Below are 54,413 nucleotides of genomic sequence, written 5' to 3'. Positions count from 1 at the left end.
GAATCCTGACTGTTATTTCTCATCGCAACAAAATTTATTAAAGTTAAATTTTGTTACCGAATTATCTAACCTTTACAGAAATGACAAACTGCACGGTTATGTATTGTGTCTATACTTTGCGTGGGCTTCGACTCCGCTCAGCCTGACAAACTTTGTCTTAATACTTAATTCTTTTTACTTAATACATTTCACATTTCACAAAATACGGACACCATCAGGATTAATCTTCGAAACATGAATTTCATACGGTAAATTCATTTTTTCGTAAACGTCGCTCATGGCTTTTGCGATTTGGTCGGCGGTTTCTTTTCCTCGGCTTAAAGCGAAAATTGACGGGCCAGAACCTGAAATTCCAGAACCTAAAGCGCCGTTTTCGTAAGCGGTTTGTTTGATTTGATCAAAACCTGGAATTAAAACACTTCGTAAAGGCTCCACGATTTCGTCGTGAAGCGAACGACCGATTAATTCGTAATCTTTGGTGTAAAGACCTGCTACTAATCCGCCTACATTTCCCCATTGCATAATGGCGCTTTTTAGGGAAACGTTTTGTTTCAAAACCGAACGCGCGTCAGAAGTTTTTAACTCAATTTGCGGATGAACCACCGTTGCGTACAATTCTTCTGGACTGTCAATTCTGATAATATCAAGCGGAGCATAACTTCTTACCAAAGTAAATCCGCCTAAAAGGGCAGGAGCAACGTTGTCGGCGTGTGCGTTTCCGCTGGCTAATTTCTCGCCCTGCATCGCAAACTGAACTAAATCTTTACGAGAATACGGTCTTCCTAATAATTCATTAATTCCGAAAACCGCTCCGGCAGAACTTGCAGCACTGCTTCCGATTCCACTTCCGGCTTTGATGTGTTTATAAATTTCGATTTCGAATCCAAAATCCAGTTCATCTAAAGTTTCAAGCATTGCCAAAGCCGCAACTCCAGAAACGTTTTTCTCGGTTTCCAAAGGCAAATCGGCACCCACAATTTTAGTGATTCGAACTCCTTTTTGATCGACTTTTCGAACAATCATTTCATCGCCCGCATTGTCTAAGCAAAGTCCGAGTACGTCAAATCCGCATGAGAGGTTTGCAATAGTTGCTGGGCAAAAAAGTTTAATTTCCATTTTTTTTAAGTTTCTAAGATGCTAAGATTCTGATTTTCTAAGATTTCTTTGCAGCTTTTTATTTTTTGAGTTTCTGAGATTCTAAGTTTCTGAGATCTAAGTTTAGTTATAAAAAAAACTTAGAATCTTAGCGACTCAGTATCTTAGAATCTTTTACACGTTTCCAATTCTAATAACATCCGCAAAAATTCCCGAAGCTGTTACTGCTGCTCCGGCACCGGCTCCTTTGATCAATAAAGGCTGATCTACGTAACGATCTGTGTAGAACAACACGATATTATCTTTTCCTTCTAGATTGTAGAAAGGATGATCTTTTGGAATGAATTGCAGACCTACGCTCGCTTTTCCGTTTTCGAATTGCGCAACGTATTTCAATCTAGAATCTTTGGCTAAAGCTTCTTTATAAATACCTTCAAAATGAGCAGCGTGTTTGATTAACGATGCGAAGAAATCTTCGTTGTTTGTTGTTGCTAAACATTCTGCAGGCAGGAACGATTCGTTTGCAATGGCATCGATATCCATTTCGTAACCGCTTTCGCGAATTAGGATTAGGATTTTACGTGCTACGTCGATTCCGCTTAAGTCAATTTTTGGATCTGGTTCTGTGAAACCTTGAACTCCAGCTTCTTTTACCACATCGTGGAAAGAATTTTTCTCATCAAAATTGTTGAAAATAAAGTTCAAACTTCCCGACAAAACCGCTTGGATTTTATGCACTTTATCTCCAGATGCAATAAGGTTTTTTACGGTATCGATAATTGGCAATCCCGCACCAACATTTGTTTCAAACAAGAAAGGAGCGTTATATTGGCGAGATAAGCTTTTTAATTTTTTATAGTTGTCGTAAGCAGAAGAACAAGCAATTTTGTTGCAAGTTACAACGGCAATACTTTCTTTTAAGAACTTCTCGTAAGCTTCAGAAACCGTTGCATTTGCTGTAATATCTACAAAAATACTGTTACGTAAATTAAGTTCTTTTGCTTTTTTGATGAATTCTTCAATGCTCGCTGGTTCACCTTCGCTTAAAGCGGCATCCCAATTTTTTAATGAAATTCCGTCTTCATCAAATACCATTTTTCTAGAATTAGACAAAGCAATTACGCGAACGTTAATCTTTAAATTATCTTTTAAGAACTTTCTCTGATTGTGGATCTGTTCGATGAATTTTTCTCCCACATTTCCAACTCCCATTACGAATAAGTTTAGCTGTTTTGTGTTTTCTTCAAAGAAGTTTTCGTGTAAAGTATTCAGCGCTTTTTTAACGTCTCTTTCGTTAATTACAGTCGAAATATTTCTTTCAGAAGCACCTTGCGCAATGGCACGAATGTTTACGTTGTTTTTTCCTAAAGTAGAGAACATTCTTCCGCTCAAACCTTGGTGATTTTTCATGTTTTCACCCACCAAAGCAATAATGCAAAGGTCTTTTTCTACATAACAAGGATCGATTTTGTTTTGCGAGATTTCGATTTCAAAAGCTCTATTAATTGCAGCTTCGGCATTATCAGCATCCGAATTCAAGATTCCGATACAAATTGAATGCTCAGAAGAAGCCTGAGTAATAAAAATTACGTTGATTTTTTCCTGAGACAATACTTCAAACAAACGTCTAGAAGAACCCGCAACTCCAATCATTCCTGGACCTTCAAGTGTTAAAAGCGAAATATGATCGATATGGCTGATTCCTTTAACTACAGTGTCTTTAGATTGAACATGACTAGAAATTAAAGTTCCTTCGGCTTCTGGCTCAAAAGTATTTTTGATTAAAATTGGAATATTTTTTCTTAAAACAGGCTGAATGGTTGGCGGATACAACACTTTTGCACCAAAATGCGATAATTCCATCGCTTCTTGATACGAAATGTTTGCAATTGGCTGTGCTTGTTTTACAATTTTTGGATTTGCAGTAAACATTCCGTTTACATCAGTCCAGATTTCCAGTTGTTCAGCATCGATTGCACCAGCGATAATGGCTGCAGTATAATCAGATCCGCCACGTCCTAAAGTCGAAGTAATTCCGTCTAAAGTTTGCGCAATAAATCCTGGAAGTATATTTATTTTTGATTTATTCGAAGCGAAATATTCCTGAATTAATTGATTCGAAACTTCAAAGTTTACCACAGCTTTTCCGAAGTTACTATCCGTTTTAATCAATTCACGGCTGTCTTTGTAAACCGCATCTTTTTCAGTTTGCTGAAATGCCTGAGCAATGATAAAGGAAGAAAGCAATTCACCAAAACTCAAAATGGTATCGGCAGTTCTTGGAGACAATTCACCCAATAAGAAACATCCGTCTAATAAAGTTTCTAAATGGTTGATGATTCTTTTTACATGACTTAACAAACTGCTTTGCTCGCTTACCGGAATCAGTTCTTTTAATGTATCAAGGTGTTTTTTCTCTATTTCGGCAACCACTTCTCTAAAGCTTTCGTCGTTTGCCGCTGCTTTTGCCGCCGCCAATTGCAGTAAATCTGTCACTTTGCTTAGAGCAGAAACTACAACAACGAGTTGGTCTTGCTTTGCTTTTTGGTTAACAATTTCGAGAACGAGTTTTATATTTTGAGCATTGGCAACCGAAGTTCCGCCAAATTTTAATACTTTCATTTTGTTTGATATTTTTTAATAAGGTGCAAAGATTTTGAGTAACAAAGGTTCAAAGGTTATCAACTGTGAACTGAAACTAAAAACTGCGACTATTTTTTTGTAAATGTTTTTTATGTATCCAATAACTCTCTTCTTTCAAGAAAAAAGTATAGGTAACCTAGGATGATATGTAAAAATGTATACCCCTAAGGGGTAGTAGTTGTTGTAGTAGAAATAATCGTAGCAGCAATTGCAACTCCTGTTTGAGCTGTAATAATTGTAGATTGATATTTTATGCTGTTACTTTTCATTTTTGATTTTTCAAAAGTACAGCTTTTTATAAGAGTTAAAAACTTAAAAGGCTTTTTTACGAATATTTTAATAATTCAAATCTCTATAAATCAATATTGAGTATTTGTTAAAATTGCAGATGTTAAATTGATGTTTTGGTATATTTTAGAACATGTTTTTTGGAGATTTAACCTAGGCAAAAGATTGAAATTTAAGTAAAAAGAGCGGTAAAAGTGGGAGAAAGCAGATTGTTTGGTTTAAAAATAATAGTTAAAGGTTTTCAATTAGGTTTGGTGAAATTTTAATTATTGTGATAAAATGTTGCTTTTTAATATTGATTTGTTGAATTTTGGCGTTTAAAATTTAAAATCATCATGAGAGAGATCCATTATATAAGTTCAGAAACCATTACTTTAGAAACATTACAAGAAATTTTAAGTCAGAATAAAAAACTTGAATTATCTGAAGAAGCTAAAGTAAATGTTCAGAAATGCCGTGATTATTTAGACAAGAAAATGGCATCGCATACGGCGCCAATTTACGGAATCAATACAGGTTTTGGATCTTTATATAGTGTGAAAATCTCAAATGAAAACTTATCTAAACTTCAAGAAAACTTAGTAAAATCGCACGCCTGTGGAACAGGAGAGGAAGTTCCTGCTGAAATTGTGAAAATGATGCTGTTACTTAAAATTCAATCTTTAAGTTATGGGCATTCTGGAATTCAGCTAGTAACTTTAGAGCGTTTGGTTGAGTTTTACAATAATGATATTCTGCCTATTATTTATACGCAAGGTTCGCTTGGAGCTTCTGGAGATTTAGCGCCGCTGGCGCATTTGTCTTTGCCTTTAATTGGAGAAGGAATTGTATTGTTTGAAGGAAAAAAAGTGGCTTCTGCCGAGGTTTTAAAGCATTTTAACTGGGAACCGATTGTACTTCAATCTAAGGAAGGTTTGGCTTTATTGAACGGAACTCAATTTATGAGTGCTTATGGAGCTCATATTTTAATTAAAGCTTACAAATATTCATATTTGGCAGATTTAATTGGAACTATTTCTCTAGAAGGTTTTGATGGAAGAATTGAGCCATTTAACGAATTGATACATTATATACGTCCGCACAAAGGACAAATCGTAACCGCACAAAGAATTACACAATTTTTGGACGGAAGTGAAATCATTACTCAAGAGAAAAAACACGTTCAAGATCCGTATTCTTTCCGTTGTATGCCACAGGTTCACGGAGCTTCAAAAGATGCGATTGATTATGTTCGAAAAGTATTCAAAACAGAAATCAACTCAGTTACCGATAATCCAAATATATTTATAGAAGCCGATCAGATTATTTCTGGCGGAAATTTCCACGGACAGCCTTTAGCATTGGCTTTAGACTTTATGGCAATTGCATTAGCCGAATTAGGAAGTATTTCTGAAAGAAGAACTTATCAGTTAATTTCAGGATTGCGTAATCTTCCAGCATTTTTGGTAGATAATCCAGGATTAAATTCAGGTTTCATGATTCCGCAATATACGGCTGCAAGTATTGCCAGTCAGAACAAACAATTGGCAACTCCAGCGAGTATTGACAGTATTGTTTCAAGCAACGGTCAGGAAGATCACGTGAGTATGGGAGCAAATGGAGCAACAAAAGCCTTACGTGTTTTAGATAATTTAGAGCGCATTTTGGCAATTGAATTATTAAATGCTTCTCAGGCCATTGCGTACAGAGAGCCTCTAAAATCAAGTGATTTTATCGAAATGTTCTTAAATAGTTACAGAGAAGTGGTGCCTTTGGTGAAAGAAGACAGGATCTTACATAATGACATAGAAAACACAGTGTTATTCCTTGAGAGTTTTCAAATTGAAAACGATTTGTTAACAATGGCTTAACACTGAAACGTGTTATTGAAGGTAATTTTGCACTATCAAAAATAAAACAATGTCAATAAACAGTATTTTCCAATTTTTAGTGCCGAAAGACAAAAAATTCTTTCCACTTTTTGAAGAGGCTTCTAGCAATTTAATTGAATTAGCTTCTAACTTACACGAAGCTGTAAATTTACCATTAAAAGAAAGAGAAATTCTTTTTCAAAAGATTGACGAATTAGAACAAAAAGGAGAAGACATCACACGTCAGACAAACCTTGAGTTAAGCAGAAACTTTATTACTCCATTTGATAGAGAAGACATTCACACGTTAATTACTTCAATTGATAACGTTGCCGATTACCTTCATGGTGCATCTAGCCGTATGAGATTGTATCAAGTTGATAAGATTACAAAATCTATCAGAAAGATGACAGAAATCAACCTTGAAGCTTGTCAAAACATTGACAGTGCGGTAAAAGAGTTGAGAAACTTACAAAATTTTAAAGTTATTAAAGACGCTTGTGCTAGAATCAATAAACTAGAAAACAAGTCTGATAACGTATATAACAAAGCAGTTTTTGAAATTTTTGAAAACGAAACAGACGCTAAAAATATCATTAAATATAAAGAGGTGTTATCTGTTTTAGAATCAGCAACAGACAAATGTAAGAGTGTTGCGAACATACTAGAATCTATTTCTGTAAAACATTCTTAATTCAATTTTTCAATCTGAAGTTATAATTTTATGACGCTACTTATATTAATTATAGTATTAGCCTTAATTTTTGATTACATCAATGGTTTTCATGATGCGGCAAATGCTATAGCGACTGTTGTTGCAACAAAGGTTTTGACACCTTTTCAGGCGGTTGTCTGGGCAGCATTTTTTAACTTTCTGGCTTATTGGGTTTTTGGATTTGGTGTTGCAGATACTGTTGCTAAAACAGCGCACACAATGGAAATTAACCTTGTTGTTATCCTAGCCGGAGTAATTGCAGCAATCTGTTGGAATTTATTGACTTGGTGGTTAGGAATCCCTTCAAGTTCTTCGCATACCTTAATTGGAGGTTTTGCTGGAGCAGCTGTAGCGCACGCTATTGCAGTTCATGGTTTCTCTGGTTATGTTGGAGAAGACGGAGCAACTCATTACTGGTATGAAATTGTAAGCTGGTATAAGGCTGGTAAAGATGGTGGAATGCCCTCGGGAGTCCTCATTATTATTGCTTTTATTGTCTTAGCACCGCTTTTAGGAGTTATTGCATCTTACTTAATTTCGATTTGGCTGTTAAATGCTTCACGTAAAAGCATCGGGCCAAAAATCTTTACTGTGGTTTTAATGCTTGCAACTATTTGGTTTGTTTACGTTCAAATGGTTTCTTATGAAGAGATTTTAGAGCATGGAAAACCTCGTTTCGAATCTCATTTCTGGAGCGTTGTATTCGATTCTCATAATATTAAATGGTTCTTAGTAGCCTTCATTATCTTAACAGTAAGCGCATTCTGTTTAATATTCAGCAGTTTGAATCTTCATCAAGCAGATGCTGCTTTAAAGAAAATGCAGTTATTATCTTCTGCGGCATTTAGTTTAGGTCACGGAGGAAACGATTCTCAAAAAGTAATGGGTATTATTGCTGCTGCTGTAGCGGTTTATATCAATACTAATCCTGGAGTTCATATGGATGCTTGGTTAGATGTTGTGCTTCCAAATGACGATGCAGGTATTAAAGGTGTAATGCCGAGCTGGATTCCTCTTGCGTGTTATTCTGCCATTGCAGCAGGAACTTTGAGTGGTGGATGGAAAATTGTGAAAACAATGGGTTCTAAAATTACTAAAGTAAGTTCGTTTGAAGGTGTTGCTGCTGAAACTGCAGGTGCTTTGACACTTTACTTTACAGAACACTTAAAAATCCCAGTAAGTACAACGCATACCATTACAGGATCTATTATTGGTGTTGGATTAACAAAACGTGTTTCTGCCGTTAGATGGGGAGTTACAGTAAGTTTAATCTGGGCTTGGATCTTAACTATTCCAATTTCAGCTCTATTAGCTGGTTTGGTTTACTTTATTCTAAGTGTATTTATTTAGTAAATGATTATTGTAAAATGTGAGATGTAAATTGCATTTTATCTAAATATTTAAAAGGCCGATTTCAAATTTGAAATCGGCTTTTTTATTGGATTAGAATTAATTAAAAAAAATGTCTTCAAATAACATTTTTTTAATTTTTACTAGCCATTGTTAGTATTCTATAGATTGATATTTGCGCAATTATTCAAGGTATGTTTCATTAGAAAAAGTTATTGAAACAGCTCTGAACAACAGCAAATTTCAAAAGGAATGTTCAGTATAAAAAATATTATAAGTTCAAGATTCTATATCTTAATTTTTGTTTTTTCATTGTATTCTTGCCAAGAACAGGATATAAGAAGAATTCGTTTGCAAGTAGATCAAAAGAAGGTAACGAGTAGTCCAAATGAAGAGTCAGATTTAATTTCATGTTTCATTAAAGAATCAATTGGAAGGTCTTTAAAAGGGATAGATACAGGCAAGCTAAAATATTATTCAGTAGAAAGAAATGATACAATCTTGGTAATAGTAAAAGTTACTGATATGGTAGGGATTGAAAAAGCTTCAAGGAGAAAATTGTTATTTGCAATTAACCATTGTATTTTAACATCCGAAAGGTATAATATGAAAAAGATTTATATTGATGTTGAAGGAAACTTTACCACTCTTTTAGTGAAAACACCTTCAAAATATGATCTTGATGGGAAATTTGCAAATGAAGATTTACTTCTATCTTTTTATGGAAAGTCAAAAAGTTCATTTAAAAAGAAAAGATAATTTTTTTTTGCGATTAAAATTTTTGAAGGTTTTTATGATTATGCTTACGTTTGTAATGTATCTGTTTAAGCTGTTTTTGATCTTTAGAAATGATGCTTATGGTACCGTCAATCTCAAGCATAGCGAGTTTAATATCAGTTAAATGTTCTAAACCATGTTCGCGCGCGGCTTCTTTTAGTTCTTCGTGCGAAACATCTAATCGGCTCAAAGTTTTAAAATCTAACACACCGTCGTGTATTAATATTTCAGGTTTGTCGAGTAGTAAGTCGCCAAGAGTTTTAAATTTCTTTGTCAGTTTTTTGATGGCAAAGTTTATCGAAAACAAAACTAAAGCTGCAACCAAACCACCCAAAAGACTAGTATCTGGACCAACCATAGCATTTTGTACCGAATTGCTAATCAATAAAATCAGGATTATATCAGCAGTGTTTAGTTGAGAAAGTTCTTTTTTGCCAAAGATTCTTAAAGCGATTGTCATGAAAAAATAAACGGCAACACTTCGGATAACAATATCTAAATATGGAAAATGCATGTTTTTTATTTTAAAGTTAAATAAAAAAGCTTTGCCAAAGTTTTTAAACTTCGACAAAGCTGCTAAATTATTTATAGGGAATTAAGTTTAAATGAACTTAATTATAGTTTGAAATTCTTTTCAATAGCTCTAATCATTTCTCCTGCCACATCTTTGTTAGTTGCGCCTTCAATTCCTTCCAAACCAGGAGAAGAGTTTACTTCAAGTAATAATGGACCCTTAGACGAACGAATAATATCGACACCGGCTACTTTTAAATCCATTGCTTTTGCGGCTTTTATGGCTATTTTTTTCTCTTCGGCAGTTACTTTGATTACAGATGCAGTTCCGCCAAGGTGAATATTAGCTCTAAACTCGCCTGGCATTGCTTCACGTTGGATTGCAGCAACCACTTTTCCGTCAATTACAAAGCAGCGAATATCTTTTCCGTTAGCTTCTTTAATAAATTCTTGAACCAAGATGTTGGCATTTAAACTTTTAAAAGCATTGATTACACTTTCTGCCGCTTTTTTAGTTTCAGCTAAGACAACGCCTTTTCCTTGCGTTCCTTCTAATAATTTCACAATTAGTGGCGAACCGCCAACCATTTTGATTAAGTTGTCTGTATCAAGCGGAGAATTGGCAAATCCAGTAGTTGGAATATCGATTCCGCTATTTAATAATAATTGTAAAGAATATAGTTTATCTCGAGATTGCGTTATGGCTGTAGCCGAATTTAATACAAAGACTTTTAAAGCTTCAAATTGACGTGTCAAAGCACAGCCATAAAAAGTGATGCTAGGGCGAATTCTCGGAATAATAGCATCGAATTCGTTTAAGATTTTCCCGCCTCGGTAATGAATTTCAGGTTTTTTTGCATCCAATTTCATGTAGCATTCCTTGATATTTAAGAAATGCATTTCGTGCCCGCGCATTTCGCCAGCTTCCATAATTCTTTTATTGCTGTACAATTCTGGATTACTGGCTAAAAGACCAATTCGTAGGCCTGTAGTTGCTTTTTCTGAATTTTGATATAATTCTTTTAAAGATTCTGCTGTTGGCTGCCCTAAAAGATATTTTTGCTCAGGATCAACCAAAACCCTTCCGCTCATAGCTTCGCGTCCTAAAAGCATTCTAAAACCCATAGAATCGCGATTGGTCAAAGTCATTTCGATTGGCCATTTGGCGTCGCCAATTTTTAAGTTGGTTTGGATCACATAGCGATGCTCTCTAAATCCGCTCGAACTTTTTACAATTCGTTTATCAACCAAAGGCGCTTCACAATGAATAATGGTTTTGATATTATTCTGAATCGGGTTAATGTCGAATTTAACCCAATTGGCATCATTTTTTATAAAAGGAGCTATGTTTAAAGCGTGCATTGCCGAAGTTTTGGCACCAGAATCGACACGAGCCTTAATTGTCGGGATTCCAAGTTCTGGAAATGAGCACCATTCTTCGCTACCTAAAATGACTTTGTTTTGAAGCATATTTTGTTTTTTATTATAGAATTTAAATTCAAAAATAGCTATTTGCTTTTACTAAAGATAGTGATTTTTGATAAAAAAAATACCCGTTATGTTATGAAAACGTAACGGGCATATTATGAATGTTATAAATTTTGACTAATTTATTGATTCGTTGGCTCTTCGGCTTTATGAATCTCAACTGATAACTCTTGAGAATCTTCTTTTAAGTCCATCATAATTTCATCACCCGAATGTATTTTTGAAGTGATGATTTCTTCAGCCAGCAAATCTTCAACGTATTTCTGAATCGCTCTTTTCAGCGGTCTTGCTCCAAATTGTTTATCAAAACCTTTTTCAGCGATAAACGCTTTTGCTTTATCAGTTAAGCTTAATTTGTAGCCTAACTCTGCAATGCGAGAATATAGTTTTTTCAATTCGATTTCGATAATCAAATCAATATCTGCTTTCTCTAATGCATTAAATACAATTACGTCATCTATTCTGTTTAAGAATTCAGGAGCAAAAGTTTTCTTTAAAGCGTTTTCGATAATGCTTTTTGAGTTTTCATCAGCTTGAGCTGTTCTTGCAGCAGTACCAAATCCAACACCTTGTCCGAAATCTTTCAACTGACGAGCACCAACGTTAGAAGTCATGATAATAATAGTGTTTTTAAAGTCAATTTTACGACCTAAACTATCAGTTAAATATCCGTCATCTAAAACTTGAAGCATCATATTGAATACATCTGGGTGTGCTTTTTCGATCTCGTCTAAAAGAACCACACAGTATGGTTTTCTACGAACCTTCTCAGTCAATTGACCACCTTCTTCGTATCCAACGTATCCTGGAGGCGCTCCAACTAAACGAGAAATCGCGAATTTCTCCATGTATTCACTCATATCAATACGAACTAAAGCATCTTCAGAATCAAATAATTCTTTTGCTAATACTTTAGCCAACTGTGTCTTACCAACACCAGTCTGACCTAAGAAAATGAATGAACCAATTGGTTTGTTTGGATCTTTAAGTCCAGCTCTGTTACGCTGAATAGAACGAGCGATTTTTAAAACAGCTTCATTTTGACCAATTACTTTATTCTGAATCAATTCAGGCAATTGAGCCAATTTGTTGCTTTCTGTTTGAGCAATTCTGTTAACAGGAATTCCAGTCATCATAGAAACAACATCGGCTACGTTATCTTCTGTAACTTCAATTCTGTTGTTTTTAGAATCTTCTTCCCATTGTTCTTGTGCTGTAGCAAGATCTTTTTCGATACGTTTTTCATCATCGCGAAGTTTGGCTGCTTCTTCATATTTTTGTTTTTTAACAACCATATTTTTCATTTCGCGAACTTCTTCTAACTGACGTTCTAAATCCAAAATTTGTTTTGGAACATCGATGTTAGTGATGTGTACACGTGAACCTGCTTCGTCCATTGCATCGATTGCTTTGTCTGGTAAGAAACGCTCAGACATATATCTGTTTGTTAGCTTAACACAAGCTTCAATAGCTTCTGGAGTGTAAGTTACGTTGTGGTGATCTTCGTATTTATCTTTTACGTTGTTCAAAATTGCGATTGTTTCTTCAACAGAAGTTGGTTCCACAATTACTTTTTGAAAACGTCTTTCTAAAGCACCGTCTTTTTCAATATACTGTCTGTACTCATCAAGAGTAGTAGCACCAATACATTGAATTTCTCCTCTAGCTAAAGCAGGTTTGAACATGTTTGAAGCATCAAGAGAACCTGTTGCTCCACCAGCGCCTACAATAGTGTGGATCTCGTCAATAAAAAGAATAATATCGTCGTTTTTCTCCAGCTCGTTCATTACGGCTTTCATTCTTTCCTCAAATTGTCCTCTGTATTTCGTTCCAGCAACTAAACTTGCTAGATCAAGAGTTACAACACGTTTGTGGAAAAGAATACGCGATACTTTCTTTTGGATAATACGTAGCGCCAGTCCTTCTGCAATAGCAGATTTACCAACTCCAGGTTCTCCAATAAGAAGCGGATTGTTCTTTTTTCTACGGCTTAAAATTTGCGATACACGCTCAATTTCTTTTTCACGTCCTACAACAGGGTCTAATTTTCCTTCTTCGGCCATTTCTGTTAAATCTCTCCCAAAATTATCTAAAACCGGAGTCTTAGATTTTTTGTTTGACTTATTGGCGGGATTATTAAAACTGCTTTCTTTAAGACTGTCATCTTGTCCTGAATCATCATTATATGATTCGTTTCTTGGCAAGTTTTCTAAGAATTCTTCTTCGTTTGGAGTCATATTTAAATACTGTTCTTTAGCTACGTCATAATCTATTTTTAGTTTATTCAATAGCTTGGTTGTTGGATCGTTTTCGTTTCTCAAGATACATAACAGCAAATGTGCCGTGCTTATCGATGAACTTTGAAATACTTTTGCTTCAAGAAAAGTGGTCTTCAGGGCTCTTTCTGCCTGTCGGGTAAGATGAAGGTTTTTCTTTTCTGCATTTACTTCAACGCTCAAGTTGGCAGGGCTAAGTACTTCTACTTTTCTGCGTAAATGATCTAAATCGACAGCTAGGTTATTAAGTATATGAATAGCTTTTCCGTTACCATCTCTTAAAATACCTAGCATAAGATGTTCTGTACCAATAAAGTCGTGCCCTAAACGAAGAGCTTCTTCCTTACTGTACGTAATTACATCTTTTACTCTTGGTGAAAAATTATCATCCATAATATATAATTGGTATTGTAAATTTAGTGAATTACTGTTTTAAAAACAAAAACCGTACCTTCAAGAACTACTGTCAGCTAATAGACGAAAAAAAAGAGAATAAAAGAGTTAAAAAACGCCTAATTTATTAACTAAAAGCGGAAATAAAGTTGTTAATAAATCATTTAAATAAGTGTAAGGAAATAGCTGAAAAAATTTTAAAAAAACGTATCTTGGCACGCTTTGAAACTAATGTAATTATTAAAACATAACAACTTATGTCTGAAGGAGAAAAGTTAATTCCTATTAACATTGAAGATGAAATGAAATCAGCTTACATCGATTATTCGATGTCAGTAATTGTATCGAGAGCGCTTCCTGATGTTAGAGATGGCTTGAAACCAGTGCATCGAAGAGTTCTTTACGGAATGTATGATTTAGGTGTAACATCAAGATCTGCCCACAAAAAGTCTGCGAGAATTGTAGGGGAGGTTCTGGGTAAGTACCACCCGCACGGAGATACTTCTGTATATGATGCAATGGTACGTATGGCTCAGGAATGGAGTATGCGTTATTTATTAGTTGATGGTCAGGGTAACTTTGGTTCTGTCGATGGAGACAGTCCTGCAGCAATGCGTTATACTGAGGCCAGAATGCGTAAAATCTCAGAAGATATTATGGCAGATATCGAAAAAGAAACAGTTGATTTTCAGCTGAACTTTGACGATACTTTATATGAGCCAAAAGTAATGCCGACAAGAGTTCCTACTTTATTAGTAAATGGAGCAACTGGTATTGCGGTTGGTATGGCGACTAATATGCCGCCACACAATTTAACAGAGGTTATCAATGGTACTTTAGCATACTTAGATAATAATGATATTGAGGTTGACGAATTAATGACACATATTAAAGCTCCTGATTTTCCAACGGGAGGTGTAATATATGGTTATGAAGGCGTTCGTGAAGCTTTCAAAACGGGTAGAGGACGTATTGTAATGCGTGCTAAAGTTGGTTTTGAAGAAGTGGACGGAAGAGAGTGTATCATTGTTACTGAAATTCCATATCAGGTTAACAAAGCCGAAATGATTAAACGTACGGCTGATTTGGTTAACGAGAAAAAAATTGAAGGTATTGCGAACATTCGTGACGAATCTGATAGAAATGGTATGCGTATCGTTTATATCTTGAAACGTGATGCTACACCAAACGTGGTTTTAAATACCTTATATAAATATACTTCATTACAATCTTCTTTTAGTGTAAATAATATTGCATTAGTAAAAGGCCGTCCGCAAATGTTGAATCTGAAAGATATGATTCATTATTTTATTGAGCACCGCCACGAAGTCGTGGTTAGAAGAACTCAGTTTGAATTACGTAAGGCAGAAGAGAGAGCTCACATCTTAGAAGGGTTAATTATTGCTTCTGACAATATCGACGAAGTAATTGCGTTAATCAGAGGATCTAAAAACACAGATGAAGCGAGAGAAAAATTAATCGAAAGATTTAAATTATCAGATATTCAAGCTCGTGCTATTGTTGAAATGCGTTTACGTCAGTTAACAGGTCTGGAGCAAGATAAATTAAGAGCGGAGTTTGAAGAATTAATGAAGTTAATTGAGCATTTGAAAGCTTTATTAGCAGATGTTAATTTGAGAACAGATTTGATTAAAGAAGAGCTTACAGAAATTCGTGATAAATACGGTGACGAAAGACGTTCGCAAATCGAGTACTCTGGAGGAGATGTGAGTATTGAAGACTTAATTGCTGACGAAAATGTGGTTATTACAATTTCGCACGCAGGTTACATCAAACGTACAAACCTTACAGAATACAAAACGCAAAATAGAGGTGGAGTTGGACAGAAAAGTGCTGGAACAAGAGATCAAGATTTCTTAGAGCACATGTTCGTGGCAACAAACCACCAATATATGATGTTCTTTACCCAAAAAGGAAAATGTTTCTGGATGCGTGTTTACGAAATTCCAGAAGGAAGTAAAACAGCGAAAGGTAGAGCAATTCAGAACTTGGTAAACATTGAAAGTGATGATAAAGTAAAAGCTTTCATTTGTACACAAGATTTAAAAGACAAAGATTATATCAATACGCATAATCTTGTAATGGTTACCAAACAAGGTCAGGTGAAGAAAACTTCTTTAGAGAAATATTCTAAACCAAGAGCTAATGGAGTTGCTGCCATTACAATTAAAGAAGGAGATGAGTTAATTGGAGCTCAGTTGACAAACGGAGAAAGCCAAATTATCTTAGCGGTTAAATCTGGTAAATTAGTTCGTTTTGAAGAAACTAAAACACGTCCGATGGGAAGAACAGCGTCTGGAGTTCGTGGAATTACTTTAAAAGATGAAACTGACGAGGTAATCGGAATGGTTACTGTAGATAAAAACGATATTTCTACTTCTCAAATCTTAGTTGTAACTGAAAATGGATACGGAAAACGTACTAAATTGGTTGACGACGACGGAGAAGACGTGTACAGAATTACAAACCGTGGAGGTAAAGGGGTTAAAACACTTAATATCACGGATAAAACAGGTAAATTGATCTCGATCAACGCTGTTACTGATGCAGATGACTTAATGATTATTAATAAATCTGGATTAACTATTAGAATGGCAATCGAAGATTTACGTGTTATGGGACGTGCAACTCAAGGTGTTCGATTGATTAATCTTAAAGGAAAAGATTCTATCGCAGCTGTAACAACTGTAATGAAAGATGATGCCGAAGAAGTAGAATTAGATGAAGATGGAAACGTAATCGGTGCAATTGAGAGAGTTAAACCAGATTTGGAGGTTCTAGAAGATGATGGATCTGTAGAAGAGGAAGACGACTCTGATGATGAAGTAGAAGAGGAAGACGATGCTGAAGCAGAAGATGAAGAGTCTGAAGAATAAGTGAAAACAGAAAATTAAATACAAACAAATACCATTATGAAAAGTAAATATGTAATACTTGCATCAGCATTACTGATCTCTGTAGCTACGTTTGCTCAGAAAGATCAAATTAAGAATGCTGAAAAGGCATTAAAAGGCGGAGACGCACAAGGCGCTATTGCTCAATTGAAAGATGCAGAGAACTTAATTGCAAATGCTAAAGATACAGAACAAGCACAATACTATTTCGTTCAAGGAAATGCTTTTCTTGACCTTGCAAACAAAAAGGTAGAAGAAGGTAAAAACTTATTAGCAGCAGCAGACAGCTACAAGAAATTAATTGATGTAGAAAAAGCTTCAGGAAAACAAAAATATTCTACACAAGCAGCAGCGTCAATTACTAACATTAAAGGATTATTAATTAATTCAGCAATTGCTGATACACAAGTAAACAAACATGCTGAAGGTGCAAAGAAATTGTATGAAGCATACGAGTTAGACAAGAAAGATACAATCAACTTGTATTATGCAGCTTCTACAGCTGTGAATTCACAAGATTATGATCTTGCTTTGCCAATGTATGAAGAGTTGAAAAAATTAAACTTTTCTGGAAAAGGAACTTTGTACTTAGCTGTAAACAAAGCTAACGGAAGTGAAGATAACTTTGCTAACGCTAAAGAAAGAGATTTAGCTGTTAAATTAGGAACTCACGAAAAACCTAAAACGGAAGCTATTCCGTCTAAAAGAGGTGAAATCTACAAAAACTTAGCTTTAATTTTAGTTCAAAAAGGACGTACTGAAGATGCTAAAAAAGCAATCTCTGATGCTAGAAAAGCAAACCCAGAAGATTCTTCTTTAATTCTAACGGAAGCAAATTTATACTTAGAAAGTAAAGATTACGAGACATACAAAAAATTAGTTGGTGAAGCTTTAGAAAAAGATCCAAAAAATGCTGATTTAGTATTCAATTTAGGAGTAATTAGCTCTGGAGCTAAAAACACTGCTGACGCAGAGAAATATTACTTAAAAGCAATTGAAATCAATCCTGAGTATACAAATGCTTACTTGAATCTTGCTGCTTTAAAATTAGAAGCTGAAAAACCAATCATCGACGAGATGAATAAATTAGGTACTTCTGCTAAAGATATGAAACGTTACGATGTTTTAAAAGCACAAAGAGAAGCTGTTTTCAAAGGAGTTATTCCTTACCTTAAAAAAGCAAACGAATTAGATCCTAAAAACGAGGATGTTTCTAAAACATTATTAGGAGTTTACAATGCTCTTGAAATGACTGCAGAAGCTAAAGCTTTGAAAGCAAAAATGTAATTACAAGCTTTTTAAAATATAAAAAAAACCATCCGCCTTGGCGGATGGTTTTTTTTATGCTTTTAGCTGATTAATTCAGCAGATAAAGTAATGGTGGTATTTAATAGTTTTGAAATCGGACAGATCTCTTTTGCTTTGGCAGCCGTTGAAGCAAACTCTTCGGCAGAAATTGATGGTACTTTCCCTTTTAAATCTAAATGAATTAAAGTAATAGATCCGTCTTCAAAAGTTACTGTCGCTTCGGTGGTTAAATCATCGGCTGTAAAACCTGCTTCATTCAATAAAAAACTTAATTGCATGGTAAAACACCCTGAATGCGCTGCGGCAACCAATTCTTCTGGATTTGTACCAACGCCATCAGCAAATCTTGTTTTAAAAGACAGTTGTGCATTATCTAATGTGGTGCTTTGCGTGCTTATTGTTCCTTTTCCTTCCATACCGGTTCCTTGCCAGTTGGCGTGTGCTTTTCTTGTAAATTTCATATTCTCCTTATTTAAAAAATTAGTATTAAATGTTATTTGTTTAATTGCCAGTTAATAGTGGTAACTCAAATATAATCAATATTTTGCAGAATAGTTTTATGAAATTTAATGAGATTGTTAAGTTTTGGGTTTTAGGTTGTAGTGAGTTTTAACCGCAAAGTACGCAAGGGTTTACGCAAGGCACGCAAAGTTTTTAAGTTTGTTCGAGGTTTTATAATCTTTGTCAAAGTTTGAAACTTTGACAAAGTTTTGCGTCATAAAAAAAGACACAATGATTGTCATTGCATCTTTTTAAATTATAAAAAAATAAAATTCCAAATTCCAATTAAGCGTTGCCAATTGGAATTTGGAATTTAAAAAATTGGAATTTCTAGTATTTATTCTTGTCCCAAGTTTCTTAATTGTTTCAATTTATCTTTCCAAACTTCAAGGCTTTCTTTGTGAATGGCAATGTTTTTACGAACTTCTGTAACTATTGAATTCTCTTTTTTAGCATTTTTAGTATTGGTAAAGAACTGAATGTTATTTTCTAACTGGAAAATTTCATTTTGAACTTCCTCAATTTTACGCATAATAAAGATTTTTTCATTGTCTAATTTACGCGTATCATTGCTGTCAGATAAAGAATCAATACGATTTGCAAAACGCATCATTTCAGATTCTTTTTTGCTTAAGCTTAGTTTCTCAAAAAGAGCATCTAAGATTTTATTGAACTTCCCTTCTATGTGTCTTCTAGAGAAAGGAACTTTACCAAATCCTTTCCAAGTTTCAATATGTGCTTTTATGGCATCTAAATCTGTTTTGTGATCTCCAGTCAATTGGAAAGATCTTAAAGTGTCTAAGTATGCTTTTTTGTTGTCAAAAGCGGCAACTTCTTCACTGTTCTCTTCCGATTTATGCTCTTTTAATTTATCAAAATAATGGTTGCAGGCATCCTTAAATTCTTTCCAGATTTTATCGGAATATTTTTTAGGAACATGGCCAATTTGTTTCCATTCTTCCTGGATCTGTTTCATTACAGGAGTTGTAGCTGAGAAATCAGTGCTTTCCTGTAATTCTTTAGCTTTTGCAACAAGAGCCAGTTTTTTATTTAAATTATCGTTTTGGTCTTTTTTGATATCCTTATAAAAAGAATTTTTGAAAGCGTTGAAATTTCGAACAGCTGTTTTAAATGCTGCCCAAGTTTCTTCATTTACCTCAGAAGGTACTTTTCCTGCAGCAAAGAACTCATTTCTTAACTCTTCTACTTTCTGAATCTGAATAAGCCATTGCGAATGAGAATTTACTTTTTCGCTTCCAAGCACTTCAATTTTAGCAATAATTTCTTTTTTGGTTTCAAGATTTTTTTGCTCGTTTGCTCTTTGGCTTTCAAACAAAAGTTCTCTTTTATCGTGTATTTTTTTAGTCAATTCGCTAAATTGATTCCAGATGGCATCACGGTGCTCTTTAGAAACTGGTCCTATTTCTTCTTTCCAGATTCTGTGTAAATCCTGTAATTCACGGAAAGATTTGCTTACATCGGTATCGTTTACCAATTCTTCAACGCGCGCTATAATCTTTTGTTTTAGTTCTAAATTATGTTTAAAATCTAAATCTCTAGCCTCACGATCTAAGTGTAGATAATCGTAGAAGTTTTCTACATGAAAATGGTAATTGTTCCAAACGTGATTGTATTTGTCTTTTGGAATCGCTCCAGCATTTTTCCATCTTTCTCTTAATTCATTAAAATGCTTAAGAGTGTCTTTGATGTTTTCTTGCGGATTGATTAATTCCTTTAATTCTTCAACAATAGCCAGACGATTCTCTAAATTGCTTTTTAGATTGGTTTGTAAATGTTTAAAATGAGCATTTCTTTTATCTCTAAAAACATTATAATATTCGTCAAATTTTGATTTTAAAGGAAGATGATATTCAAATTCTTCATTAGGATCTGGATTAGAAGCTAAAAATTCTTCTTTTTTCTCCTCTATAAGATGGTGATACTGTAGTAAAAAAGCTTTTTTGATTTCTTCAATATGATCTTTTACAGACATTACTTTGTCTATATTAACCAATTTTTTAAGTTCATCAACAAGAGCGTCAAGTGAGAAAGTGTTGTAATCCTGCATAGGAATGTCATGACGATCTTTTAAAGTTTCGTCCTCACTTTCAGCAGCATTTGAACTTGTAATGACATCTAATGCTTCTTGATGATCATTTTCTTGTTTTTCTACTTCATTTTGAGTTTCTGAGACCAAATCTTTGGTCAAATTTTCAGAATCTGATGTTTCGATTGCATCATTTGCTACAGAATCATTTATTTCGATTCCAGATTTTCCGTCTGCTTCATGCAGGTTATCATTCTTTTCTTCTAACATCTTTAAAATGTATAAGGTTTTTATTTTTAACAATGCGAAAGATAGTAAAGGTGTTTCTAAATACAAAATAAATCACTTGTTTATACGGTATTTTACGATGAAATTCCTATTCTTTCTGAAAGTTTTCTAGTATGTTGAATCTGTTTTTAGCGAATTGCTGAAGGATATATAAATTCAAAATTGGCATTGTAAATAAAATAGACTCTCAATAATCTAATTTTTTAGGACTTATTTTGCTATTCTTTTAAATTAAAAAAGAATCAACACTCCAACTTCCATTCCCCAATTATAGGTTCTGTTAGGGCCAAAACCAGCGCTCGGGTGTATGTAAACAAGATTTGAAGGTGTAATTTTTCGTCCAAATTCAATAAAAGCGTTATTTTGAAAGCCTTCAATAACAGTATTGTATCGAAGTGCTACATCTCCAGAAATCCAGTTTTTTCCAAAAAAATGCATCAATAGATTTTCTAAAAGTGCAGTGCTAATGTCGGAACGATCACTATTTCCAGCAAAACTCTGCTGATATTCAACCGTAGTCAGTAGCAGAAACTTTTTTTGATTGAAATATCTTCCGTAAACCATAGCGGGCATGACAACCCATTTTCCGGTTCCAAAATTTGGATCTTCGGCTGTGTTAGAATAAACTCGGGTTCTTACCGCAATACCGTTGTTATTTCTTAAGTAAGGAATAAAACTGATTCCGCCTCCAACATCTCCGATGGCTGTTTTGTTGGTTGAAGTTGTGTTGGTAGAAACAAGAGGAAGATCAAAACGTAGATTCCAGGCTTTATTGCCAATTGGTAGTAAGAAACGAACCTGTGTGGTGTTAAAAGAACCTTTGTCGGTATCTAGATACTCATTGTAAAACAAAATTGTTTTAAGAAAATAATGATAGCGAGGCTCAGATAACGGACTTTGTATAGTGTCTGCGTTTTGAGCTGAAAGTAGGTTGTGTAATAAAAAAAATAAAATGCTAAGTAATTGTATTTTCTTCATAACCACTTGTTAGTTAGTGGATTAAAAGTACGAAAAATACATTAACATTTTATTTTTTGATACTTATTTTATTTATTCCAGATTTTCCATGCTTTTTCAGCTTGAAAAATAAGCATATCGTGACCATTTTTAATTACAGCGCCCATTTCTTTTGCTTTTCGTAAGAAAGTGGTTTCTGCTGGATTATAGATTAAATCGTAAGCAATGTGTTTTTCTGTGAAATACTCGTATGGCAAATTCGGACAAGCTTCAATATTTGGGCTTGTTCCAACTGGCGTACAGTTGATTATAATTTGAAAATTGTCAAAAGTAGTTGCATTGATCAAATCATAGTCAATGATGTTTTCTTTTGCTTCTCGAGAAACAAAAGTATACGGAATATCCAATTCGTCCAAAGCAAAAGCAACACCTTTAGAAGCGCCTCCTGTTCCTAAAATAAGCGCTTTTTTATGATGCGGTTCTAATAATGGCTTAAGAGACTTTTTGAATCCGTAGTAATCGGTATTGTATCCTTTTAATTTGCCGTTTTTGGTAAATTTAATGGTATTAACAGCGCCAATTAGAGTGGCTTTTTTTGATAATTTATCTAAGAATGGAATAACTTGTTCTTTGTACGGAATAGTAACATTTAAACCCTTTAAATCAGGATTGTTTTTAATTAATTCTGTGAAGTAATTAATTTCAGAAATGTCAAAATTCTCATAGCTGTTGCCAGCAAAAACTTCATTATTAAATTTTTCTGTAAAATAACCTTTTGAAAAAGAGTAGCTTATGTTGCGTCCTAATAATCCAAAACGTCTTCTTAATAAAATATCAACCATTCTTATTTACGATGTTTTTCTATATAATTTTTTACTGTTTTTTTTGCCCAAACAACTGGGAATAAATCTTCAATTAGGATGTAATTATCAAAATTTAGACGTAAGCCATTGCTTAAGTGGAATTTAGCTTTTGTGTTATCTTGAATCGTAAAATACAATCCAGCCAAACGATATTCGATTTCGTTTTCTTCTGGGAAGTATTCTGAAGCTTGCAATAAAGTTTGAATGGCAGTTTCAAATTCTCCTAAAAACTGAAGAATATCAACCCAGTACAACCAAGTATCTAATGCATAATCTCCAAATTCAACCGCTTTTCTAAAACCGAATTCGGCTTCTTCAAAGAAATTCATTTGTTTGTTGATTGTAGCATATCTTTTCCAGTACAAACGATTCTGATTGTCAATCGCTAAAGCTTTATTCACAAAAAATAATGCTTTTTGATAGTTTTTCTGGCGAAGGTGAAAATCTGTAATCGCAATCCAGCCTTTGTCTAAAAGCGGATCTTCATGTACAGTTTGGTTATAATATTGGATTGCTTTCGCTAAATTTCCAAGTTTTTCATAACATTTTCCAATTCGAAGAAGGGCATACGAAGTCGCATCGTCCAATTCGATGGTTCTGTTATAACTTTCAATTGCTTCATTGTATTTTTTTAGACGCTCGTAAGCTTTTGCTTTTTCCATAAAAGCGCCTAAAAATTCATCATCAATCAGCGTTGCATAATCAAATGCACGAATTGCTGCTTCATATTCTTTTATGCCATAATGAAGGCGTCCAAGCTGATGCCAAGCGATTTCGCTGTAAGGGTTTCTGTTGATATAATCGTTAAGATAAACAATAGCTTCTTGATTTTGGTCTAAAAACTCAAAGCAATACACTACGTTATAAAGAGCAGATTGATCTTCTAAGTCTTCTTCAAGACATTTGATAAAACTGTCCTTTGCAAGTTCAAGGTTATCCATAAAAAGATATTCCATTCCGATCAAATTGTACACATCAGCGTAATCATCAGTGTATTGAAGCGCGATTTTTAACAGTTCAACCGCTTTTTCGTGCTGATCTCTTTTTGAGCAGATATTGGCTTTCTGGATATATATTTCCTCGTTGTTGGGTTCAATTGCGTATAACTCATTCAAAAGCTTTTCAGCAATGTCGAGTTTGTCATCATAAACCAGCATTTCTACTTGTACTAACTTTAAGCCTGTAGATTTCGGGTGCTGGTCTAATGCAAGTTTTAAGGCCTTTTTTGCTAAATTAGCCTTACCTATGTCTAAATAATGAAGAATGATTTCCTCAAATTCTTCAGAATCAAAAAAGAGCACTTTGTTAGTTTTTAACATCGACTCAAATTTGGATAGGGATAGGTTATAATCTTCTTCTTCGTTGCTTAATTGCATACTTCGTATATTTGAAATTAGCCTGTTATAAATTTAGGCAACCATATAATCGCTGTAAGGATAAGAAATTAATTGTTTTGAACAATTTAATTAACAATATATGGCGTTTTTTATTCTATTTTGGGAAGAAATCTCCTTTGTTGTAAAGGGATTAGCTTCGGTTTTGTCATTTTTTTATTGGTATCGAAAGACTTTTTTGAAATAGAAATGGAGCTTTAATTTCTGTCAGTTTTATTAAAACAGCGCTCCAAATAGTTTTGTATTTTAGTTATTGTTCTTCTTCATTATTTCGTCCATCACGTCTAAAATAATGGCACAACCTTCTCTAATTTCTTCTTCAGAAATAGTCAAAGGAGGTGTAATTCGTATCGCGCATCCTTCAAATAAAAGCCAGAATAAAATAAGTCCTCTGTCTTGACAGGTTAAAATGACTTCGTTTGTAATATCTGCCGATTCTGTCATAGCGGCAAGCATTAATCCTTTTCCTCTAACTTCTTTAATCAAAGGATGTACCAAAAGCGATCTGAAGAGTTTTTCCTTCTCCAGCGTTTCTGCCATTAAATTTGTTTCAGTTAATTCTTGCAAAGTAGCCAAGCAAGCTGACGCAATGACAGGGTGACCTCCAAAAGTGGTAATATGTCCTAGTTTTGGATTTTCTGTTAAAAGGTCCATTTTTTCGGCAGAAGCAGTAAAAGCACCAACTGGCATTCCGCCGCCCATTCCTTTACCCATAACCACAATATCTGGAACAACATCATAATTTTGGAAGCCAAAAAGTTTTCCTGTTCTTCCAAAACCTGGCTGAATTTCGTCAACAATCATTAAGGCTCCAACTTCATCACAGCGTTTACGTACTTTTTGAAGGAAATTATTTTCTGGCTGAATAAAACCGGCGCCTCCTTGAATGGTTTCTAAAAGAATGGCTGCCGTTTTTGTAGTTATTTTTTGCAGATCTTCTTCGTTATTGAAAGTAATAAAATCAACATCTGGAAGCAAAGGTCTGAAAGCTTGTTTTCTTTCTTCAAATCCCATAACGCTCATCGAACCCATGGTGTTTCCATGATAAGCATTATGACATGAAATAAGCTGACTGCGTCCTGTAACTCGTTTGGCTAATTTTAAAGAGCCTTCAATCGCTTCTGTGCCTGAATTGACCAAATAGGTTTTATTTAAAGATTCTGGAAGCAGAGAGGCCATTAATTTGCAATATTGAACGGCTGGACTCTGAGAGTATTCTCCGTAAACCATTACATGCGAATATTTATCTAATTGATCTTTTATCGCCTGATTTACTCGCGGATGCTGATGTCCTAAAGTACACGCCGAAACTCCAGCAACAAAATCTAAATATTTTTTATCGTTTGTGTCGTATATGTAAGAGCCAATGGCATGCGAAACTTCCATTCCGAGTGGGTAAGGAGAAGTTTGCGCTTGGTATTTTATAAAATCTGGATTCATTTTTTTAAGTTGCTAAGGTACTGAGATACTAAGATTCTAAGGTCTTTTAACTTTACGCTTCAGTTAACTTTGTGTTTTAAATTATCGTAGAACTTTAAACTGTCACTGAGACTGAAAACTACTTAATTTTAGGCTTCGGTTCCGCTTTGGCAGCTGGTTTCTTCTTGTCGTAATTCAAGGTTTCTTTCCTAATTTTCAGTGGAACGTTTTTGCCTTTTTCCTCTTGATCTTTTCCTTCTTTAATCAGCTTTTCATTGAGTTCATTATCTTCTGCAGAAAAAATATCGTCTTTAGACTTTATTCTTTCATCGCCTCGCCATTTCATTCCTCGAAGTTTTCGAGCATTTTCTGGAAGTTCGTCTTCAGGAAAAATATCACCGTCCACTTTATTAAAGAAAGTAATAGTTTCGATCGCATTATTTTCTAATATCATGTTGATTTTACTGCTGACATTTTTATTGATTCCAATTAGCTCGTTGGCATCATTTCTCATGTAATAAATGACTTCAGTGTTTTTAATGACATCCACATCATGCAATTTTCCATCCCGGAATTTTCCAAACAAATTAATTCCCTTGACTTGATTGAAACCTGTCCCGAGCGTGTCCTTGGAGAGTACGAAAGTATTATTGAGCACTTTTAAGGAGTCAATTTTCCTCGTTTTATTGTCGCCAATTAAGTGCATTACGTCGCCCGTAATTTGGTTGTCGCCATTCCAAAGAATCGGATTTCCTATAAGCTTTGTCAAAGCGCTTTTAGAATCTGAGTGTATAGAATCGCACTTACCGCTCATATCTGTTTTATAAAAACGAACATTGTTAAAAGCGCGCAGAATTCTTTCGCCTTCTTTACCTGTTACCATTAATTTTTTTCCGTGAATGTAAACCGAGTCATTTTCAACCAAATTGATGGCAACAGCTCTTTTGGTTACAAACATCGAATCCTTGAGTTTGTAAAGCTCTGCGTAATGGCCTTTTACAATTCCTTTGTTAATCGAATCGGTAATTTTTACATTTCGTGTTGCCGATGCAAATTCAATATTTCGATTATAATACAAACTATCGCCTTCTATAAGCCGGTCATCGTACTTAATGTAGGACCTTCGCAGAAAATGGGCTAAGTTTTTCTTTGTATCGTAAAAACCTTTTTCGGTATAAATGTAATTGGCTTTACTTGTAATGGTTGAAGGGCCAAGAAGATACGTATGTCCAGAATTACTGTAATAATCCAAATGGTTTGATTTAATCACATATTTAGGATTCGTAATCGTAACTTCAGTCAAGAACTGAAATTTCTTTTCTTTTACATAATACCTTCCAGATTTACTCACCAAAGTATTGTCTTTGTTTACAATCGTACCTTTTGTATTATAAAATGCTTCTTGAACATTTCTGTCAAAATTAATAGTGTCAGTTTGCAAAGTGGCATCTGGAGAAGTTAAAACCGCATTTCCTGTAGCAAAAGCTTTTTTTTCATTTCCGCTATACTCCGCATATTTACTATTCAAGAATAAAGTATCTCCTTGTACTAATTGTACATTTCCGAATGCTTTTAAATAATTTTCTTTTTGAAAAAAGTAAGCTTTGTTGCAAGTTAGCACAACACCATCATGATTCACTTTTACATTTCCAGTAAGTAAAAGCGCATCAGGTACATTAACTTGATCCACGTCAGAAAAGTCGGCATTCTCGATGACAATTGTTTTCGGAGATTGAGCAGGTTTTTTTGCTTGCGCGAAAGTGAATTGAACGCTTAAAAAAGACAGACACGTAAATATGAAAAAGAGTGATTTCTTCAACTGATTAAATTTTTGTCAAATTTATAAAAAAGGATAGAACCTGTGGCGGTTATTAGCATTAATTTATAATTAGTCATTAACAGTCCAAAGTTGAATTTAGGCATTATTTAATTTTTCAACAAAATAACAAACTCTCACGTTGTAGTAGTTGTGTTTTAAGTTGAAAACGGCGTAAATTAGATAAAACGTTTTCGGAGTTTTAAAAAATGAGCTATTTTTAGAAAATTGTTTTCATGCTTTTTAGAGATGAAAGCAAAGAGACAAGATAAGAATAGCCTAAAAAATATGATAAGTAAAAAAATAATTGCAGTCGGAATTACATTAACTGTACTTTTTTCAGCCTGTAAAACAAAAGATTTAAAAATGAGTATTTCAAACGAAAATGCTGCAACAGATAAAAAAGTTGTAGTCTATCAAGTATTTACACGCCTATTTGGAAATAAAAATACAACCAACAAACCATGGGGAACTATTGAGGAGAACGGTGTTGGAAAGTTTAATGATTTTACGGATAAAGCCCTTCATGAAATAAAAGATTTAGGTGTTACTTACATTTGGTATACGGGAGTTCCGCATCATGCTTTAGTGCGTGATTATACAGCGTACGGAATTTCAAATGATGATCCAGAAGTGGTAAAAGGGCGTGCAGGTTCTCCTTATGCCGTGAAAGATTATTATAATGTAAATCCAGATTTGGCTGTAAATCCTGCAAAGCGATTAGAAGAATTTGAAGCTCTAATAAAACGTACTCATAATGCCGGTTTGAAAGTATTAATTGATATTGTTCCCAATCATATCGCAAGAAAATATGAAGGAAAATCGAATCCAGAAGGGGTAAAAGATTTTGGAGCAGATGATGATGTTACGGTTGAATATAAACGAGACAATAATTTTTACTACATTCCGCAACAGCATTTTGAAATTCCTGATGGAGATATTCCTTTAAACGGAGAAAAAAATCCAATGATTGATGGTTTTTTTGATGAAAATCCGGCAAAATGGACAGGGAACGGTTCACGTAAAATTAAACCAGATCAAAACGACTGGTACGAAACGGTAAAAGTAAATTACGGAGTACGCCCAGATGGGACTAAAGATTTTCCTGAACTTCCTGCTGGCTTTGATCAGAAATCCTATCAGGAACATTTTGCTTTTTGGCAAGACAAAGAGGTTCCCGATTCTTGGAAAAAGTTTAGAGATATTGCGTTATACTGGACAACAAAGGGTGTTGATGGATTTCGTTACGATATGGCCGAAATGGTTCCGTACGAATTCTGGAGTTATATGAACTCTTCGATTAAAATGAAAAATCCAAATGCGTTTTTGTTGGCTGAAGTTTACAATCCGAATGAATATCGAAATTATATTCGCTTAGGAAAAATGGATTATCTGTATGATAAAGTAGAAACGTACGATAAGCTGAAAGATGTTATTCGCGGAAAATCTTCACCGGATGAATTAACAAAAATCCAAAACGGAATGGCAGATATTGAACATCATATGCTTCATTTTCTAGATAATCATGACGAACAACGTTTAGCAAGTCCAGAATTTGCGGGAACTCCAGAAAGAGGAAAACCTTTAATGGTTGTTTCGGCAACAATTAGTACTTCACCAACAATGATTTATTTTGGACAAGAAGTAGGAGAGGCAGGGAACGAAGATGCAGGTTTTGGAAAACGATCAAGAACCTCGATTTTTGATTATATTGGAGTTCCAAATCATCAGCGCTGGATGAATGACGGTAAATTTGACGGAGGAAAGCTTTCTAATTCAGAGAAAGAATTACGTGATTTTTATAAACGTTTGCTCAATTTTACAATCAAAAGCAGTGCTTTGATGGGAAGTTTTGAAGAGATTCAATCTGCAAATAGACAAAATAATGAAGGTTATGATGCACTGTTGTATTCTTATGCGCGTTGGTCTGAAAATCAAAAATTGATCGTAATTGCTAATTTTTCTTCTGAGAAAGGAAATGAATTCAATTTAAAAGTTCCGTCATCACTTATTTCAAAATGGAATTTAAAAGACGGAGAATATCAATTGAAAGAGCAATTGTATCAAAACAAAACATTTGTATTGAAAGTGCAAAATGGAGAAGGAGAAGCTAAAGTTTCCATTCAGCCTTCAGAATCTTTGATTTTGGAATTAAAATAAACTAGCTCATCTTTTGAGTTGATTTTTAACACATAGAAACATAGCTTAGAAAACTTGAAAAAGGCGTTTCACTAGTTTAAATACACATAGCGTCTATGTGTGGAAACTAGTTTCTTTAATATTCTTTTTTTTTTAGTATTAAAATCTATGTTTCTATGTGTTAAATATTTTTTTGTTTTAAATTTTTTTAAGCAACGAAAGAATCTCTTTAATGGAAAATGTTGCGCCGCAGACAAATTCATCTGAAGCGCCGTAATAAACAGTTAGTGTATCGCCATCTGGATCAAGAATATGACCGTTTGTGAAAACGACATTTCCAAAGAAACCGCTTAATTCGTAATTTGTTTTAGGAAACATAATAGGAGTTTCGGTTCTCGAAATCACTTTTGTAGGATCTTCTAAATCCAATAAAAAAGCGCCTAAAGAATATTGATGAAATTCGTTGGCTCCATGATAAATTTCTAGCCAGCCCAATTTTGTTTTTATCGGCGCGGCTCCAGCGCCAACTCGTTTGCTATCCCAACTATCTTTTCTGGTTTTGATAATGCATTTATGATTTCCCCAATGAATTCCATCTGGAGAAGAAGCAATCCAAATGTAGTTTCCGCCAATATCTACACTGCTAGGACGATGTAACGCATAAAACAAGCCGTTTATTTTTTCTTCAAAAATGGCACAGTCTTTATTGTGGGGAGGGAATATCAGTCCATGTTTTTTGAAATTTTTCCAATCGTTTGTGGTTCTTAAGCCAACGCCCACACCACTAGGAGAAACAGATGTAAAAGTGAGGTAATATTTTCCTTCAATGAGAGCAACCCGACAATCTTCAATTCCGAACGTTTCTAGTATTCCTTCGCCAACCAAATGCGGATAATCTTCTGGTTCATAAAATCGTTTTCCGTCTTCGCTGCATAACAATCGAATATGTGATAATGTGGTCAAATAATCAATGCCTTGATAATTAATTACGCGTGCATCTGTTGCAATAAGTTCAGGATGATCTTTTAGAATTTCAATAATCTGAATAGTTCCTGCTTCTGTTAGTATTGGAAAAGAAATAATGTTTTCAATTTGCTTTGGTCTTTCGGCAACACGCACCGCTAGCCAGATTTTGTTTTGAAACCGAAACACGCCCGGATTCAATAGACAGGTTATTTCTAGACCTTCTCGACTTGGCGGTATGTCAGACGGCGATAGGATAGGGTTTTCTGTAAAACGATTGGCAATGTCTTTCATAATCTTCGTTAAGTACCTAAAAGGTATAAAAAAAAGCTGATACTTAATTGTATCAGCTTCGTTTCTATACTTTTTTAACCTTTTTGAGTGCTTCAACGTAATATTCGTTTACTTTTTCCCAATTTATATGATTGTAAAAAGCGTCAATATAACTGCCTTTTCGGTTTTGATAATCTAAATAGTAAGCATGTTCCCAAAGATCAATTCCCATAATTGGAGTTCCTGGAATCAAGGCGTTTTTCATTAACGGATTATCTTGATTGTCAGTTGTCGTGATTTGCAATTTACCATATCGGTCTACAACCAGCCAAACCCATCCAGAACCAAACTGCTTTTCTGACTGTGCCTTAAATTGATTGGTCAGATTATTAAAAGAACCAAATTCTTTATTAATAGAACCAGCAAGAGTGTCTTTTGGGGTCTGCTCTTTTGGTGTCAGAATATTAAAATAAAGCGTATGATTATAATATCCTCCAGCATTTTGACGGAGTTTTAAATTCGTAAGAGGCATTTTTTTTAAAATGTCTTCAAGAGGCATGTTTTCAAACTCAGTCGAGACAATCTCTTTATTAAAAGCGTTGGTATACGATAAGTAATGTTTAGAATAATGCGTTTCTAAAGTTAAGGTTCTAATATCAGGAGCAAGAGCGTCATAATTAAATGGCAGTTTCGTCATTTCAAAAGAGCCTGGATCGGCTTTAACATCATTTGGCGAACCAATAGTAATTTTTTCTTCTTTTGTTGGAAGAGGAACTTCAACTACTTCTGTCAGTTTATCTTCTTTACAAGAAAATAATAGTAAAAATGAAGTTAAAGTGCTTAAAATAACAACGTTTTTCTTCATAATGTTTTATTTTGATGTTAATGAATTGATGATTTCGATATAATTTTCTTTGGCTTCGTCTACAGACATATGACTTATCTGCATCCAGGCATTGGTTTTAAAAGCATTTCGCAAATCAAAATTCTCAGATTGATTGTAAACAGCCGTTCCAAAAGTAGCCTGTTTGTAAAACGCATAAAGTCTTAACTGCACATCTTGCGGCAGTGAAGCCTGAGTCATTGCCATTGCGGCTTCTACGGCTTTAGTGAAGCGAATATCTAAATCTTTATCAGCCATTTATGCTTTTGTAGCAATAATTGTTTTTCCTCCAATCGCTTTTTGGTTTAATTCCACATTGATTGGTGTACCTAAAGGTAAAAATAAATCGACTCTTGATCCAAATTTAATGAAACCAGCGTCAGTTCCTTGAACAACCTGCATTCCTTCTTTAGCGTAGTTTACAATTCTACGAGCCAATGCACCTGCAATTTGTCTGTATAGAATAGCACCGAAAGTTTCATTTTCGATTACTACAGTAGTTCTTTCGTTTTCTTCACTTGCTTTTGGGTGCCAAGCAACAAGGAATTTTCCAGGGTGGTATTTGCTAAATTTAATGATTCCATCCATTGCGTAACGTGTTACGTGCACATTGATTGGCGACATAAAAATAGAAACCTGTAAACGTTTATCTTTAAAATATTCTCCTTCATAAACTTCTTCAATAACCACCACTTTCCCATCTACTGGAGCAAGGATATGATCACTGTTTCTAATTGCAATTCTTTTCGGATTTCTGAAGAATTGTAAAATAATAATTAAAATTACAAGCGCTGCAAATTGCACAAGCATTCTCAGCCAAGCAATATCAATGAATTTATCAGCAATTAAAAGTACAGCTACAGTAAATACAGTACCTAATAAAATGGACGGGCCTCCCTCTTTATGAAACATAATATAAAATTTGATAAAATAAAAATATAATTGGTGCTACAAATATAACACTATCTAATCGATCTAGAATACCTCCGTGACCAGGCATTATCGAACCGCTGTCTTTTATACCTGCAATTCGTTTAAATTTGGATTCTATTAAGTCTCCAATAGTTCCAAAAATGCTGACAATTAATGCAATAATAGTCCAGATTAAGATCGATGTGTTGCTAAATTCAGGTTTAGGCTGAATATAGAGTTTAGAAATCAAAAAACCAGCAAAAGCGGCAAACACAACACCACCCAGAAAACCTTCAATTGTTTTTTTAGGAGAAACTCGCTCAAATAATTTGTGTTTTCCCATTGATTTTCCAACTAAATAGGCAAAAGTATCGTTGGTCCAGATTAAAACAAATAAACCAAGAATGATTTTCGGATTATAATCATTTGTTCCAAAAGAGATTTTTACTATAAATACAAAAGGAAGTGTGATATATCCAAGCAGGTATAGATATTTTGAAGAAGTGCTTACTTTTTGAACTGAATCGTAAAATAAGAATATTATGCATTTTATTGAAACGACAATAGTTATGGCTAGAAGAATTAAATCTAGCTGTTTAATATTGGTTTCTAAGCTAATGTTAGTGTTAAAGGTTTCGTTAAGAAACTTGCTTGATTGTTTGTTGTAATGACTTACAAGAATTATTGAAGAATAAATCAAAGTTCCAAAAAGAATAGAAAACACTTTGTTTAAGTTTACGATATTAGAAAACTCGTATATCGTGATAATTAAGAAAACGCCAAAAAGAGTAATGAAGCTTTCGGTAGAAAACAATATCGAAGTTAGTAATAAAGCGATATAAACAGCACCAGAAATGGCCCTCTTCAGTGTTTCGTTCATCTTAAAGATCTTCTAAAAGCAGTAAATAAAGGTTTTTCGCAACACTTCCGTATTGTGTAAAATCTTCGTCTTTCGCTTTTTCGAAATATTTTATTGTAGTGATATTAGTAGGATAGTCTCTTTCGTATTTTCGTTTTATAGCGCTCAATCCGTCGCTTTTCATTGGAAGGATTTGGCTTGTGGTTGCTATAATAACAATATTGGCAGGTAATTCGTTTGGTTTATTTTGTCTGATTTGTTTTGATGAAAATAAGATAGAACCTTCATCGGCTATAAGGTTTTCGCAGCTAGCCAATAAAAATTTTGGGTTAGTTGGAGCGATATAAAATAATTTATTTTCTTCCAGTAAGCCAAATAAGCCTTGCTCATAGCATAAAACTTCATTCTCGAACCAGTCGTTTTCTTCTAAAATGTTTTCAAACTGTTCAGCAACTTCTCCCATGTTTTCGCAATACAAGAACTTTCCTCCATTTTTTTTGAAGTTGAAAATAAATTGCTCGTCTAAAGATAAATGACTGTTCTGCGCAGATGAACCTGCATATTCGCTTTCGTTCTCTTCGTCAGAAGCGGCTTCACTAGAGCCAAATATTTTTTTGAAAAAATTCATTTTTTATATGAAATGCTTTACATGTTAATTGAAAACGTTCAAAGATAAAAAAATCTTAATTCAAAAGGGACTTTTGAATTAAGATTTTAAAAATTTATTACGTTTTTCGTAATTATTTATGAAACTACTTCTTCTAAATTTTTGTCAAAAGTACGTTTTCCGAATATGTTTTCTAAGTCATCTTTAAAGATTACTTCTTTTTCAATCAGAATATCAGCAAGTTGGTTTAACTTGTCTTTGTTTTCCTCTAAAATCTGAATTGCTCTTTGGTATTGACCTTCGATTAACTCTGAAATTTCTTTGTCAATAATTTTTGCAGTTTCATCAGAATACGGTTTAGAGAAATTGTATTCATTTTGTCCAGTTGAATCGTAATACGTAACGTTTCCAATTTTATCGTTCAATCCGTAAATGGTTACCATTGCACGAGCTTGACGTGTTACTTTTTCTAAGTCACTTAAAGCACCAGTAGAAATTCTGTCGAAAGTTACTTTTTCAGCAGCTCTACCACCCATAGTAGCACACATTTCGTCTAACATCTGATCTGTTCTTACGATTTGTCTTTCTTCTGGTAAATACCATGCAGCTCCTAAACTTTGTCCACGAGGAACAATTGTAACTTTAATAAGTGGCGCAGCATGCTCTAACATCCAACTTACAGTAGCGTGACCAGCTTCGTGAATTGCGATTGCTCTTTTTTCGTCTGGAGTAATGATTTTGTTTTTCTTCTCAAGACCACCAATGATTCTATCTACGGCATCAAGGAAATCTTGTCTGTCAACAGCCGCTTTGTTGTTACGAGCTGCGATAAGTGCGGCTTCGTTACAAACGTTAGCAATATCAGCACCAGAGAAACCTGGAGTTTGTTTTGCTAAGAAATCTAAATCAAGACCTTCAACTTTTTTGATAGGAGCTAGGTGTACTTTGAAGATTTCTGCTCTTTCGCGAATGTCTGGTAAGTCAACAAAAATTTGTCTGTCAAAACGTCCTGCACGCATTAAAGCTTTGTCTAAAACGTCAGCTCTGTTTGTTGCTGCTAAAACAATTACGTTAGAGTTTGTACCAAAACCATCCATTTCTGTTAGTAATTGGTTCAAAGTGTTTTCTCTCTCGTCGTTTCCGCCAGACATATTACTTTTTCCTCTTGCTCTACCAACAGCATCAATCTCATCAATAAAGATAATAGCAGGAGATTTTTCTTTAGCTTGTTTGAATAAGTCACGTACACGTGAAGCACCAACTCCAACAAACATCTCAACGAAGTCAGAACCTGATAAAGAGAAGAACGGTACTTGCGCTTCACCAGCAACAGCTTTTGCCAATAAAGTTTTACCAGTTCCCGGAGGTCCTACAAGTAAAGCTCCTTTTGGAATTTTACCTCCAAGGTTGGTGTATTTTTCTGGGTTTTTAAGGAATTCAACAATTTCCTGAATTTCTTCCTTAGCACCTTCTAAACCAGCCACATCTTTAAATGTAGTTTTGATATCTGTTTTTTCGTCGAAAAGTTTCGCTTTAGATTTTCCGATATTAAAAATCTGACCTCCACCTCCAGCGCCTCCGCCAGACATTTTACGCATAATAAAGATCCATACACCAACAATGATGATGATAGGAAGTAAGCTGATTAAAATATCGCTCCAGTTATTTTTTTGAAGGAAGTTGAAATCTTTCAATTTCCCCTCATTAACTGCTTTTTCTAATTTAGTCTGAAAGATTTGATCATTACCAATTTCCAGCGTATAGTGCGGGCCTTTGTTTGGTTGTTTGAAAATATCTTCAGCTACTTTTTTGTTTGCCGGGTCTTTAAGAGCCGCAGCATTTAAATACACCTCAGCTTCTGCTTTATTGTAAACAATTACTTTTTCAATCTGGCCTTTTTCCAAAAGCGTATTGAACTTAGAAGATGTTAATTGAGCAGGTTCGCTTAGGCTTGATCCTCCTGTAGCAAAACTTATGAATAAAAAAACTAAAAGTATTGCGGTATATATTAACCAAGGACTTATTTTAAATTTATTCGGATTTGGATTATTATCTTTAGCCATTTAATGAAAGTTTCTTTAGTATTTGTTCTCGATTGAAGTTATTTTGGCATCGCCCCAAAGGCTTTCGATGTTGTAATATTCGCGAATGTGCTTCTGGAAAACATGTACTACAATGTGTACATAATCCATAAGAACCCATTCTGCATTATCTGTTCCTTCTACGTGCCAAGGTTTATCTTTTAAGTCTTTTGATACAATTTTTTGAATTGAGTTTACGATGGCGTTAACTTGGGTGTTTGAGCTACCGTTGCAAATAACAAAATAGTCGCATACAGCTGTATCTATTTCTCTTAAGTCAAGAATATCGATATCATTTCCTTTTACTTCCTCAATCCCTTTGATTATGTTCGCCAGTAGAACATCATTATTAATAGTCTTTTTCGCCATGAATTATTTTATATGAATTTGTAAAGTTACCAAATTTTGTGATTATTTTTGAACCTTAACAAAATATTAAATTAAGATATTTAAATTATTTAATGAAACTAATCAAACTCGATGCCATAGATTCTACAAATGACTTCTTAAAAGCTTTGTCAAGTCAGGATGAACTAGAGAATTTTACAACGGTAACAGCTGAAAATCAGACAAAAGGGAAGGGGCAAGTTGGGGGCTTATGGAAGACTGAAGCAGGTAAGAACTTAACTATGAGTATCTTGGTGAAAGATTTTCTGTTTAATAACGACGAAGTTTTTAATTTAAGCGTCTTGGTTTCTTTATCGGTTGCAGAGGTTTTAAAATCGTTAAATATTCCTAATATATGCATTAAATGGCCAAACGACATTCTGTCATACAATAAGAAGTTAGTTGGCATATTAATCGAAAACACCTTAAAAAGCGATGGCAGAATCGTGTCAGTTGTCGGAATCGGAATCAATGTCAATCAAACCGATTTTGACGAATTGCCAAATGCTTCTTCGTTGGCAGTAATCTCAGGAAAAACTTTTGACAAGGAAGAGTTGGCAATCTTAATCGTTGAAAAACTAAAAGAGAAAATTCAATCTTGGAACATCTCATCGCAGATTTTCTGGGATGACTATTTTAATTTTTTATTTAAAAAAGGAATTCCAACTGCATTTAGAGACAATAACAATCAAGATTTTATGGGGATCATTCAAGGCGTTTCTCCAATAGGAAAACTACAAGTTTTATTAGAAGATGATTCTGTTGTAGAGTTTGAGATTAAAGAGGTGAAAATGCTTTATTGAGAGTTGCAAAGTGACTAAGGGACAAAGTGACAAAGGTTTTTCGTAGAGACGCACTGCAACGTCTAACTAAGTTGCTAAGGTTCTGAGATGCTAAGATTCTAAGTTTTTTTTTGCCACGAAGTTTTTTGTAGAGAAGCACTGCAGTGCGTCTAACGTATTGGTGAAATCTCGCAAAGACGCGAAGTCGCAGAGTTTTTTTACAGATTTATTCAGAAAACAAAGTGTGAAAATGACAAACTGTATGAAGCTTTGCTAAAAGAGAGACTCTGTGACTTAGCTACTTTGCGAGAAATAAATCAGCAAAATCTGCGAGAAAAAAACTTTGTGTCTTAGTGCCTTCGTGGCATTCAAAGAAAAAGCCCGATCGTTAAATCAGGCTTTCATTTATAATTCACAATTAATAATTTACCATTATTAAAGCTTGTGCATATTGTTTGCTAAAGTTTCAATAAACTTACTGATTGGACCTTTAACCATCATCGCCATCATAGCGTTGAATTCTCCTTCAAAGAACAATTGAACAGCACTTTCTGAATCAGAAATAGTATCAATGTTTGAAGTTAGTGTAAACGGAAGTTTATCACTTGCAGCACCCAAAACAATTTTGTTTGGAGCTACTTTATCTTTCATTTTCAATTTGATTTCAGGCATCCCTTTCAATCCAAAAATAAAAGCGTCTTCGCCAGTCACTTCAAATTTAGCGATATTGTCTGGCATTAATTTTTCGAAATTCTTTACGTCAGTCAGTTGATCGAATAAATCTTGAGCTGATTTCTGAACTGTAACTTTTGGACTTTCTAAGTTCATATAGTGTTTTTTGTTTTTGTTTTTTTACTGCAAATGTTTTTTTACCGCAAAGGGCGCAAGATCTTTTTATATACTTTGGCTTTATTTAAGTTCGCAAAGCTGAGATTTTAAATAAAATCCCAATTTTTTAAATTCCAAATTCCAAAAGGAGCAAAGCGACTTTAAAATCTAAAATCTAAAATCTTACTCTTGTCCCCAAGTAGATGGGCTAACGCTCCATTCTTGAAGAGTAGATTGTTGATCTTCTGTGATATATTGTTTTTGAACTGCTAAATCTAATAGGTTTTCGTAGTTGCTTAAAGTAAATAAATCAACATTAGCTTCTTTAAAGTTTTCTTCGGCAACGCCAAAACCGTAAGTAAAGACAGCGGCCATACCTTTAATGTTAGCACCTTCGCTTCTTAAAGCTTCAACAGCCAACAAACTACTTTTTCCGGTACTAATTAAATCTTCTACAACCACAACATTTTGTCCTTTTTGTAAAAAACCTTCCACTTGGTTTTGTCTACCGTGTTTTTTTGGCTCCGGACGCACATATACGAACGGAAGTCCTAAACTTTCGGCAACCAAAATTCCCACTCCAATGGCTCCAGTAGCAACACCAGCGATCACATCGGGTTTTCCAAATTGTTTTTCAATGTTCTTAGCAAACTCATCACGAACATAGTTTCTGATGCTCGGAAATGAAAGAATTAACCTATTATCGCAATAAATAGGAGATTTCCAACCAGAAGCCCATGTAAAAGGATTTTCGGGATTCAATTTAATTGCATTTATTTGCAAAAGCAATTCGGCTGTTTTTTCGGCAGTATCTTTATTAAAAATCATAGTACAAATGTATAAAGTTTTTGTAAACGACAAACCACTTTTTTTGACAAATGAAATCTCGCGCGAAACAGATTTCCAATTGTTCTTGTTGGAGAGTATTGATATCGAACAGCTTATTATAAAAATTTTTCAAAATAAAATTCAAAAAGCCATTCTTTATCATCCCGACGAAAGTGAGATCATGAAAACCCTTAAAGCCAAGATTCCGGTAAATAAAGCGGGCGGAGGCTTTGTCTACAATAAGAAAGGCGAAGTCTTGTTTATCTTTAGAAACGGAAAATGGGATTTGCCAAAAGGCGGAATCGAGAAAGGGGAAGACATTGAAGCGACGGCTATGCGTGAGGTAGAGGAGGAGACAGGAGTAAACCAGCTTCGTATTACGAATAAACTTCAAAAAACCTATCATATCTTTAAACGCAACGGAAAATACAAACTCAAAATCACGCATTGGTTCGAAATGCAGTCTGATTTTGAAGGAACTCCACACGGACAAATAGAAGAAGGAATCGAAAAAGTTGCCTGGTTAAATCCAGAACAAATTAAAGAAGCACTTAAAAACTCATACGAAAACATTAAATTGTTGTTTGAAGAGGAAGAAGTTTCAACAGAAAAAATTGCACCGCCTGTTCCTTATCGTTCAAGTCCAAATTCCAAATAAATAGATATTTAGAATTTTTTTGAATTTGATTTTAAAAAATTGATAATTAGCCATTCGGGCGTGCCACCAATAAAACAAAGACCCAATAAACTTTGCGTTCATTGGGTCTTTGTTTTATTGCTGTCGGGCTTTCGCTTCCGCCGCGGCGGATTGGCTCTATCCCTCACGCGGGCAATCAGCCTTAAAGATTATTTAGTTATTCGAAGTTTAAGAATTACCATTTAAGCTTGTCAAAAGATTGTTTTCGTTAAAAACGGCATTAATGATATTTCCGTCTTTTTCTGCTTTAACTTCATTTCCGTTTGATGTCAGTTCATAACCTTTTTGAGAAAGATAATTGGTAAAAGCATTTCTGTGATTCTGAATTTCAAATGTCGAAATCAACTCTGGGAAAACAGTCAGAATTCTAGACAATTCCTCACTTTCAGAGTTGTCAATTGCATCATCTTTTATCGTAACCACCATTGTTCCTTGACCGTAATTTCCAAGATAATAGCCGCTCAAATTAAACATTTCAGTGGCAATCATTCCTATTAAATGCAAATCGTTTTGTACAGCATCAAATTTTCCAACACTTAATAATTCTATATTATTTTCTTCACCATATTGCTTTAATAAAAGCGCCTGTTGCATAACAGATTCTGCATAACCGCCCGCTTTATTTTCCCAAAGCCATAGCCAAGTTTCTGACGAATGAGAAAACGAGCCCAAAACCTGCATTGGAAAAGTAAGATGGTCTCCAAAAGTAATTTCTTCCTTGTTCATGTCAACATTCCAAGAAAGTCCACCCGTTACATTATATAGATTTCTTTGTTTTTCTAAAGCTAAAGCTCCATATTTTTCTAAAAAATCATTTTCAGAGGTAAAATGTTTAGCAACATTTAACTGATTTGTATTTGATTCTGTATTTTCTTCTTTCTTTTTAAAAAGATTATTGAATAGTCCCATTTTTTTGTGGCTTGTATAATTATAAAATTGAAATTCTTGATTTTCTAGTTAAGTTTTATTCACTATCCTCATTTTTAATGCCTTTTAGGAGAGCATAAATGGCCATTGCATGTCCTTGCCCTAATTCAAAATCAGTTTTGAGCCAGTTGACAATATCTCCAGCTTTTACTTCGGGGTTTAATTCTCCGTTTGAAGTAAATCCTTTTTGTTCAGCGAGAGTTCTAAATTCAGCTGGACCATTTCCTGTTTTTTCTTTAATCGTTTTTAGATATCCTTGAAATGACATAAAATAGAATTTAAATAGTTAAGCAAGACGAATGTACAAATTAAAGTAAGATTAGTATTCGCTTTTCAAAATTTCTTTAGCTCAACTTTGTCAAGCAAATGGTGTTTGGAACTTTTTTATCACTTATAAGTATATAGATATTCAGTTCTAAACGTTAAGGGGCTATATTTTGTGCTGTAGCGCACATTTGTAATAGTTTTTTTCTCTAAAAGATTTTTGTCATTTATCACATAATCATATTTAATATGATTATTATGTAACCCAGGATTACTGGGTACAGAAATAGTTCTGTATTCTGATATCAGGTTTTTAGAAAAGCTAAATAATGCGTCCCCTTCGCCAGTTGTAATCCCAACTGTATACCCAATTAAGTATTTATTAAGTTTCCATTTTTCACCATATAAAAATTTACTGTAATCATATTCGTTTTTTAACGAGCTGTAAGAGTACGTTGTTGTATTTGACGACATGTCGGGATGAAATGATGTAATACTTACTATATTGCCATTATCATAGCTGTATTCTTTCGAATAGGAACTTGGTGCATTGATTCTTTTAGGTTCTTGGTTTGAGTTTAGCAAAAACGCTGTAGAGTTCATAAAAGTATTTTTGTAATAAATAGAAGAAACAATTTTATCAGTCAGGTACGTAAAAGTAAACTTATCTTCGAGATTATTTGTTTCGCTATTGGGTAGGTCTCTTTGGCTGTTAATTTCAACAATTCGTTCTTCGCTATCATAAGAAAAAGTAGTTACTGTGTAGAGATTTTCGGGGTATTCATATCGTACTGCTTTACAAAGTAGTCCTTTGCTATTGTAACTGTAATTCTCATAATTTTGTTCAGTTCCGTTGTCAGAATACGTAACCTTTGTTAGTTTATCATTAGAAAAATGCATGATCTTAGAATAAAGAAAAACATCATCTCGATACTCATCTGCCTTAATAGTTGACAGACTATTACTGGTTTCGTTGCCAATTACCTCATCGTTTACACAGGAAACAGCTGTAAACCCTAGTAAAAACAAAATAAATTTTTTCATTTTTTTATCTTTTAAGTTATATACTTAAGTAAAAAAAATATGAAAAGGTTGCGCTTAAACCTTAATATAGGACTAAAACTGTATCAAAAATTTATTTAATATGTTTTTGATATTTTTCTTGCTAAAAGAAATATAATTCTTTTATATTCGCGACCTTAATTGTAAGATATTATTTAAGTTAAAAGAATTTATTAACCAACCAATGTAAATGAATATGTATAAGTTTATTAAGTATTCCGTTTTTACCTTTACTGCACTTTTTCTTTTGTCGTGCAATAATGATGAGTTAGAAAAAAAACAGGAAAATGCAAAAGTTGCCAGGACTACTTTAGAATTAGCGAAATTTTCAAATCTTAACATCGCCCAAAATGTTGAAGCGGATTTTGAAAATGTAAAGGAAATTGAAAAAGACAATTTTAAAATTTCAGAGTTTTCAGCCAAAGAAAAAGTTGTAAACACTTTTGAATCTAATGTTCTGCAAAGCCAATTAAAATATCAAGGTGTTACAATTGAAAACGAAGGCAAATCGCAATCGTATTTTTTAGAAGTTTATACGCTTGCAAAAAGTGCTGCTTACCCTGAGACTATTACAAATCTAAAGGACTTTACTGGAGGATTGAATGTATATTCTTTTAATGGGGAAAATTTAGGTTCAGTTGTCGTTAGAAATGGTAAAGCGGCAAATGTTTCAGGAAAAAATGAGTTGGATGTTTTAACAAAAGTAATAAATTTGTTTTATGCTCCATCCGATATTACAAGCAAAATACCTCTATGCGACGCGACATATACACAAACTGTATGGCTAACTCAAGATGTTTGGCGAATAATTAGCAATGGTCCAAAGATTTTAGACATTATCTATGAAGGCGAAAGGGTGACAAAAACTATTAATATCCTGCCTTATCCTTGTGATGGTCCAGTAGATATAGAAGCTATAAAGTTGCAGCGAATTGCACATTATGCAAATTATGACAAAAATGGGCAATATCTTGGAGAGAGTTCTACTTTTAACTTTTCAACACAAATTACTAATAATCTTACTGGTAAGGCAAAATGTATAAATGATTTACTAAATCAGAAAGGAAATTCTTTCGTCGAAAAATTATTAAGTAACTTTGAAGGAACTGCGAAATTTAATATAGTAATTGGTTCAGCTGATAAAGTTTTTAATAAATCCAACGAAGAACTAAATGGCAGTACGACTTATAGTGATGGTAGTAATGATTTACAAATATTAATAAGTACTAGTAGAGTTGAAGGAATAAGTTCTTTGGAAACGGCTAGATTAATTTTACACGAATATATACACGCTGATATGTTGCGTAAGTTGTTTTCAACAGATATTGATGATATAGAGGCAGCTAATTTTAAAGAAGTTTATTCAAGATATGCGGGTGAGCAATACCATTCGGCTATGGCTAACCAATATATGAGTGGTATGAAGGGGGCACTAAAAGATTTTCACAAGTATGTTTTGCGAGAGGATTTTGATAAATTTGTAAATTATTATGGTAAAGAACCTAGTGACGAACTGTATGAAGCAATGGCTTGGAATGGCTTGAAAGAAGTGGATGTCGTGGCTTGGAACAATTTGACTCCTGAAAAAAAAGCATCTATAGATGCAATGTATAATAATGTGGCTAAGAAGCTAACACAAGTTCGCCTTTGTGATAATAAATAGTATCAAACTTAATTTGATTTTAATGATGATGTCGAAATTTAAAAGCTTTGTTTTTATAGGGTGTACACTAATAATGCATTTGTTTTTTTTTAATAATGTACAAGCGCAGCAAAAAGTAAAAAAAGACACGTTGTATTTTAAAATAGATAATTCTTATCTGTTTGAAAACAAGAATATTCCAAAAACTTTTTTTATTGAAGATGGAAATGGACACACCGAATTTTGTTTTCAAGAAGCTGAAATTTTATTTGATTTAAAACCTATACAAGTCTTGGATTTAAAATACTTTATAAGGAATTCAAAATTCTTTATAAATCAAGGAAAAATAGCATTAGATATAAAAGGACTGGTCGATTTTATGAAAAACTATAAAATTATTTTAATAAGAGAAAGTGATAAAAAGACCGAATATATTAAAGTAAATGTTTCAATTATGATTTTTGGATAAATATTTAGGATAAAGCTTGAAGTTTGGAAAACAAATTATGAAAATATTCATTTTATTAGTGACTTTTGTTCTTGGAATAAATTCTCAAGCTCAGGAAAAAGTAAAAGACACACTTTTCTTTTCTTATGATAGTCAATACATTAATACGCATATCGAAATTCCAAATCATTTTTACATAAAAGATGGTAGTGGTGCCCGTATTGGTGGCTTTTACTTCACTGGAGTTCAAAAGATAGAGAATTACAAGACTGAAAAAAGAGAAATTGGTCTTAAAGAATTTATTAGGTCATCTAAATTCTATGACGAAAATAGAAGGTTAAAATTAAGAGATTATGACCTTTGGGAGTACCTTAAAAATTATGTTATTTTTTTAGTCAAAACTGAAGATGGCAAAAAAAGTTACTTACAAGTAGAAGCAAGTTTTGAAATTGAATAAAATTTTTCAGTTTATATCAATTTAAGTTCTATCAATTAAGCATTAAAAAGAAGACTCAGCATCTTAGAATCTGAGAAACTTAAAACTTATTTAATTTCATGTCTCAAAAATCGTACTTTTGTTTAATAAGCAATACATTACAATTATGAGCACATTTACAAAACCAAGCCATATAGGAAGAAAAATAAGCCGAATTCGTGAACTTCGTGACATGAAGCAAGAAGCTTTGGCTCAGGCTTTAGGAACAAACCAACAAGCGATTTCTGCTTTAGAAAATAGCGAAACTATTGATGATGAAAAGCTAAAACAGATTGCAAAAGCTTTGGGTGTAAATGTTGAAGCGCTGAAAAATTTTTCAGAAGAAGCTGCAATTAATTATTTTAATAATTTCACGGATAGTAGTGCAGGAACATTTAACAATCATTGTAATTTCAATCCATTAGATAAATTGATTGAAGCTTATGAAGAAAATAAAAAGCTTTATGAACGTTTGGTTCAAGCTGAAAAAGATAAAGTGGAGTACTTAGAAAAAATATTGAAGGATAAATAAGTTTTTTGTTCTTTATGGAGTTTAAAAAAGCCTAATAAAATTGTTTTTTATTAGGCTTTTTTTGATTGCTTTAGAATTTTTTTTTTTTGCTGTCACGAGTGTCAAAATAAGATATTAAGCTTATTTGTTTAATAGTGTAATTATAATAAAAGGAGGTAATATAATTAACAAATGATATAATAGAGAAGTTCTTATGTAATATTCTAATTTGATTTTTAATACATCTACAAATGATAACTCATGATATTTTGCTGTTTTAGCTTTAAAAAGATTAATATCAATTTGTTGATGATTTTCGTGTCTCTCCAAAATTCTTTGATAAGCATCGGAAATCTCTTTGCAGAATTTTTCTTTTTGTTCAAGGCTCTGATTCTCTGTTAACGTCTTATATATTCTTAAATCGTTATAAATTTTTGAAAGTTCTAAGCCACAATTATGGAATTCCTTTGATTTCATTGTAAAATCTTTTGCATTTTCTATTTGTCCAAATATTAAAATTAATATAGATAAGCATGTGATAGAATAAGCTATTAGATTTTCGTCGAGACTATTAAATTTTAAATTATATACAGAAAGCAATCCAACCGCTGTTAAATAAACAGATAAAACGCTTAAAGATAAATTAGAAAGTTGAGAAGCTTTTGTTAATCGTGTACTGGCATTAAATCCACTCCCTTTTGTAGACCATATTTTATAATTTAATTCTTCTAAAAAAGTCTTGTTTAGGTAATCTTTATAAGTTTTCTCCATTTTTTTATTTTGACTTATTGAACTTTTCTGTTTCTTTTATAAACTTCTCATTTTCTATTATTAAAGTTTCGATGTCTTTATAAATTGTGTCTCCAGTATTATCCTTTAAATAAATCAATTTATATGTACTATCAGCTTCAAATGAATAATCAGCTAAAATTTTAGCACCAAATTTATTATTTCCTCTAAATGAAAACACACCCTTATACTTATTTTTATTCAATAAATTATAATATTGATTTTGCCCCTTTAGAGATTCAATTCTTCTTTTTGAGCTTTTATTATTTTGTTTTTCTAAATTTTCAATTTCCTTTAAATTTTCTCGTATCATTTGTTTATTGACAATATATTCTACTGAATCTAAACGGAAGTAATTGAATTCATAACTACTAGGGTCATTTAGATTGGTTATAATTTCATTTTCAATTTCATTTTTAAGATTTTCTTCTTTGCTTTTTTTGCATGATAGCATGACAAATAAAATGCTTATAAAAAATAAAGTTTTTTTCATAATTAGTATTTTTATTTTCAAAATTAAAAATACATTCTAAGATAGTTTTACGGAAAACCATAATGCAACTTTGTCAAAGTTTTGAACTTTGACAAAGTTCTGCACGCAAAGCTTTGCGTTCTTATCGCAAGCCAAACCCAATCCAAATCAAAAAAATCTTAGCGCACTTTGCGTTAAAAAAACAGGCAAAAAAAATCTACAAAACACAATAAACAGGATACTGCATATGCGCCTTTTGATAATAAACAGAATGCTTGTAAATCCAATCCAATTGTGATTCGGAAAACCGATAGCGCGGATTTGTAATCCGTGCCCACAAAGTAAAGCAAGCTTACTTTTTGTATTTTTTTTCTTTATAATTATAGATTGCTAATCTGCACTATTGTGATTTCAAATGTTTAATATAATTATCAAGCAAACCCTGAATTTGCTGGCTAGCTACAGGATTCGCAGAATGTACATTAAACTTTAAATTTTGCAAATCAATTCCAGATTCATAAACCAGCCATTTGGCGCAAGCGTAACCATCTTCAGCAACTTGATCATTTGCATCGAGACCTAAATCATTATCAAAACTAATTAATTCAGGAAGGCCTTTTTCAAGAATTACTTTTTTAAAATCATCGAAATTTCTAACGACAACGAAATCATCATTAGTTAATTTTTTGTAAACCATATTTACATCTCTAATGTCGTCAAGAAAAAGTTTGTATGTCATAATTTCTAAAAGTAAAAAATCTTAATTCAACTTTGTCAAAGTTTTAAACTTTGACAAAGTTCTGCACGCAAAGCTTTGCGTTCTTATCGCAAGCCAAACCCAATCCAAATCAAAAAAATCTTAGCGCACTTTGCGTTAAAAAACAGGCAAAAAAAAATCTACAAAACACGATAAACAGGATACTGCATATGCGCCTTTTCATAATAAACAGAATGCTTGTAAATCCAATCCAATTGTGCTTCGGCATTTTTAGCAAAAACAGGATCGTTTTGTTTTTTAGTTTCTAACTCTGCTTTAAGAGATGGGTTCTCTTTTAAAAGCTGACCAGCAGTATCTTGAAAAATATATTCTGAGTAATGTTCTTTTTGCTGTAAAATAGCATCAAAGAAGTTCCAATTAAAGAAAGAATCAACACCTTCTGGTTCAAAAGCTTCTAGAAGATATTTTACGCCTTTTTGGTTTGTTGGAACGATGTAATCTCCTTTGGCGAAAGCCATTTTAACGATTTTAGAAGTTACACTTGTATTTCTGTGCAAATAATGTCCTTCGTAAGCAGACGGAACGGTTTTAAAATCGGCAATTCTGTAGCTTTCGACTTCTATAATCGTATCGTTTTTAATTGGTTTAAACGAGATGTTATTGTTTTTTAAAAGGTCAATAATATTCCAATATCCTCTCGGAACAATATAAGCCGTAGGAATCGCCACTTCTTTAACCGATTTAAATTCTTTAATGTACGGAACATCTTTTTTGTACGGTTTGCTTCGGTCGTAATACAAACGATTTCCCGTTGTAGCGTCGCTTTTTTTGTAACCGGCTTCATAACCTAAAAACGAAAAAGTTGTAGCTTTTGTACTGTCCAATTCCCATTTTAAAGTGTATGATTTTTTAGGCTGATATTGTTCTAAATTTTGTACTCTTAAATCTTTTATTTTCTGGTAATTCGCATCGGTAAAATCCAAAGTCGATTTCATGTATTCGTAGGTCATTTTTACACGTTCGGCATATTTTTTCAGCATGTGCGTTTCCACCACAAAACCAATCGTATTAAATAGCGAAGTATACCCCGTTGTATATCGCGGACTATCTACAAACTGCCCAAAACCTTTATCTGGCGTATCTTTAAACGAATCGACATAAGGCGTAGTTTCGATTTTCTTTTTCTGAAGATCTTTTACCAAAGCCGGCATCATTTCGTTATTCATAAAATCGCCCAAAACGGTTCCCAATTTGTTGTGCTGCGTCATAATGTACGTCAATTTGTATTGATAATCAGAACCGTTGCTTACGTGATTATCGATAAAAACATCGGCGTTTATTTTCTGAAAAATCTCCACAAAACTCTTTGTATTTCGCGTATCCGATTTCATTAAATCACGATTCAAATCGTAGTTTCTTGCATTGCCTCTAAAACCATAAATCTCAGGTCCGTCCTGATTGGCGCGCGTTGTCGAATTTCGGTTTAAAGCACCGCCAATATTATAAACCGGGATCGTAACCAAAACAGTGTTTTTAGGCGCTTTCATTTTTCCTGTTGCCAAATCTCTATAGAATTGCATTGTCGCATCGATTCCGTCTGGTTCTCCAGCATGGATTCCGTTATTTACAAATAGAACAGCTTTGGTTTTCTGGATTTTATCAAAATCAAATTCCTTGTCAGGATTGAAGGTAATCATGTGCAAAGGTTCACCAGAATCCGTTAGTCCCATTTCTTTCATTTCAATAGTCGGAAAATCGGCAGCGAGCATCTTCCAATAAGCAATAGTTTCTTGATAAGAGGCCGATTGGTTTCCGTTTCCTTTCTCAAAAAAAGTATCGTATTTTTTATTGTTTTGAGCGAAAAGAGTAATGGTGAAAAGTGAAAAGAGAATGGTAAAAAGTTTCATGGTTTTGGGTTTAATAGGAATCAAATATATAGTTTTTTGTTTCAGGTTTCATATTTGATATGCTTTGTGTTTTTTACCGCAAAGCACGCAAGGTTTTTTAAGTATGTATTTTACAAAAAAAAGCAAAGTTCGCAAAGCTTTGAACTTAAACTTTGTGAACTTTGCGTAAACCTTTGCGTGCTTTGCGGTTAAAAAACTTTCCCTACTTTTGCAGCATGAAAAAACACCATTCCAACGATATACTTTCGAATTTAGGGATTAAAAGCCTAAACGAAATGCAGGAAATGGCACATGATGCTATTTTAAACGAAAACAATACTTTATTACTTTCTCCAACAGGATCTGGAAAAACATTGGCTTTCCTGCTTCCGATATTGGAATTGTTGCAGCCAGAAGTGTTGTCTGTTCAATGTTTGATTTTGGTTCCGTCACGCGAATTGGGACTTCAAATTGAACAGGTTTGGAAAAAAATGGGAACGCAGTACAAAGTTAATATTTGTTACGGCGGGCATTCAATAGAAACTGAAATCAAGAACTTAAGCAATCCTCCAGCGGTTTTAATTGGAACGCCTGGAAGAATTGCCGATCATATTGAAAGAGAAACTTTTAGAACCGATAAAATTCAAACTTTAATTTTGGATGAATTTGATAAATCGCTTCAATTAGGGTTTCACGAACAGATGTCTTTTATCATTGGAAGATTGTCGAAAGTAAACAAAAGAGTTTTGGTTTCGGCGACGTCAGATATTGAAATTCCGAAATATACGCGAGTTGTAAATCCGGTTGTTTTGGATTTTATTCAAGAGGAAGAAGAGAAAACCAATCTTTCGATGAAAATGGTGATTTCGCCAGCAAAAGATAAACTGCAAAGTTTATTCAATTTGATTTGTTCTTTAAAATCAGAATCGGCAATTATTTTCTGCAATCATCGTGATGCTGCAGAACGCATTAGCGATACTTTAAACGGAAAAGGAATCTATTCGGTGTATTATCATGGCGGAATGGATCAGGAGGAACGTGAGCGTGCCTTGATTCAGTTTAGAAACGGAAGTGTTACATATTTGGTTACAACCGATTTGGCAGCAAGAGGTTTGGATATTCCAGAAATGAAACATGTAATTCATTATCATCTGCCTTTAAAAGAAGACGAGTTTACACACCGTAACGGACGTACAGCGCGTATGCAGGCAACAGGAACGGCGTATGTAATTATTCACGAAAGTGAAAAACAATTAGACTACATTGATTACGAAATGGAGGTTTTGGATGTTGAAGGTAAAGTTTCGCTTCCGAATCCGCCTCAATTTCAGACTATTTATATCAGCGGCGGTAAAAAGACAAAACTGAACAAATTTGACATTGTTGGATTCTTTTCGCAAAAAGGAAAACTAGAAAAAGACGATTTAGGTTTGATTGAAGTAAAAGATTTTGTTTCGTTTGCAGCGGTAAAATACAATAAAGTAAAAGAGCTTCTGAAGAATATTAAGGATGAAAAAATGAAAGGGAAGAAGTTTAAAATCGAAGTCGCTCGTAATGTCATCAAGAAAGAAGAAGAGGAGAAGAGAGGGAAGTATTGATTTTAGATTTTAGATTTTAGATTTTAGATTTTGGATTTTTAGAATTTGGATTTTGTATTTTGGATTTTGTATTTTGGATTTTGGATTTTAGAATTTACAATATTTATTTTATTGTATTTCAGTAGTTTAGGATTGCTTGGCTAAGTTTTACAATTTTATGTTAAAAAAATAACGAATTGATAGGTGTTTTTTCAATATTTCTGTGTTTTTTTGTGTTCGTAAAATTGTAACCCCAAATACTATATGAAAAAGATTATTACTCTTGCCGCATTGTTTTTTACTTTTATTTCGTTTGCACAGGTTAAGGTTCTAGAAACGGTTCCTGTAGAAAAATTAGGAAAAGTAAATAACAACTACATTCAGAAAATTGGTGACGAATACACTGTGTATTACACTATTGTTCAAAGTGATGACGATTCGACTTTGAGAAAATTTTCATTTAAGAACATCGATAATGCTTATAACGCTTTATACAACATTATTATGGGCGGATTTACAGCTTCTCCGTTGTACGATATCAAATTAGAGTTACCTAACAACTACATTTGGTTACACTACACAGGAAATGTGGTTCCAGACAAAGCTACAGTTCAGTTTATGGTTTCTGGTAAAGAAAGAGACGCAGCAACAAACAACGTTTCTGAGCCATTCGTAAAAGATCAGATCAATAAATTATTTCAAAAATAATTTTTAGATATATGTATAAAAAGCCGTTCTATTTGAATGGCTTTTTTTTGTTTCAAGTTTTAGGTTGATAAACTTTGTTAATTTTAACGCAAAGCTCGCTAAGTTTTTTTATTTAAAGGCTTTTAAAAGCGCAAAGTTCGCAAAGCTTTGTGGATAAAACTTTACGAACTTTGCGTAAATCATTGTGTGCTTTGTGGTTAAATAGCTAGTATTCTAAAAAAACTTAGAATCTTAGCACCTCAGCACCTTAGCAACTTTATTTAAATCTTCTTCACATACTGTGTAATAATCACAATCTGTTGACCATCTACTTTTCCTTCAATGTATTCGGCGTTTTCGTGGTCTAAACGAATGTTTCTCACAGCAGTTCCTTGTTTGGCAACCATGCTAGAACCTTTTACCTTAAGATCTTTAATTAAAACTACAGAATCTCCGTGTTGTAGTACCACGCCGTTACTGTCACGGTGAACTAATTTATTTTCGTCATCTTCGCCTTCTCCTGTTGCTTTTGCCCATTCTAGTGTATCTTCATCTAGGTACATCATATCTAGCAATTCTTGTGGCCATCCTGCAGCGCGCATACGGCTTAACATTCTCCAAGCTACAACTTGTACAGGAATATTTTCGTTCCACATACTGTCGTTAAGACATCTCCAGTGATTTAAATCAACGTTGTCTGGATTTTCAATTTGATCAATACAAGTGTTACAGGCTAATACAGCTTCATCAATTCCGCCTTTTTTAGTTGGCAGGACTTGATAAACTTTTAAATTCTCTTCATTACCGCAAAGTTCACATTTAGATCCGCTTCGTTTGCTTAATTCTCTTTCGATGCTCATTATTTATTGTTTGTTTTAAAAATGCGAAATTACTTATAATTTGCTTCGCTGGCAAGTTTTATGGTTTGTTATTGCTTTATTTCGCAACCCTAACCGCATCTGGAACCAACATCTCATATTCGCCACCATGGCGCAATACATCACGCACAATGCTCGAACTGATAAATGAGGTACTTGCAGCTGTCAATAAGAAAACGGTTTCTATTTTAGACAGTTTTCTGTTGGTATGTGCAATGGCTTTTTCGAATTCGAAATCGGCTGGATTACGTAGGCCTCTTAAGATGAAATTGGCTTTTTCTTTTTTAGCGAGATCAATAGTTAAGCCTTCATAGGTAATGACTGTAACTTTTGGTTCGTCTTTGAAAGTTTCTTCAATAAAGCGTTTTCTTTCTTCTAATGAAAACATGTATTTTTTTTCGGCATTGACACCGATGGCAATCACAATTTCGTCAAATAGAGGAATTCCTCTTTTGATAATGTCTTCATGTCCTAACGTAATTGGGTCAAATGATCCTGGAAATATGGCTTTTCGCATTTCTTTAAGTTTCTATGGTTATGGGATGCTATCCCGATAGCTATCGGGACTAAGTTTTATTTGGATGGTGCTGAATCTTAGTTTTTTTGTTTTTGAATTTTGAATTTTTTCTACGTTATCCTCTTGGTATTGATTGAAGGAACCCATTCGTCTTTATTGCAGTCTTTACAAGTTGAAGTTCCTTTGTTTAATTTTTCGGTATTACCACAAAAAGAGCAGGAATATACTCCGTCTTCTGGTATAATTCTATTTTTTTTCTCAAAAAGCAAAGGCAGAATCGGCAATCCGTATCCAATATCTTTGTCTTCGTAATAAAAGACGCTTATCTCGCCACTTGTTTCTATAAAAGCATGTTTTACTTGCCCCAAATGTTCGATCGATTTGATGCGTAATTCAGCAAAAAATTCGTCTTGTGCCAAAGTTTCTTTTTTAAAACTCGATATAGAAAATTTCCCATCATTAATTAAACATTCCGTTTTACCTTCTATAAACTCTTCGAATTTTTTGCTTTTTCCAGTAAGCCATGTCACAGAACGGTACAAAATAATAATGACCAAAAAGACAATTGCTGCAGGAACGATTCCGACATCTTCATAAAACATAGGATCGCCAGCAGCAGAACCTAATGCAATAACAATTACGGTTTCGAAAATTGATAATTGTTTAACACCTCGTTTACCAGCCAGTTTAAGCGTTAACAGTAAAATAGTGAACATTACTGTCGAACGAAATATTACTTCCAAAAGAAAAACTTCTGGCAATTCATTAAAAAACAGTCTATTCCATTCGAAGATTTCTTTCATTTTTTTTAGGTGCTAAGGTTCTGAGATTCTAAGAGGCTAAGGTTTTTAGGTTCAAAGGCTTTGACTTCGCTCAGCCTGACAATGCGAAAAAATAAGGTGCTAAAATCTTAGAATCTTAGCACCTTAGTATCTTAACATCTTATTTTAAAGCTAGTTCGATTGCGTTTGTGAATAAATCTTCCAGAGAAATTCCGGCTGCTTTTGCTTGCTGCGGAATTAAACTTTCTGTTGTTAAACCTGGAATGGTATTCATTTCAAGCATATGAGGCTCGTTGTTTACGATAATGAATTCACTTCTTGAGAAACCTTTCATTTTTAAAACTTCATAGGCACGTTTTGCTGTTTCGCCAACTTTTCTAGTCATTTCGTCAGAGATTCTCGCTGGCGTGATTTCCTGCGATTTCCCTTCGTATTTTGCTTCGTAATCAAAGAAATCATTGTCTGATACAATTTCTGTAATTGGCAATACTTTAATTTCTCCTTGATAGTTAATTACGCCAACAGAAACTTCAGTTCCGTCAAGGAAACTTTCAATGATAATTTCATTGTCTTCTTTATATGCAACTTCTATCGCGATTGGCAATTCAGCTTCGGTTTTTACTTTTGAGATCCCGAAACTTGAACCTGCTTTGTTTGGTTTTACGAAACAAGGAAGCCCAACTTTTTTAACGATTTCGGCAGTATTGATTTCGTCTCCTTTGTTCAAATAATAAGAAACTGCAGTTTTAATTCCGTATGGTTTTAAAACAGACAATAAATCTCTTTTATTGAATGTTAGTGCCGATTGGTAATAATCGCAAGAAGATTGTGGCAGACCGATTAATTCGAAATAGGCTTGCATTAATCCGTCTTCGCCTGGAGTTCCGTGAATGGCGTTGAAAACACAGTCAAAAGTAATTTTCTCGCCGTTTACGGTAACTGAAAAATCATTTCTATCGATTGGGAATTCGGCATCATTTTGGTCTACATAAACCCATTTTTCCTTAAAAATGTGAATACGGAATCCGTTGTATTTTGTTTTGTCAAGATATTGATACACGACATTCCCGCTGATTAAAGATATTTTGTATTCGCTGGAATAGCCGCCCATGATGATGGCAATGTTTTTCATTGTATATTTTTATTTTTTAATTGTTTCAAGTTTAATGTTTCAAGTTTTTGCCACAATCTAAGCTATAGCGAAAAGACGGAGCGGGTGAACTAATTTTTCTTAAATGTTTTTTTATTCGTTTTGATTGTCAGACTGTAGCGAAGTCAAAGTTCTGCGTGCTAAATCACTTTGTATGACTTCGACTTCGCTCAGTCTGACAACAAGAAAACGTTCTTATGAAACCGAGTGTCCTAGCCCCGATAGAGCCGGTATCCTTTTTGGCTGCTTTTTCTGCAGACAAAAAGATATAGGCGAAAGCGGGAAATAGCTCCTGAAAATTATCCTTAGTCTTTACTCAGGATGACAATCTCGGGACTTTCTTGTTTTAAACAAAATTATCATTTTTTTTGAAACGAAATACTTTATCTTTGTCGCTATTAAAAATAAATTTATGAGTTTACGTCAGTATTTAACAAGCCGAGTTTTTTTCTTGCAATTGCTTGCGGCCGCAGCTATTATAGCGGTTATTGGT

At 33.8% G+C, this 54,413-nt stretch carries 49 protein-coding genes (1 of these 49 running past the window's edge); 16 read left to right on the top strand and 33 right to left on the bottom strand.

Going from position 1 to position 54,413, the window contains the following annotated elements:
- Positions 1-195: 195 nt before the first annotated feature.
- Complete coding sequence (locus AC3Y25_RS05690; protein ID WP_482500727.1) at positions 196-1,116, bottom strand: homoserine kinase; 921 nt, start codon at positions 1,114-1,116, stop codon at positions 196-198.
- Positions 1,117-1,269: 153 nt separating this feature from the next.
- Positions 1,270-3,717: a bifunctional aspartate kinase/homoserine dehydrogenase I gene (gene thrA, locus AC3Y25_RS05685; protein ID WP_489902044.1), complete on the bottom strand. Its 2,448-nt coding sequence runs from the start codon at positions 3,715-3,717 to the stop codon at positions 1,270-1,272.
- A gap of 644 nt (positions 3,718-4,361) precedes the next feature.
- On the opposite strand from thrA, the gene hutH reads away from it, so the two are divergent.
- The 4 genes from hutH to AC3Y25_RS05665 all read left to right on the top strand — a co-directional run bounded on the left by hutH (position 4,362) and on the right by AC3Y25_RS05665 (position 8,700).
- Entirely contained in the window at positions 4,362-5,876 is a 1,515-nt protein-coding gene (gene hutH, locus AC3Y25_RS05680) for a histidine ammonia-lyase (protein ID WP_489902043.1), read from the top strand.
- Between the two features lie 49 nt (positions 5,877-5,925).
- The gene (locus AC3Y25_RS05675; RefSeq protein WP_008462731.1) at positions 5,926-6,570 is read left to right on the top strand and encodes a DUF47 domain-containing protein; all 645 of its coding nucleotides are present in this window, start codon (positions 5,926-5,928) and stop codon (positions 6,568-6,570) included.
- A 30-nt stretch (positions 6,571-6,600) separates the two neighbouring features.
- A complete protein-coding gene (locus tag AC3Y25_RS05670) occupies positions 6,601-7,941 on the top strand; it encodes an inorganic phosphate transporter (RefSeq protein WP_489902042.1) in 1,341 nt (446 codons plus the stop codon).
- A gap of 351 nt (positions 7,942-8,292) precedes the next feature.
- Entirely contained in the window at positions 8,293-8,700 is a 408-nt protein-coding gene (locus AC3Y25_RS05665) for a hypothetical protein (protein ID WP_427873034.1), read from the top strand.
- A gap of 13 nt (positions 8,701-8,713) precedes the next feature.
- On the opposite strand, the gene AC3Y25_RS05660 is transcribed toward AC3Y25_RS05665, so the two are convergent.
- The 3 genes from AC3Y25_RS05660 to AC3Y25_RS05650 form a co-directional block, all read right to left on the bottom strand.
- Positions 8,714-9,232, bottom strand: a complete 519-nt coding sequence (locus AC3Y25_RS05660; RefSeq protein ID WP_489902041.1) for a DUF421 domain-containing protein — start codon at positions 9,230-9,232, stop codon at positions 8,714-8,716.
- A 101-nt stretch (positions 9,233-9,333) separates the two neighbouring features.
- Positions 9,334-10,701 carry a 30S ribosomal protein S6--L-glutamate ligase gene (gene rimK, locus AC3Y25_RS05655; RefSeq protein WP_095930862.1) on the bottom strand — a complete coding sequence of 456 codons (1,368 nt, stop codon included), beginning with the start codon at positions 10,699-10,701 and terminating at the stop codon, positions 9,334-9,336.
- Positions 10,702-10,841: 140 nt separating this feature from the next.
- Positions 10,842-13,388 (bottom strand): ATP-dependent Clp protease ATP-binding subunit, encoded by a 2,547-nt coding sequence (locus AC3Y25_RS05650; RefSeq protein WP_095930861.1) that lies wholly within the window; start codon positions 13,386-13,388, stop codon positions 10,842-10,844.
- Positions 13,389-13,645: 257 nt separating this feature from the next.
- Between AC3Y25_RS05650 and gyrA the strand changes: the two genes are divergently transcribed.
- Both gyrA and AC3Y25_RS05640 read left to right on the top strand, forming a co-directional pair.
- Positions 13,646-16,285 (top strand): DNA gyrase subunit A, encoded by a 2,640-nt coding sequence (gene gyrA / locus AC3Y25_RS05645; RefSeq protein WP_379801392.1) that lies wholly within the window; start codon positions 13,646-13,648, stop codon positions 16,283-16,285.
- Positions 16,286-16,321: 36 nt separating this feature from the next.
- Positions 16,322-17,590, top strand: coding sequence for a tetratricopeptide repeat protein (locus tag AC3Y25_RS05640; protein ID WP_489902040.1), 1,269 nt, complete (start codon positions 16,322-16,324; stop codon positions 17,588-17,590).
- 62 nt (positions 17,591-17,652) lie between these two features.
- On the opposite strand, the gene AC3Y25_RS05635 is transcribed toward AC3Y25_RS05640, so the two are convergent.
- The 7 genes from AC3Y25_RS05635 to AC3Y25_RS05605 all read right to left on the bottom strand — a co-directional run bounded on the left by AC3Y25_RS05635 (position 17,653) and on the right by AC3Y25_RS05605 (position 26,899).
- The gene (locus tag AC3Y25_RS05635; RefSeq protein WP_095930858.1) at positions 17,653-18,072 is read right to left on the bottom strand and encodes an OsmC family protein; all 420 of its coding nucleotides are present in this window, start codon (positions 18,070-18,072) and stop codon (positions 17,653-17,655) included.
- A gap of 377 nt (positions 18,073-18,449) precedes the next feature.
- Entirely contained in the window at positions 18,450-20,429 is a 1,980-nt protein-coding gene (locus tag AC3Y25_RS05630; protein WP_489902039.1) for a DUF349 domain-containing protein, read from the bottom strand.
- Between the two features lie 249 nt (positions 20,430-20,678).
- Entirely contained in the window at positions 20,679-21,425 is a 747-nt protein-coding gene (locus AC3Y25_RS05625) for a lipid A phosphoethanolamine transferase (RefSeq protein ID WP_427873042.1), read from the bottom strand.
- A gap of 68 nt (positions 21,426-21,493) precedes the next feature.
- On the bottom strand, positions 21,494-22,246 hold the full coding sequence (locus AC3Y25_RS05620) for a shikimate dehydrogenase family protein (RefSeq protein WP_095930855.1): 753 nt from the start codon (positions 22,244-22,246) through the stop codon (positions 21,494-21,496).
- A gap of 2 nt (positions 22,247-22,248) precedes the next feature.
- Entirely contained in the window at positions 22,249-23,643 is a 1,395-nt protein-coding gene (locus tag AC3Y25_RS05615) for a tetratricopeptide repeat protein (RefSeq protein ID WP_489902038.1), read from the bottom strand.
- Between the two features lie 264 nt (positions 23,644-23,907).
- Complete coding sequence (locus AC3Y25_RS05610) at positions 23,908-25,101, bottom strand: aspartate aminotransferase family protein (RefSeq protein WP_489902037.1); 1,194 nt, start codon at positions 25,099-25,101, stop codon at positions 23,908-23,910.
- Between the two features lie 118 nt (positions 25,102-25,219).
- Entirely contained in the window at positions 25,220-26,899 is a 1,680-nt protein-coding gene (locus AC3Y25_RS05605) for an OstA-like protein (RefSeq protein ID WP_489902036.1), read from the bottom strand.
- Positions 26,900-27,184: 285 nt separating this feature from the next.
- Here AC3Y25_RS05605 and AC3Y25_RS05600 point away from each other — a divergent pair, with 285 nt between their 5' ends.
- On the top strand, positions 27,185-29,056 hold the full coding sequence (locus tag AC3Y25_RS05600; RefSeq protein WP_489902035.1) for an alpha-amylase family protein: 1,872 nt from the start codon (positions 27,185-27,187) through the stop codon (positions 29,054-29,056).
- 177 nt (positions 29,057-29,233) lie between these two features.
- Here the strand turns inward: AC3Y25_RS05600 and AC3Y25_RS05595 are convergent, their stop codons facing one another.
- From AC3Y25_RS05595 to rsfS, 8 genes are all read right to left on the bottom strand, one after another.
- The gene (locus AC3Y25_RS05595) at positions 29,234-30,292 is read right to left on the bottom strand and encodes a glycoside hydrolase family 130 protein (RefSeq protein WP_489902034.1); all 1,059 of its coding nucleotides are present in this window, start codon (positions 30,290-30,292) and stop codon (positions 29,234-29,236) included.
- A gap of 64 nt (positions 30,293-30,356) precedes the next feature.
- Positions 30,357-31,136: a superoxide dismutase gene (locus tag AC3Y25_RS05590; protein ID WP_427873050.1), complete on the bottom strand. Its 780-nt coding sequence runs from the start codon at positions 31,134-31,136 to the stop codon at positions 30,357-30,359.
- 6 nt (positions 31,137-31,142) lie between these two features.
- The gene (locus AC3Y25_RS05585) at positions 31,143-31,412 is read right to left on the bottom strand and encodes an acyl-CoA-binding protein (RefSeq protein ID WP_248726295.1); all 270 of its coding nucleotides are present in this window, start codon (positions 31,410-31,412) and stop codon (positions 31,143-31,145) included.
- Positions 31,413-32,066 (bottom strand): phosphatidylserine decarboxylase family protein, encoded by a 654-nt coding sequence (locus AC3Y25_RS05580; RefSeq protein ID WP_320492463.1) that lies wholly within the window; start codon positions 32,064-32,066, stop codon positions 31,413-31,415.
- Positions 32,056-32,946 (bottom strand): phosphatidate cytidylyltransferase, encoded by an 891-nt coding sequence (locus tag AC3Y25_RS05575; protein ID WP_489902033.1) that lies wholly within the window; start codon positions 32,944-32,946, stop codon positions 32,056-32,058. The genes AC3Y25_RS05580 and AC3Y25_RS05575 overlap by 11 nt, the downstream gene beginning before the upstream one ends.
- A 1-nt stretch (position 32,947) precedes the next feature.
- Positions 32,948-33,553: a lactate utilization protein B/C gene (locus tag AC3Y25_RS05570; protein ID WP_095930846.1), complete on the bottom strand. Its 606-nt coding sequence runs from the start codon at positions 33,551-33,553 to the stop codon at positions 32,948-32,950.
- Between the two features lie 116 nt (positions 33,554-33,669).
- Complete coding sequence (ftsH, locus tag AC3Y25_RS05565; protein WP_250835603.1) at positions 33,670-35,595, bottom strand: ATP-dependent zinc metalloprotease FtsH; 1,926 nt, start codon at positions 35,593-35,595, stop codon at positions 33,670-33,672.
- Positions 35,596-35,610: 15 nt separating this feature from the next.
- Positions 35,611-35,982, bottom strand: a complete 372-nt coding sequence (gene rsfS, locus AC3Y25_RS05560) for a ribosome silencing factor (protein ID WP_095930844.1) — start codon at positions 35,980-35,982, stop codon at positions 35,611-35,613.
- Between the two features lie 92 nt (positions 35,983-36,074).
- Here rsfS and AC3Y25_RS05555 point away from each other — a divergent pair, with 92 nt between their 5' ends.
- On the top strand, positions 36,075-36,803 hold the full coding sequence (locus tag AC3Y25_RS05555; RefSeq protein WP_489902032.1) for a biotin--[acetyl-CoA-carboxylase] ligase: 729 nt from the start codon (positions 36,075-36,077) through the stop codon (positions 36,801-36,803).
- A 414-nt stretch (positions 36,804-37,217) separates the two neighbouring features.
- Here AC3Y25_RS05555 and AC3Y25_RS05550 read toward each other — a convergent pair whose 3' ends face one another.
- Positions 37,218-37,610: an orotate phosphoribosyltransferase gene (locus tag AC3Y25_RS05550; protein ID WP_095930842.1), complete on the bottom strand. Its 393-nt coding sequence runs from the start codon at positions 37,608-37,610 to the stop codon at positions 37,218-37,220.
- A gap of 183 nt (positions 37,611-37,793) precedes the next feature.
- The gene (gene pyrE, locus AC3Y25_RS05545; RefSeq protein WP_489902031.1) at positions 37,794-38,438 is read right to left on the bottom strand and encodes an orotate phosphoribosyltransferase; all 645 of its coding nucleotides are present in this window, start codon (positions 38,436-38,438) and stop codon (positions 37,794-37,796) included.
- 7 nt (positions 38,439-38,445) lie between these two features.
- Here pyrE and AC3Y25_RS05540 point away from each other — a divergent pair, with 7 nt between their 5' ends.
- Entirely contained in the window at positions 38,446-39,096 is a 651-nt protein-coding gene (locus AC3Y25_RS05540; protein ID WP_379801378.1) for an NUDIX hydrolase, read from the top strand.
- A gap of 207 nt (positions 39,097-39,303) precedes the next feature.
- Here AC3Y25_RS05540 and AC3Y25_RS05535 read toward each other — a convergent pair whose 3' ends face one another.
- The 3 genes from AC3Y25_RS05535 to AC3Y25_RS05525 all read right to left on the bottom strand — a co-directional run bounded on the left by AC3Y25_RS05535 (position 39,304) and on the right by AC3Y25_RS05525 (position 41,370).
- Positions 39,304-40,044: a DUF6882 domain-containing protein gene (locus tag AC3Y25_RS05535; protein WP_489902030.1), complete on the bottom strand. Its 741-nt coding sequence runs from the start codon at positions 40,042-40,044 to the stop codon at positions 39,304-39,306.
- Between the two features lie 55 nt (positions 40,045-40,099).
- Positions 40,100-40,330: a DUF4287 domain-containing protein gene (locus tag AC3Y25_RS05530; RefSeq protein WP_489902029.1), complete on the bottom strand. Its 231-nt coding sequence runs from the start codon at positions 40,328-40,330 to the stop codon at positions 40,100-40,102.
- 119 nt (positions 40,331-40,449) lie between these two features.
- Positions 40,450-41,370: a hypothetical protein gene (locus AC3Y25_RS05525; protein ID WP_489902028.1), complete on the bottom strand. Its 921-nt coding sequence runs from the start codon at positions 41,368-41,370 to the stop codon at positions 40,450-40,452.
- A 214-nt stretch (positions 41,371-41,584) separates the two neighbouring features.
- On the opposite strand from AC3Y25_RS05525, the gene AC3Y25_RS05520 reads away from it, so the two are divergent.
- The 4 genes from AC3Y25_RS05520 (at position 41,585) to AC3Y25_RS05505 (ending at position 44,485) form a co-directional block, all read left to right on the top strand.
- The gene (locus tag AC3Y25_RS05520) at positions 41,585-43,051 is read left to right on the top strand and encodes a hypothetical protein (RefSeq protein ID WP_489902027.1); all 1,467 of its coding nucleotides are present in this window, start codon (positions 41,585-41,587) and stop codon (positions 43,049-43,051) included.
- A gap of 130 nt (positions 43,052-43,181) precedes the next feature.
- A complete protein-coding gene (locus tag AC3Y25_RS05515) occupies positions 43,182-43,499 on the top strand; it encodes a hypothetical protein (protein WP_489902026.1) in 318 nt (105 codons plus the stop codon).
- Positions 43,500-43,536: 37 nt separating this feature from the next.
- Positions 43,537-43,935, top strand: a complete 399-nt coding sequence (locus AC3Y25_RS05510) for a hypothetical protein (protein WP_489902025.1) — start codon at positions 43,537-43,539, stop codon at positions 43,933-43,935.
- Between the two features lie 145 nt (positions 43,936-44,080).
- The gene (locus AC3Y25_RS05505) at positions 44,081-44,485 is read left to right on the top strand and encodes a helix-turn-helix domain-containing protein (RefSeq protein ID WP_489902024.1); all 405 of its coding nucleotides are present in this window, start codon (positions 44,081-44,083) and stop codon (positions 44,483-44,485) included.
- A 120-nt stretch (positions 44,486-44,605) separates the two neighbouring features.
- Here the strand turns inward: AC3Y25_RS05505 and AC3Y25_RS05500 are convergent, their stop codons facing one another.
- The 4 genes from AC3Y25_RS05500 to AC3Y25_RS05485 all read right to left on the bottom strand — a co-directional run bounded on the left by AC3Y25_RS05500 (position 44,606) and on the right by AC3Y25_RS05485 (position 48,350).
- Positions 44,606-45,235 (bottom strand): SLATT domain-containing protein, encoded by a 630-nt coding sequence (locus AC3Y25_RS05500; protein ID WP_489902023.1) that lies wholly within the window; start codon positions 45,233-45,235, stop codon positions 44,606-44,608.
- A gap of 4 nt (positions 45,236-45,239) precedes the next feature.
- The gene (locus AC3Y25_RS05495) at positions 45,240-45,746 is read right to left on the bottom strand and encodes a hypothetical protein (protein WP_489902022.1); all 507 of its coding nucleotides are present in this window, start codon (positions 45,744-45,746) and stop codon (positions 45,240-45,242) included.
- A 379-nt stretch (positions 45,747-46,125) separates the two neighbouring features.
- A complete protein-coding gene (locus AC3Y25_RS05490; RefSeq protein WP_489902021.1) occupies positions 46,126-46,464 on the bottom strand; it encodes a cyclic-phosphate processing receiver domain-containing protein in 339 nt (112 codons plus the stop codon).
- Positions 46,465-46,622: 158 nt separating this feature from the next.
- On the bottom strand, positions 46,623-48,350 hold the full coding sequence (locus tag AC3Y25_RS05485) for a M14 family metallopeptidase (RefSeq protein WP_489902020.1): 1,728 nt from the start codon (positions 48,348-48,350) through the stop codon (positions 46,623-46,625).
- Between the two features lie 215 nt (positions 48,351-48,565).
- On the opposite strand from AC3Y25_RS05485, the gene AC3Y25_RS05480 reads away from it, so the two are divergent.
- On the top strand, positions 48,566-49,927 hold the full coding sequence (locus tag AC3Y25_RS05480) for a DEAD/DEAH box helicase (protein WP_489902019.1): 1,362 nt from the start codon (positions 48,566-48,568) through the stop codon (positions 49,925-49,927).
- 243 nt (positions 49,928-50,170) lie between these two features.
- Positions 50,171-50,614, top strand: a complete 444-nt coding sequence (locus AC3Y25_RS05475; protein ID WP_095927830.1) for a hypothetical protein — start codon at positions 50,171-50,173, stop codon at positions 50,612-50,614.
- A 260-nt stretch (positions 50,615-50,874) separates the two neighbouring features.
- Here the strand turns inward: AC3Y25_RS05475 and AC3Y25_RS05470 are convergent, their stop codons facing one another.
- From AC3Y25_RS05470 to AC3Y25_RS05455, 4 genes are all read right to left on the bottom strand, one after another.
- The gene (locus tag AC3Y25_RS05470) at positions 50,875-51,453 is read right to left on the bottom strand and encodes a PhnA domain-containing protein (protein WP_489902018.1); all 579 of its coding nucleotides are present in this window, start codon (positions 51,451-51,453) and stop codon (positions 50,875-50,877) included.
- A 76-nt stretch (positions 51,454-51,529) separates the two neighbouring features.
- On the bottom strand, positions 51,530-51,988 hold the full coding sequence (gene coaD / locus AC3Y25_RS05465; RefSeq protein ID WP_489902017.1) for a pantetheine-phosphate adenylyltransferase: 459 nt from the start codon (positions 51,986-51,988) through the stop codon (positions 51,530-51,532).
- Positions 51,989-52,098: 110 nt separating this feature from the next.
- Positions 52,099-52,791: a DUF421 domain-containing protein gene (locus tag AC3Y25_RS05460; RefSeq protein WP_489902016.1), complete on the bottom strand. Its 693-nt coding sequence runs from the start codon at positions 52,789-52,791 to the stop codon at positions 52,099-52,101.
- A gap of 139 nt (positions 52,792-52,930) precedes the next feature.
- A complete protein-coding gene (locus AC3Y25_RS05455) occupies positions 52,931-53,902 on the bottom strand; it encodes a D-alanine--D-alanine ligase (RefSeq protein ID WP_489902015.1) in 972 nt (323 codons plus the stop codon).
- Positions 53,903-54,332: 430 nt separating this feature from the next.
- On the opposite strand from AC3Y25_RS05455, the gene AC3Y25_RS05450 reads away from it, so the two are divergent.
- Positions 54,333-54,413, top strand: partial view of a PASTA domain-containing protein gene (locus AC3Y25_RS05450; protein ID WP_095927824.1) — the 5' portion only. The gene runs 540 nt beyond the window's last position; only the first 81 of its 621 coding nucleotides appear in the window; the start codon lies at positions 54,333-54,335; the stop codon falls past the right edge of the window.

The organism is Flavobacterium sp. LK-23 (assembly GCF_058135255.1).
Note: the sequence above shows the minus strand (reverse complement) of the source record. Positions and strands in the feature narration are given on the sequence as shown.

What these genes read in the sequence shown, in the direction of transcription:
- AC3Y25_RS05690 (WP_482500727.1), bottom strand. Translation starts at nt 1,116, where the DNA reads ATGGAAATTAAACTTTTTTGCCCAGCAACTATTGCAAACCTCTCATGC.
- thrA (WP_489902044.1), bottom strand. Translation starts at nt 3,717, where the DNA reads ATGAAAGTATTAAAATTTGGCGGAACTTCGGTTGCCAATGCTCAAAAT.
- hutH (WP_489902043.1), top strand. Translation starts at nt 4,362, where the DNA reads ATGAGAGAGATCCATTATATAAGTTCAGAAACCATTACTTTAGAAACA.
- AC3Y25_RS05675 (WP_008462731.1), top strand. Translation starts at nt 5,926, where the DNA reads ATGTCAATAAACAGTATTTTCCAATTTTTAGTGCCGAAAGACAAAAAA.
- AC3Y25_RS05670 (WP_489902042.1), top strand. Translation starts at nt 6,601, where the DNA reads ATGACGCTACTTATATTAATTATAGTATTAGCCTTAATTTTTGATTAC.
- AC3Y25_RS05660 (WP_489902041.1), bottom strand. Translation starts at nt 9,232, where the DNA reads ATGCATTTTCCATATTTAGATATTGTTATCCGAAGTGTTGCCGTTTAT.
- rimK (WP_095930862.1), bottom strand. Translation starts at nt 10,701, where the DNA reads ATGCTTCAAAACAAAGTCATTTTAGGTAGCGAAGAATGGTGCTCATTT.
- AC3Y25_RS05650 (WP_095930861.1), bottom strand. Translation starts at nt 13,388, where the DNA reads ATGGATGATAATTTTTCACCAAGAGTAAAAGATGTAATTACGTACAGT.
- gyrA (WP_379801392.1), top strand. Translation starts at nt 13,646, where the DNA reads ATGTCTGAAGGAGAAAAGTTAATTCCTATTAACATTGAAGATGAAATG.
- AC3Y25_RS05640 (WP_489902040.1), top strand. Translation starts at nt 16,322, where the DNA reads ATGAAAAGTAAATATGTAATACTTGCATCAGCATTACTGATCTCTGTA.
- AC3Y25_RS05635 (WP_095930858.1), bottom strand. Translation starts at nt 18,072, where the DNA reads ATGAAATTTACAAGAAAAGCACACGCCAACTGGCAAGGAACCGGTATG.
- AC3Y25_RS05630 (WP_489902039.1), bottom strand. Translation starts at nt 20,429, where the DNA reads ATGTTAGAAGAAAAGAATGATAACCTGCATGAAGCAGACGGAAAATCT.
- AC3Y25_RS05625 (WP_427873042.1), bottom strand. Translation starts at nt 21,425, where the DNA reads ATGAAGAAAATACAATTACTTAGCATTTTATTTTTTTTATTACACAAC.
- AC3Y25_RS05620 (WP_095930855.1), bottom strand. Translation starts at nt 22,246, where the DNA reads ATGGTTGATATTTTATTAAGAAGACGTTTTGGATTATTAGGACGCAAC.
- AC3Y25_RS05615 (WP_489902038.1), bottom strand. Translation starts at nt 23,643, where the DNA reads ATGCAATTAAGCAACGAAGAAGAAGATTATAACCTATCCCTATCCAAA.
- AC3Y25_RS05610 (WP_489902037.1), bottom strand. Translation starts at nt 25,101, where the DNA reads ATGAATCCAGATTTTATAAAATACCAAGCGCAAACTTCTCCTTACCCA.
- AC3Y25_RS05600 (WP_489902035.1), top strand. Translation starts at nt 27,185, where the DNA reads ATGATAAGTAAAAAAATAATTGCAGTCGGAATTACATTAACTGTACTT.
- AC3Y25_RS05595 (WP_489902034.1), bottom strand. Translation starts at nt 30,292, where the DNA reads ATGAAAGACATTGCCAATCGTTTTACAGAAAACCCTATCCTATCGCCG.
- AC3Y25_RS05590 (WP_427873050.1), bottom strand. Translation starts at nt 31,136, where the DNA reads ATGAAGAAAAACGTTGTTATTTTAAGCACTTTAACTTCATTTTTACTA.
- AC3Y25_RS05585 (WP_248726295.1), bottom strand. Translation starts at nt 31,412, where the DNA reads ATGGCTGATAAAGATTTAGATATTCGCTTCACTAAAGCCGTAGAAGCC.
- AC3Y25_RS05580 (WP_320492463.1), bottom strand. Translation starts at nt 32,066, where the DNA reads ATGTTTCATAAAGAGGGAGGCCCGTCCATTTTATTAGGTACTGTATTT.
- AC3Y25_RS05575 (WP_489902033.1), bottom strand. Translation starts at nt 32,946, where the DNA reads ATGAACGAAACACTGAAGAGGGCCATTTCTGGTGCTGTTTATATCGCT.
- AC3Y25_RS05570 (WP_095930846.1), bottom strand. Translation starts at nt 33,553, where the DNA reads ATGAATTTTTTCAAAAAAATATTTGGCTCTAGTGAAGCCGCTTCTGAC.
- ftsH (WP_250835603.1), bottom strand. Translation starts at nt 35,595, where the DNA reads ATGGCTAAAGATAATAATCCAAATCCGAATAAATTTAAAATAAGTCCT.
- rsfS (WP_095930844.1), bottom strand. Translation starts at nt 35,982, where the DNA reads ATGGCGAAAAAGACTATTAATAATGATGTTCTACTGGCGAACATAATC.
- AC3Y25_RS05555 (WP_489902032.1), top strand. Translation starts at nt 36,075, where the DNA reads ATGAAACTAATCAAACTCGATGCCATAGATTCTACAAATGACTTCTTA.
- AC3Y25_RS05550 (WP_095930842.1), bottom strand. Translation starts at nt 37,610, where the DNA reads ATGAACTTAGAAAGTCCAAAAGTTACAGTTCAGAAATCAGCTCAAGAT.
- pyrE (WP_489902031.1), bottom strand. Translation starts at nt 38,438, where the DNA reads ATGATTTTTAATAAAGATACTGCCGAAAAAACAGCCGAATTGCTTTTG.
- AC3Y25_RS05540 (WP_379801378.1), top strand. Translation starts at nt 38,446, where the DNA reads ATGTATAAAGTTTTTGTAAACGACAAACCACTTTTTTTGACAAATGAA.
- AC3Y25_RS05535 (WP_489902030.1), bottom strand. Translation starts at nt 40,044, where the DNA reads ATGGGACTATTCAATAATCTTTTTAAAAAGAAAGAAGAAAATACAGAA.
- AC3Y25_RS05530 (WP_489902029.1), bottom strand. Translation starts at nt 40,330, where the DNA reads ATGTCATTTCAAGGATATCTAAAAACGATTAAAGAAAAAACAGGAAAT.
- AC3Y25_RS05525 (WP_489902028.1), bottom strand. Translation starts at nt 41,370, where the DNA reads ATGAAAAAATTTATTTTGTTTTTACTAGGGTTTACAGCTGTTTCCTGT.
- AC3Y25_RS05520 (WP_489902027.1), top strand. Translation starts at nt 41,585, where the DNA reads ATGTATAAGTTTATTAAGTATTCCGTTTTTACCTTTACTGCACTTTTT.
- AC3Y25_RS05510 (WP_489902025.1), top strand. Translation starts at nt 43,537, where the DNA reads ATGAAAATATTCATTTTATTAGTGACTTTTGTTCTTGGAATAAATTCT.
- AC3Y25_RS05505 (WP_489902024.1), top strand. Translation starts at nt 44,081, where the DNA reads ATGAGCACATTTACAAAACCAAGCCATATAGGAAGAAAAATAAGCCGA.
- AC3Y25_RS05500 (WP_489902023.1), bottom strand. Translation starts at nt 45,235, where the DNA reads ATGGAGAAAACTTATAAAGATTACCTAAACAAGACTTTTTTAGAAGAA.
- AC3Y25_RS05495 (WP_489902022.1), bottom strand. Translation starts at nt 45,746, where the DNA reads ATGAAAAAAACTTTATTTTTTATAAGCATTTTATTTGTCATGCTATCA.
- AC3Y25_RS05490 (WP_489902021.1), bottom strand. Translation starts at nt 46,464, where the DNA reads ATGACATACAAACTTTTTCTTGACGACATTAGAGATGTAAATATGGTT.
- AC3Y25_RS05485 (WP_489902020.1), bottom strand. Translation starts at nt 48,350, where the DNA reads ATGAAACTTTTTACCATTCTCTTTTCACTTTTCACCATTACTCTTTTC.
- AC3Y25_RS05480 (WP_489902019.1), top strand. Translation starts at nt 48,566, where the DNA reads ATGAAAAAACACCATTCCAACGATATACTTTCGAATTTAGGGATTAAA.
- AC3Y25_RS05475 (WP_095927830.1), top strand. Translation starts at nt 50,171, where the DNA reads ATGAAAAAGATTATTACTCTTGCCGCATTGTTTTTTACTTTTATTTCG.
- AC3Y25_RS05470 (WP_489902018.1), bottom strand. Translation starts at nt 51,453, where the DNA reads ATGAGCATCGAAAGAGAATTAAGCAAACGAAGCGGATCTAAATGTGAA.
- coaD (WP_489902017.1), bottom strand. Translation starts at nt 51,988, where the DNA reads ATGCGAAAAGCCATATTTCCAGGATCATTTGACCCAATTACGTTAGGA.
- AC3Y25_RS05460 (WP_489902016.1), bottom strand. Translation starts at nt 52,791, where the DNA reads ATGAAAGAAATCTTCGAATGGAATAGACTGTTTTTTAATGAATTGCCA.
- AC3Y25_RS05455 (WP_489902015.1), bottom strand. Translation starts at nt 53,902, where the DNA reads ATGAAAAACATTGCCATCATCATGGGCGGCTATTCCAGCGAATACAAA.